The organism is Pseudomonas sp. PS02290 (assembly GCF_029960075.1).
GTDB lineage: Bacteria > Pseudomonadota > Gammaproteobacteria > Pseudomonadales > Pseudomonadaceae > Aquipseudomonas.
The window spans coordinates 1-57,019 of sequence record NZ_JASCOY010000032.1; the positions used below are offsets into that span (position 1 = coordinate 1).

General features: G+C 61.9%; 51 protein-coding genes. 31 read left to right on the plus strand and 20 right to left on the minus strand.

Annotation, left to right across the window (positions count from 1 at the left end; translation table 11 throughout):
* Positions 1-513 precede the first annotated feature (513 nt).
* Positions 514-1,665, plus strand: coding sequence for an MFS transporter (locus QMX88_RS15560; protein ID WP_282370816.1), 1,152 nt, complete (start codon positions 514-516; stop codon positions 1,663-1,665).
* Between the two features lie 15 nt (positions 1,666-1,680).
* On the opposite strand, the gene QMX88_RS15565 is transcribed toward QMX88_RS15560, so the two are convergent.
* The gene (locus QMX88_RS15565) at positions 1,681-2,118 is read right to left on the minus strand and encodes a carboxymuconolactone decarboxylase family protein (RefSeq protein ID WP_282370820.1); all 438 of its coding nucleotides are present in this window, start codon (positions 2,116-2,118) and stop codon (positions 1,681-1,683) included.
* A gap of 118 nt (positions 2,119-2,236) precedes the next feature.
* Positions 2,237-2,725, minus strand: a complete 489-nt coding sequence (locus QMX88_RS15570; RefSeq protein ID WP_282370821.1) for a multidrug/biocide efflux PACE transporter — start codon at positions 2,723-2,725, stop codon at positions 2,237-2,239.
* 120 nt (positions 2,726-2,845) lie between these two features.
* On the opposite strand from QMX88_RS15570, the gene QMX88_RS15575 reads away from it, so the two are divergent.
* Positions 2,846-3,733, plus strand: coding sequence for a LysR family transcriptional regulator (locus QMX88_RS15575; protein WP_282370822.1), 888 nt, complete (start codon positions 2,846-2,848; stop codon positions 3,731-3,733).
* Positions 3,734-3,739: 6 nt separating this feature from the next.
* Here QMX88_RS15575 and QMX88_RS15580 read toward each other — a convergent pair whose 3' ends face one another.
* Complete coding sequence (locus tag QMX88_RS15580) at positions 3,740-4,666, minus strand: LysR family transcriptional regulator (RefSeq protein WP_282370823.1); 927 nt, start codon at positions 4,664-4,666, stop codon at positions 3,740-3,742.
* Between the two features lie 305 nt (positions 4,667-4,971).
* Between QMX88_RS15580 and QMX88_RS15585 the strand changes: the two genes are divergently transcribed.
* The 5 genes from QMX88_RS15585 to QMX88_RS15605 all read left to right on the plus strand — a co-directional run bounded on the left by QMX88_RS15585 (position 4,972) and on the right by QMX88_RS15605 (position 10,537).
* Positions 4,972-5,700, plus strand: a complete 729-nt coding sequence (locus QMX88_RS15585; RefSeq protein WP_074889105.1) for a DUF969 domain-containing protein — start codon at positions 4,972-4,974, stop codon at positions 5,698-5,700.
* Positions 5,697-6,647 carry a DUF979 domain-containing protein gene (locus tag QMX88_RS15590; RefSeq protein ID WP_282370825.1) on the plus strand — a complete coding sequence of 317 codons (951 nt, stop codon included), beginning with the start codon at positions 5,697-5,699 and terminating at the stop codon, positions 6,645-6,647. The genes QMX88_RS15585 and QMX88_RS15590 overlap by 4 nt, the downstream gene beginning before the upstream one ends.
* Positions 6,648-7,134: 487 nt before the next feature.
* The gene (rbsK, locus tag QMX88_RS15595; protein ID WP_282370827.1) at positions 7,135-8,055 is read left to right on the plus strand and encodes a ribokinase; all 921 of its coding nucleotides are present in this window, start codon (positions 7,135-7,137) and stop codon (positions 8,053-8,055) included.
* 68 nt (positions 8,056-8,123) lie between these two features.
* Entirely contained in the window at positions 8,124-9,455 is a 1,332-nt protein-coding gene (gene fucP / locus QMX88_RS15600; RefSeq protein WP_192175007.1) for an L-fucose:H+ symporter permease, read from the plus strand.
* A complete protein-coding gene (locus QMX88_RS15605; protein WP_282370830.1) occupies positions 9,452-10,537 on the plus strand; it encodes an aldose 1-epimerase family protein in 1,086 nt (361 codons plus the stop codon). The genes fucP and QMX88_RS15605 overlap by 4 nt, the downstream gene beginning before the upstream one ends.
* A 241-nt stretch (positions 10,538-10,778) precedes the next feature.
* On the opposite strand, the gene deoR is transcribed toward QMX88_RS15605, so the two are convergent.
* Positions 10,779-11,549 (minus strand): DNA-binding transcriptional repressor DeoR, encoded by a 771-nt coding sequence (gene deoR, locus QMX88_RS15610; protein WP_282370833.1) that lies wholly within the window; start codon positions 11,547-11,549, stop codon positions 10,779-10,781.
* 130 nt (positions 11,550-11,679) lie between these two features.
* Between deoR and deoC the strand changes: the two genes are divergently transcribed.
* From deoC to QMX88_RS15630, 4 genes are all read left to right on the plus strand, one after another.
* Positions 11,680-12,360, plus strand: a complete 681-nt coding sequence (deoC, locus tag QMX88_RS15615; protein WP_282370836.1) for a deoxyribose-phosphate aldolase — start codon at positions 11,680-11,682, stop codon at positions 12,358-12,360.
* Between the two features lie 164 nt (positions 12,361-12,524).
* The gene (locus QMX88_RS15620) at positions 12,525-13,478 is read left to right on the plus strand and encodes an alpha/beta hydrolase (protein ID WP_282370838.1); all 954 of its coding nucleotides are present in this window, start codon (positions 12,525-12,527) and stop codon (positions 13,476-13,478) included.
* A gap of 67 nt (positions 13,479-13,545) precedes the next feature.
* Positions 13,546-14,385, plus strand: a complete 840-nt coding sequence (locus QMX88_RS15625; protein WP_282370840.1) for an AraC family transcriptional regulator — start codon at positions 13,546-13,548, stop codon at positions 14,383-14,385.
* Between the two features lie 267 nt (positions 14,386-14,652).
* On the plus strand, positions 14,653-15,033 hold the full coding sequence (locus QMX88_RS15630) for a cupin domain-containing protein (protein ID WP_282370842.1): 381 nt from the start codon (positions 14,653-14,655) through the stop codon (positions 15,031-15,033).
* Here QMX88_RS15630 and QMX88_RS15635 read toward each other — a convergent pair whose 3' ends face one another.
* A complete protein-coding gene (locus QMX88_RS15635; protein ID WP_282370844.1) occupies positions 15,034-15,954 on the minus strand; it encodes a LysR family transcriptional regulator in 921 nt (306 codons plus the stop codon).
* A 129-nt stretch (positions 15,955-16,083) separates the two neighbouring features.
* Here QMX88_RS15635 and QMX88_RS15640 point away from each other — a divergent pair, with 129 nt between their 5' ends.
* From QMX88_RS15640 to dctM, 8 genes are all read left to right on the plus strand, one after another.
* Positions 16,084-16,923 carry an FAS1-like dehydratase domain-containing protein gene (locus QMX88_RS15640; protein WP_282370846.1) on the plus strand — a complete coding sequence of 280 codons (840 nt, stop codon included), beginning with the start codon at positions 16,084-16,086 and terminating at the stop codon, positions 16,921-16,923.
* 63 nt (positions 16,924-16,986) lie between these two features.
* Complete coding sequence (locus QMX88_RS15645; RefSeq protein WP_192174351.1) at positions 16,987-18,150, plus strand: acyl-CoA dehydrogenase family protein; 1,164 nt, start codon at positions 16,987-16,989, stop codon at positions 18,148-18,150.
* A 10-nt stretch (positions 18,151-18,160) separates the two neighbouring features.
* Positions 18,161-19,510: an MmgE/PrpD family protein gene (locus QMX88_RS15650; RefSeq protein ID WP_282370848.1), complete on the plus strand. Its 1,350-nt coding sequence runs from the start codon at positions 18,161-18,163 to the stop codon at positions 19,508-19,510.
* 226 nt (positions 19,511-19,736) lie between these two features.
* Positions 19,737-20,936: a CaiB/BaiF CoA transferase family protein gene (locus tag QMX88_RS15655; RefSeq protein ID WP_282370850.1), complete on the plus strand. Its 1,200-nt coding sequence runs from the start codon at positions 19,737-19,739 to the stop codon at positions 20,934-20,936.
* 69 nt (positions 20,937-21,005) lie between these two features.
* Positions 21,006-21,830: an HpcH/HpaI aldolase/citrate lyase family protein gene (locus QMX88_RS15660; protein WP_282370851.1), complete on the plus strand. Its 825-nt coding sequence runs from the start codon at positions 21,006-21,008 to the stop codon at positions 21,828-21,830.
* Between the two features lie 178 nt (positions 21,831-22,008).
* Positions 22,009-23,007 (plus strand): TRAP transporter substrate-binding protein, encoded by a 999-nt coding sequence (locus QMX88_RS15665; RefSeq protein WP_282370852.1) that lies wholly within the window; start codon positions 22,009-22,011, stop codon positions 23,005-23,007.
* A gap of 120 nt (positions 23,008-23,127) precedes the next feature.
* Positions 23,128-23,760 (plus strand): TRAP transporter small permease, encoded by a 633-nt coding sequence (locus tag QMX88_RS15670; protein WP_192174346.1) that lies wholly within the window; start codon positions 23,128-23,130, stop codon positions 23,758-23,760.
* The gene (gene dctM / locus QMX88_RS15675; protein ID WP_282370857.1) at positions 23,760-25,043 is read left to right on the plus strand and encodes a C4-dicarboxylate TRAP transporter large permease protein DctM; all 1,284 of its coding nucleotides are present in this window, start codon (positions 23,760-23,762) and stop codon (positions 25,041-25,043) included. Before QMX88_RS15670 ends, dctM begins: the two co-directional genes overlap by 1 nt.
* A 1,096-nt stretch (positions 25,044-26,139) precedes the next feature.
* Here the strand turns inward: dctM and QMX88_RS15680 are convergent.
* The gene (locus tag QMX88_RS15680; protein WP_282370858.1) at positions 26,140-27,072 is read right to left on the minus strand and encodes a hypothetical protein; all 933 of its coding nucleotides are present in this window, start codon (positions 27,070-27,072) and stop codon (positions 26,140-26,142) included.
* A 343-nt stretch (positions 27,073-27,415) separates the two neighbouring features.
* On the opposite strand from QMX88_RS15680, the gene QMX88_RS15685 reads away from it, so the two are divergent.
* The 3 genes from QMX88_RS15685 (at position 27,416) to QMX88_RS15695 (ending at position 29,070) form a co-directional block, all read left to right on the plus strand.
* Positions 27,416-27,892 (plus strand): GNAT family N-acetyltransferase, encoded by a 477-nt coding sequence (locus QMX88_RS15685; RefSeq protein WP_192174343.1) that lies wholly within the window; start codon positions 27,416-27,418, stop codon positions 27,890-27,892.
* A gap of 357 nt (positions 27,893-28,249) precedes the next feature.
* Positions 28,250-28,510, plus strand: coding sequence for a DUF1652 domain-containing protein (locus QMX88_RS15690; protein WP_282370862.1), 261 nt, complete (start codon positions 28,250-28,252; stop codon positions 28,508-28,510).
* A 134-nt stretch (positions 28,511-28,644) separates the two neighbouring features.
* Positions 28,645-29,070: a hypothetical protein gene (locus QMX88_RS15695; RefSeq protein WP_192174341.1), complete on the plus strand. Its 426-nt coding sequence runs from the start codon at positions 28,645-28,647 to the stop codon at positions 29,068-29,070.
* Positions 29,071-29,081: 11 nt separating this feature from the next.
* Here QMX88_RS15695 and QMX88_RS15700 read toward each other — a convergent pair whose 3' ends face one another.
* Positions 29,082-29,480, minus strand: coding sequence for a hypothetical protein (locus QMX88_RS15700; RefSeq protein WP_282370865.1), 399 nt, complete (start codon positions 29,478-29,480; stop codon positions 29,082-29,084).
* Positions 29,481-30,284: 804 nt separating this feature from the next.
* On the opposite strand from QMX88_RS15700, the gene QMX88_RS15705 reads away from it, so the two are divergent.
* Together QMX88_RS15705 and QMX88_RS15710 are read left to right on the plus strand one after the other, a co-directional pair.
* Positions 30,285-31,715 carry a pyridine nucleotide-disulfide oxidoreductase gene (locus tag QMX88_RS15705; RefSeq protein ID WP_282370867.1) on the plus strand — a complete coding sequence of 477 codons (1,431 nt, stop codon included), beginning with the start codon at positions 30,285-30,287 and terminating at the stop codon, positions 31,713-31,715.
* Between the two features lie 180 nt (positions 31,716-31,895).
* A complete protein-coding gene (locus QMX88_RS15710; RefSeq protein ID WP_282370869.1) occupies positions 31,896-32,828 on the plus strand; it encodes a ketopantoate reductase family protein in 933 nt (310 codons plus the stop codon).
* Positions 32,829-32,850: 22 nt separating this feature from the next.
* On the opposite strand, the gene QMX88_RS15715 is transcribed toward QMX88_RS15710, so the two are convergent.
* The gene (locus tag QMX88_RS15715) at positions 32,851-34,104 is read right to left on the minus strand and encodes a M20/M25/M40 family metallo-hydrolase (protein ID WP_282370870.1); all 1,254 of its coding nucleotides are present in this window, start codon (positions 34,102-34,104) and stop codon (positions 32,851-32,853) included.
* A gap of 163 nt (positions 34,105-34,267) precedes the next feature.
* On the opposite strand from QMX88_RS15715, the gene QMX88_RS15720 reads away from it, so the two are divergent.
* Complete coding sequence (locus tag QMX88_RS15720; protein WP_282370873.1) at positions 34,268-34,504, plus strand: DUF465 domain-containing protein; 237 nt, start codon at positions 34,268-34,270, stop codon at positions 34,502-34,504.
* A gap of 279 nt (positions 34,505-34,783) precedes the next feature.
* Here QMX88_RS15720 and csrA read toward each other — a convergent pair whose 3' ends face one another.
* The 3 genes from csrA to QMX88_RS15735 form a co-directional block, all read right to left on the minus strand.
* The gene (gene csrA, locus QMX88_RS15725; RefSeq protein ID WP_037012727.1) at positions 34,784-34,972 is read right to left on the minus strand and encodes a carbon storage regulator CsrA; all 189 of its coding nucleotides are present in this window, start codon (positions 34,970-34,972) and stop codon (positions 34,784-34,786) included.
* Positions 34,973-35,560: 588 nt separating this feature from the next.
* Complete coding sequence (locus QMX88_RS15730; protein ID WP_192174335.1) at positions 35,561-36,913, minus strand: GntP family permease; 1,353 nt, start codon at positions 36,911-36,913, stop codon at positions 35,561-35,563.
* A 128-nt stretch (positions 36,914-37,041) separates the two neighbouring features.
* Entirely contained in the window at positions 37,042-37,569 is a 528-nt protein-coding gene (locus tag QMX88_RS15735) for a gluconokinase (RefSeq protein ID WP_282370918.1), read from the minus strand.
* 268 nt (positions 37,570-37,837) lie between these two features.
* Between QMX88_RS15735 and QMX88_RS15740 the strand changes: the two genes are divergently transcribed.
* Positions 37,838-38,854, plus strand: coding sequence for a LacI family DNA-binding transcriptional regulator (locus tag QMX88_RS15740; RefSeq protein ID WP_282370880.1), 1,017 nt, complete (start codon positions 37,838-37,840; stop codon positions 38,852-38,854).
* 614 nt (positions 38,855-39,468) lie between these two features.
* Here QMX88_RS15740 and QMX88_RS15745 read toward each other — a convergent pair.
* The 5 genes from QMX88_RS15745 to glcD all read right to left on the minus strand — a co-directional run bounded on the left by QMX88_RS15745 (position 39,469) and on the right by glcD (position 46,017).
* Positions 39,469-41,646, minus strand: a complete 2,178-nt coding sequence (locus QMX88_RS15745; RefSeq protein WP_282370882.1) for a malate synthase G — start codon at positions 41,644-41,646, stop codon at positions 39,469-39,471.
* Between the two features lie 58 nt (positions 41,647-41,704).
* Entirely contained in the window at positions 41,705-42,112 is a 408-nt protein-coding gene (locus tag QMX88_RS15750; RefSeq protein WP_122625337.1) for a heme-binding protein, read from the minus strand.
* A 66-nt stretch (positions 42,113-42,178) separates the two neighbouring features.
* On the minus strand, positions 42,179-43,402 hold the full coding sequence (gene glcF, locus QMX88_RS15755) for a glycolate oxidase subunit GlcF (RefSeq protein WP_282370886.1): 1,224 nt from the start codon (positions 43,400-43,402) through the stop codon (positions 42,179-42,181).
* A 3-nt stretch (positions 43,403-43,405) separates the two neighbouring features.
* A complete protein-coding gene (glcE, locus tag QMX88_RS15760) occupies positions 43,406-44,518 on the minus strand; it encodes a glycolate oxidase subunit GlcE (RefSeq protein ID WP_282370888.1) in 1,113 nt (370 codons plus the stop codon).
* Complete coding sequence (glcD, locus tag QMX88_RS15765; RefSeq protein WP_282370890.1) at positions 44,518-46,017, minus strand: glycolate oxidase subunit GlcD; 1,500 nt, start codon at positions 46,015-46,017, stop codon at positions 44,518-44,520. The genes glcE and glcD overlap by 1 nt, the downstream gene beginning before the upstream one ends.
* Before the next feature lie 286 nt (positions 46,018-46,303).
* Here glcD and glcC point away from each other — a divergent pair, with 286 nt between their 5' ends.
* The 3 genes from glcC to hppD all read left to right on the plus strand — a co-directional run bounded on the left by glcC (position 46,304) and on the right by hppD (position 49,077).
* Positions 46,304-47,089, plus strand: coding sequence for a transcriptional regulator GlcC (glcC, locus tag QMX88_RS15770; protein ID WP_282370892.1), 786 nt, complete (start codon positions 46,304-46,306; stop codon positions 47,087-47,089).
* Between the two features lie 136 nt (positions 47,090-47,225).
* On the plus strand, positions 47,226-47,858 hold the full coding sequence (gene maiA / locus QMX88_RS15775) for a maleylacetoacetate isomerase (protein ID WP_282370894.1): 633 nt from the start codon (positions 47,226-47,228) through the stop codon (positions 47,856-47,858).
* A gap of 142 nt (positions 47,859-48,000) precedes the next feature.
* The gene (gene hppD, locus QMX88_RS15780) at positions 48,001-49,077 is read left to right on the plus strand and encodes a 4-hydroxyphenylpyruvate dioxygenase (RefSeq protein WP_282370896.1); all 1,077 of its coding nucleotides are present in this window, start codon (positions 48,001-48,003) and stop codon (positions 49,075-49,077) included.
* A gap of 243 nt (positions 49,078-49,320) precedes the next feature.
* On the opposite strand, the gene QMX88_RS15785 is transcribed toward hppD, so the two are convergent.
* Complete coding sequence (locus tag QMX88_RS15785; RefSeq protein WP_282370898.1) at positions 49,321-50,115, minus strand: IclR family transcriptional regulator; 795 nt, start codon at positions 50,113-50,115, stop codon at positions 49,321-49,323.
* Positions 50,116-50,223: 108 nt separating this feature from the next.
* On the opposite strand from QMX88_RS15785, the gene hmgA reads away from it, so the two are divergent.
* Together hmgA and fahA are read left to right on the plus strand one after the other, a co-directional pair.
* Positions 50,224-51,540, plus strand: a complete 1,317-nt coding sequence (gene hmgA / locus QMX88_RS15790) for a homogentisate 1,2-dioxygenase (protein ID WP_282370900.1) — start codon at positions 50,224-50,226, stop codon at positions 51,538-51,540.
* Positions 51,537-52,835 (plus strand): fumarylacetoacetase, encoded by a 1,299-nt coding sequence (gene fahA / locus QMX88_RS15795; RefSeq protein ID WP_282370902.1) that lies wholly within the window; start codon positions 51,537-51,539, stop codon positions 52,833-52,835. The genes hmgA and fahA overlap by 4 nt, the downstream gene beginning before the upstream one ends.
* Positions 52,836-52,916: 81 nt before the next feature.
* On the opposite strand, the gene QMX88_RS15800 is transcribed toward fahA, so the two are convergent.
* Genes QMX88_RS15800 through QMX88_RS15810 form a run of 3 tightly spaced genes read right to left on the minus strand, consistent with a single transcriptional unit; the run spans position 52,917 to position 56,619 of the window.
* Entirely contained in the window at positions 52,917-54,404 is a 1,488-nt protein-coding gene (locus QMX88_RS15800) for an N-acyl-D-amino-acid deacylase family protein (RefSeq protein WP_282370904.1), read from the minus strand.
* 4 nt (positions 54,405-54,408) lie between these two features.
* Entirely contained in the window at positions 54,409-55,269 is an 861-nt protein-coding gene (locus tag QMX88_RS15805; RefSeq protein ID WP_282370906.1) for a MurR/RpiR family transcriptional regulator, read from the minus strand.
* Positions 55,270-56,619: a GntT/GntP/DsdX family permease gene (locus QMX88_RS15810; RefSeq protein WP_108120002.1), complete on the minus strand. Its 1,350-nt coding sequence runs from the start codon at positions 56,617-56,619 to the stop codon at positions 55,270-55,272.
* Between the last annotated feature and the right edge of the window lie 400 nt (positions 56,620-57,019).

Genomic DNA, 57,019 nt, shown 5'->3' on the forward strand with positions numbered 1-57,019 from the left:
CCGCCATCCGCCATCCATGGCGGGGGGCGGCTCTCGCGGCATCCATGCCGCTCGGCCCACTCCGCGAGACCTGCGTTCAGCCTGCACCCAAGTCGCGATTGGTGTCGTCTGGGAGTTTTGTGTTTGAAGAGCAAAAGCAGATCAAAGGCTTCCCGGCTGAAGCCGGTCCTACGAGGTGCGCGTTCGAATAGTGGGACCGGCTTTAGCCGGGAAGGCGTCGGGCGCCGCGCTGCAAAATGATGGGTGTACGCACAGGCCTCTTTCCCGGCTGAAGCCGGTCCCACTGAAGCAATCGATCGTTCCCTCGCTCCGCGTGGGAATGCATCCTTTGACGCTCCGCGTCGATGTCTTCGAGGGCGAGTGAGGCGTTCCTGAGGCTGCTGCCTTCAACATCCCTTCTTCGGCATTGTTTCAAGCTTTGTTAGGCTGGTCCCTATTTCGAGGGGACTGATTTATTTACAGCGCTTCACCGTAAATGAATCTGTCCCCGTCCAAGCATGCAAGGGAGCGGCAATGACTTCCATCAGCACCGCAGCGCCCGTGGTACCGGGGCGGCTGGAGCAGTTTTCGACGCGGATCGCTTTTTTTGTCACCGGGTTCAGTATGTCGGCCTGGGCGCCGCTGGTGCCTTATGCGAAAAGCCGTCTGGGCCTGGACGACGCCGGCCTCGGGTTGTTGCTGTTGTGTCTGGGCATTGGCTCGATCGTGTCCATGCCGTTGGCCGGGGCGATGACGGTGCGTTATGGCTGTCGGCGTTTGATCGTGATGACGGGCGTGATCGCCTGTGTGTGCCTGCCTCTATTGGCCACCCTCAGCTCGGTGCCGCTGATGGTCGCCACGCTGTTTGTCTACGGCGCGAGCATGGGCGCGCTGGGGTGTGTGACCAACATACAGGCGATCATCGTCGAGCGGGCCAGCGGCAAGACCATGATGTCCGGGTTTCACGGGCTGTTCAGTTGCGGCGGGATTGTGGGCGCGGCGGGGGTGTCGGCGTTGTTGAGCGTCGGGGTGTGGCCGTGGCTGGCGATGGCTGTGGTCGCGTTGTTCATCGCGATCGCGCTCTACAAAGCCGCGCCCCACTTGTTGCCGTACGGCAGCGAACCGGGCGGCCCGGCGTTTGCCATCCCTCGCGGCGTGGTGCTGTTCATCGGTTTGATGTGCTTCACGGTGTTTCTCACCGAAGGCGCGATGCTCGACTGGAGTGCGGTGTTCCTCAGCGCCCAGCGCGGCGTCGAACCGTCCTACGCAGGATTCGGTTATGCGGTATTCGCGCTGGCCATGGCGATCGGGCGTCTGTGCGGCGATCCGATTGTCCGGCGCTTGGGCGTGCACAAAATCATCCTGTTTGGCGGGCTGTGCGCGGCCGCCGGGATGACCGTTGCGACGTTGATCCCGGTCTGGCAAGCGGCGCTGTGCGGATACGCGCTGGTGGGAATCGGCTGTTCCAACATCGTGCCGGTGTTTTACAGCGCGGTCGGTCGGCAGAAGACCATGCCGGAGAACGTGGCGGTGCCGGCGATCACGACGCTGGGCTACATCGGCATTCTGATGGGGCCGGCTGGCATCGGGTTCGTCGCCCACCTCAGCAGCCTCGGCGCGGCGTTCATGATCATCGCCGTGATGCTGTTGGGTGTGGCGATCAGCGGACGGTTTTTGCGGGTGTGAGGCCAATAACGGGAATCAGCTCGGCATCATCGCAAACCCCACGCCGAAGCGATTCCAGGCGTTGATGGTGGCGGCGGCCAAGGTAATGTTGACCACGTCGGCTTCGCTGTAATGCTTGAGCAACGCTTCGTACTGATGTTGCGGCGCACGGTGCACGGGCAGCAGGGTCAGGCTTTCAACCCAGGCGAGTACGACTTTTTCCTTCTCGGTGAAGAATTCGGTTTCTTCCCACACGCTGAGGGTTTGCAGACGGGCCTCGGTTTCGCCGGCCTTGCGTGCGTCATTGGCGTGCATGTTCACGCAGTATGCACAGCCGTTGAGCTGCGACGCCCGCAGACGGATCAGCTCCAGCAGGGAATGATCCAGCCCGGATTTACTCAGCGCTGTCTCCAGGCCGACCATGGCTTTGTAGGCTTCCGGCGATTTCTGGGCCCAGTTGATTCGGTTGTTCATGGTGGGTGCTCTCTTCAAAGTGACCGGCGCAAGCCGCGGGACGTGGCGAAATGTTACGCCCGCGCTGCGACCCGCCGAATAGCCAATGAAGGAGGTTTAGGGGAGACCAATTGTGCCGCTATCGATCAGCAGCGCATGGCTGGGGACGGGCGAGCAGACGCTCGCGAACACCGTCGTAGGCCAGGTTGAACAGCATCGTGTACGGCAGATACAAGAGCACCAGACCGATGTCCAGCAGGAAGGCTTCCAGCAATGTGACCGACAACCACCACGCCACCATCGGCACCACCAGGAAAATCAGTCCCGCTTCAAAGCCGATGGCATGAAGCGCCCGCGCCTTGAAATTCAGGACGAAACCCAACCGTGCGCGCAGACGGTCGAACCCGGCGTTGAAGACCATGTTCCAGAGCATGGCGACCGTGGAAATCATCACCGTCATCGCGCCCATCTTGCCGATGGACTGGCCGAGCACCCAGGCCAGCCCGGGCGCGAACATCAGCACGCCGATGAGCTCGAACAGCAGCGCATGCAGGGCGCGTTCTTTGACGGATTTCGGCGCAACGACCGGCTTCGCGGTCTTGGGGGGCGTGAGGGTGTGCAGAGGCATGGCGGTGATCACTTTGTCGCGGGCAGGTGTGCATTGTCGGGGCGCGATGGGCTAGAGTGAAAATCGGTCCCATCGGAAAAACCGATGGCGACGTCGCATGCGCCTCAGAGGTATCCACCCGTGAGCTATTCCCCCGAAGCACTTGAAGCGTTTGCCCAGACTATCGCGCTGGGTTCGTTCAGCGCCGCCGCCCGGCGCCTGGGCAAGAGCCAGTCGACCATCAGCGAGGCCATTTCGCGGCTGGAGATCGACCTGGGCCTGGAACTGTTTGACCGCTCGACCCGCCATCCCGCGTTGACTGAAGCGGGCAGGGCGCTGGAAGGGCGCATCGAAGACGTGCTCGCCGCCTCCGATACGTTGCGTCGCGCGGCGGGTCGTCTGGCCGAGGGCATGGAGCCGCGCTTGACGCTGGTGCTGTCCGACGCCAACCAGTTCGCTGAATTTCAGACGCGCATGACCGAACTTGATCAGCGCTTTCCGGAGCTGGAACTGGAGTGCGTGTTTGCCGAACACGGTGACGCGATCAACTTGATCCAGAGCGGTCGCGCGTCGTTGGGTCTGCTGTCCGCCCAGGCGTCGTACCCGCCGGAAGTGGGCTACGCGACCATCGTCGAGCGCGCGGACTTCGGCATCTTCGTGTCCCACAACCACCCGCTGGCCGCTGAAGAAGCCGTCGATTACCGCCATCTGGCGCAGCATCGGGCGTTGCGCCTGAACACCATCGTCGACGAGAGCGTGCCCACCGACGACCTGCCCAGCGGCGCGCGGCGTAGCTGGTCAGCGCCCAATTACCTGCTGTTGATGGACATGGCGATCTTCGGATTCGGCTGGTCGGCGTTGCCGCGCTGGCTGGTCAGCACCTGCGGGCAGGACCGCTTGAAGGAACTTAAAGTGCCGGGTTGGCCGCGCAGCTCGGCGGTCGACGTGATCTGGTCCCGGCAAAAAAGCCTGGGACCGGCCGGGACCTGGTTGCTGGACACGTTGCTGGAGGGGCGGGGAGGGTATTGATCCGGCTCACTCCGGTCCGCCCTCGAGCACAAATCCCTCCGGCATTTCCTGAGCAAACGCGATCACGACCTCGCGGGTCAAGCCGACGATGTCTTCCACCAGCTCCATTCCCGCGCCGGTGCGCCAGCTGGCGACGATGTCCATCAGCGCCGGCAGCGGGACGTTCTCGATCAGCGTCAACGCGCCCTGGGCCAGTTCGCCATGCACCAGCGTCACCGGCAGCGCGCCGATGCCGAAGCCGTCGCGCACCAGCCGGGTAATGGCTGACGCCGAGTTCACGCAGTTGATCCGTGGCGTGACGATGTTGGCGGTGTGCAGCATGTTGAGGATGTCCTGGTGCGGCCGCGAATTGCGCGAGAACGTGACGATGCGCGCTTCGGCGATTTCTTCCAGGGTCACGTCCGGGCGGTCGAATGCCGAGCCGGTCGGCACCACCCAGCGCAGGGGATAGCGCGCCAGCACCGCGTTTCGCACGCTGTCGAAACGCAGCACATCTGTCTGGAAAATGATGTCCTGATAACCCTTTTCCAGCTGCGAGCAGAGGTTGCTGGCGGTCTCGGCGGTGAGCTCGATTTCCAGATTCGGGTAACACTTCATCAGGCGTGTTACCAAGGGGCTGAGCCAGGTGTGTATCACCGTATCCATGGCGCCGATGCGGATGCGGCCGCGCACCTGACTCGGGTCTTTGATCGCCGCCTTCATGCTTTGCATCGTGTCCATGATGTGCTCGGCGTATTCGAGCACGCGCGCTCCTTCTTGCGTCAGCGACACGCCCCTGGAATCCCGGACGAAAAGCCGCACGCCCATTTCGTCCTCCAGCGCGGCGATGCGGCTGGAGATGGAGGCTTGGGTGCTGAACAGTTTTTCCGCCGTCAGACGAAAGCTTTTCAGCCGCGCGACCCAGACGAAGGTTTCCAGAAACTTGAGATTCACCGAGGGATTTCCTTGATTGATTGAGCGCTGGCGCACCTACGGGATGACGGGGGAGCGTCACAGCGTTGCAGGCACGACCTGTGCAGACTGAGCACTGGAACAGCAGGTTGCATGCCACCCCGGCAACAGAAAATCTTATGGGCCATAGCGGGTTTTTCCCGTTGGACGCCCCGGCGTTGACTGCGGTGCCATGGGGCAGCGGCACTGTCATTCGTTTAGCACAGGTGCCGCGACCGCTCGTTTCTCGAACACGTTTCTCCTTCGTGCCCCAGCAAGGTACCGCCACTGCCAACGAGAACCCCATCATGCAAACCGCTATTAACCTCTGGCCGCTGCTTGGCGTGCTGGTCATCGTTCTGGGCTTCGTCCTGCGTTTCAACCCGATGCTGGTCGTGGCGCTCGCCGCCCTGGCCACCGGCCTTGCCGCGAGCATGCCGCTGGAGACCATCCTGGCGACCATCGGCACGGGCTTCATCAAAACCCGCACGCTGCCGTTGATCATCCTTCTGCCGCTGGCGGTGATCGGTTTGCTTGAACGCCACGGCCTGCGTCTGCACGCGCAGAACTGGATCGCCCGGTTCACCGGTGCCACGGCCGGACGCCTGTTGATCGCGTATCTGTTCGTGCGTGAAACCACCGCAGCCCTGGGGCTGACCAGCCTCGGCGGCCATCCACAGATGGTGCGGCCGTTGCTCGCGCCCATGGCCGAAGGCGCCGCTGAATCGCGCTTCGGCAAGCTGCCCGAGGCATTGCGCATCAAGCTGCTGGCGTTGTGCGCGGCGACCGACAACGTCGGGCTGTTCTTCGGCGAAGACATCTTCGTCGCCTTCGGTGCGATTGCGTTGATGCACACCTTCCTGCTCGGCTCCGGCATTGATGTCGACCCGATGCACATTGCCTTCTGGGGGATCCCGACAGCCATCTGCGCATTCGTCATCCACGCCATCCGCCTGCACCGTTTCGATCAACGCCTGAATCGTGAATTGACGGCGCTGCCGCCGGCCTCCGCTGTCGACAAGGAGCTGGCGCGATGATCATTTCCATTCAATACCTGTACTGGCTGGCGGGCGTGATCCTGGCGATCACCGCGTTCATGACCGCGACCGATCGGACCAATCCCAAACGCTGGTCAACGGGACTGTTCTGGGGCCTGTTCGCCATTGCGTTTCTGGTCGGCGAGAAGCTGCCGCCGGTGTGGGTGGGCGTCGGCGTGATCGTCATGGCGGTGATCGCCGGGTTCGGCGGCGTGGGTTTTGGTCAGCATGAGAACCTCAACGACCGGGCGCGGCGGGAGAGTGCAGGGCGCTTGAAGAACAAGCTGTTCATTCCGGCGCTGGCGATTCCTCTGGTGACGGTGATTGGCGCGGTGCTGCTGAAGAACATCAAGGTTGGCGACGTCTTTCTGCTGGACCCGGCCAACAGCACCTTCGTGTCCCTGGGCATTGGCAGTCTGGTAGCGCTGGCGTTGGCCTGCTGGCTGACCCGCGACACGCCGGTGCAGGCCATGCGCGAATCGCGGCGCCTGACCGAAGCGCTGGGTTGGGCGCTGGTGCTGCCGCAGATGCTGGCGATGCTCGGCCTTGTGTTCAACGATGCGGGCGTCGGCAAGGCGGTGGCGCACTTGGCGACGGCCTACATCAACCTGGATTTTCGCCTCGTCGCGGTGATGGTGTACGTGCTCGGCATGGCCTTGTTCACCATCGTCATGGGCAACGGTTTCGCGGCGTTTCCGGTGATGACCGGCGGTATCGGCGTGCCGGTGCTGGTGGGCATGTACGGCGCCAACCCGGCGGTCATGGCCGCGATCGGGATGTTCTCGGGCTACTGCGGCACGCTGATGACGCCGATGGCGGCCAACTACAACCTGATTCCCGCAGCGTTGCTGGAATTGCCTGACAAATACGCCGTGATCAAAGCGCAAATCCCCACCGCGCTGGCGATGCTGGTGGCGAATATTCTGCTGCTGTATTTCCTGATGTAGTTATTTCCTGATGTGGTATCAGCGCCAGGCCCGCAGGCTTTCGCGGGCAAGCGCGCTACCTCGGTTGCTCGCCATTTTATTCAGCAAATCCACTGGTGTGCAGGCGCCACGAGGCTGGGGAGTGAACACCCACCTGTGGGAGTGAGCTTGCTCGCGAAGGCGGTAGTTCAGCCGCCGCAGTTGTATCGGATGCCCCAGCCTCTTCGCGAGCAAGCTCGCTCCCACCGTTCAAATTCGGCATTGTCTGCTCCTCATCGCAAACGTTTGCGCGAATCCATGGTCTGTACGACCAGTGGCTGCAAACCCTCTGCCTCAGGGCTTCCAACCCGCTTCCTTTGGACGACATGTGTGTCAGGCGCCAAGCCGCATGTCCGCCTCGGAAGAAATAGGTTGAATAGTCACACAAAATGTTATTTAAATAACAAAAATAAAACCGCGAAGGTGGCTCGTCTTTCGGGCCCGGCGCGTGAACAAGGTACTCACACACATGAACAAGATCGCGGTCATCGGCAGCAACATGGTGGATTTGATCACCTACATCGACCGGATGCCGGCGCAGGGTGAAACCCTCGAAGCACCGAATTTCGCCATGGGCTGCGGCGGCAAGGGCGCCAATCAGGCGGTTGCGGCGGCCAAGCTGGGCGCTGACGTGTTGATGCTGAGCAAGGTCGGCGACGACATGTTTGCCGACAACACCCTGGCCAATTTCAAGCGTTATGGCATAGATACCCAGTTCGTCCAGCGCGTTCCCGGCGTCTCCAGCGGTGTGGCGCCGATCTTCGTGCAAAGCGATTCCCACAACAGCATCCTCATCGTCAAAGGCGCCAACGCGCACCTGAAACCTGCGGACATCGACGCTGCCCAGGCCGCCTTGCGCGACTGCACGCTCATCGTGCTGCAACTGGAAATCGAGCTGGAAACCGTCTACTACGCCATCGAATTAGCCAAGGCCAACGGCATCCCGGTGCTGCTCAATCCGGCGCCTGCCGTGAAGGGTTTGAGCCGCGAGCACCTGTCGCAGCTGGACTTTTTCATTCCCAACGAAACCGAACTGGCGTTGATCACTGGTCAGACCGTCGACTCCATCGAATCCGCCCGCGCGGCCGCCCTGCAACTGGTGCAGGACGGTATTCGTCACGTCATCGTCACCCTGGGTGAAAAGGGCGCGCTGTACGTCGGCGAAGAAGGCGAATTTCGCGTCGAAGGCATCAAGGTCGATGCCCGCGACACCACGGGCGCCGGCGACGCGTTCATTGGTTGCTTCGCCCGCCACTGGAGCGAAGACGGCGACATGCGCAACGCCATGACCCGCGCGGTGGCCTATTCCGCCTGCTCGGTCACCGGCCTCGGCACCCAGAGTTCCTACCCGGACGCTGCCGCGTTCAGTCACTTCCTCGACACCCTTTGAGCCGCCGCGCCCTGCCGATCGCCTGATCGGTGGGGCGGGGTATTCCCTGTACTTCCCGGAGAACAACAATGACAAAGCCCGCGCTCCAACAATCACCGGACGGGTTCTACCTGAACCGCACGCCGTGGTTCGCCTTCCTGCTGCTGTGCTGCTGCTTCGCGCTGTGGGCAGCGGCCGCGAGCATGAACGACGTGCTCATCGCCCACTTCAAGAAAGCCTTCCTGCTCAGCGATGTGCAGACCTCCTTCGTGCAATCGGCGTTCTACCTCGGTTATTTCTTCGTGGCGATTCCGGCGGCGATGGTCGTCAGACGTTTCAGCTACAAGACCACCATCCTCATCGGTCTGGTGCTGTACATGGCGGGCTGCTCGCTGTTCTTCCCCGCAGCGTCGATGGCCAAATACGGCATGTTCCTGATGGCGCTGTTCGTCATCGCGGCCGGCCTGGCCTTCCTCGAAACCGCCTGCAACACCTACTCGACGCTGATGGGCCCGCGTGAAACCGGCACCCGCCGCCTGAACATCTCCCAGACCTTCCACCCGTTCGGCGCGATGACCGGCGTGTACGTCGGCAGCTTCGTGATGTTCAAGGACACCGACGCCACCCGCGAGCAGTTGACGCAGATGAGCGCCTCGGAAGCCGCAGTCCAGCAATTGCAGATGATCCAGTCGACGCTGCTGCCGTACAAATGGATGATCGCGGTGCTGGTGCTGATGTTCGTGCTGATCGCGTTCACCAAGTTTCCGGCGTGCAAGGGCAAGGTCACGGCCAACGTTAAATCGAGCAGCATTGGCCAGAGCCTGTCGCGTCTGTGGCGCAACCCGCGCTTCACCTTCGGCGTGCTGGCGCAGTTTCTGTACGTGGGCGCGCAAGTGGGCGTGTGGAGTTTCACCATTCGCCTGGCGATGCAGATGGGCGGCATGAACGAGCGCAGCGCGTCGTGGTTCCTGCTGACCACCTTCGCCGCCTACTTCGTCGGCAAGATGATCGCCAACCTGCTGATGCGCAAAATGTCCCCGGCCAAAGTGCTGGCGATCTACGGCGTGCTGGCCATCGTACTGCTGGCCTACACGATTCTTGTGCCGAACATCAGCGCGGTGTATGCGGCGGTGGGCGTGAGTATTTTCCTCGGTCCGTGCTGGCCGACCATTTATGGCCTGACCATCGACGGTCTGGGCGAAGACACCGGCGTTGGCGGTTCGCTGCTGGTGATGAGCATTGTCGGCGGCGGCGTGATGCCGATCTTCCAGGGCCTGCTCTCCGACGCCACCGGCGGAAACATGCAGATCGCCTACACCGTGCCACTGCTGTGCTTCGTCGCGATCGTCGCCTACGCCATCAAATGCATGCGTGATCCGCTGCCGGCCCAGGCACCGGTGGGCGCGGTGACGGCATCATGAGAACGGCCGAAAAGCGCACCACGATTGCGCTGTACCCGGAGCTGTTCAGTGGCGATGAAAAGACGCTGCTTGAATCCGCGGACTTTCGTGTGCTGGCCTGGACCTATCCCAGCGGCGTGAAAGCCGTGGCGCTGGAGAACGATCGCGGTCGGGTAGTGGTGCTGCCGTATCAGGGGCAAATGATCTGGTCGGCGGTCTTCGATGGCTGCGACCTGACCATGCGCAACATGTTCGAGCAGCCACGCCCGAGCCCGACGGTGATCGGCACCTACGGTTGCTTCATGTTCCACAGCGGGATCTTGCGCAACGGCTGCCCGACGCCGGAAGACGATCATCCGCTGCACGGTGAAATGCCCTGCGCGCCGATGGACAGTGCCTGGCTGGAAGTCGGCGAGGACGCGGGCGGCGCGTTTCTGCGCATCGGCGGCGAGTACGAATACGTGATGGGCTTTGGCGACCACTATCGCGCCAGGCCCAGCGTGACCTTGCGCCCGGGTTCGGCGCTGTTCGACATCGGCATGGACGTGCGCAACCTGGCCGGCAAGCCGATGGAGCTGATGTATATGGCGCACATGAACTACGCCTACGTCGACGGCGGACGTTTCGTCGAGCCGTTGGGCATGGCGCGTACGCGGATTCGCAGCAGCGTGCCGGCCCACGTCAAGCCGACGCCGGCGTGGTCGGCGTACATGGCCGAACTGACGGAAGACCCTTCGCGGCTGGAAAGCCTGAGCACGCCTGAGTTGTACGATCCGGAGATTGTCTGCTTCTTCGACGGCGTGCACGCGGACGCCCAGGGCCATGCGCATTTCCTGCTCAAGCACCCGGAAGGCCCGGCGTTCTACACGCGCTATCAGCCGGCGCAGTTCGATCACGCGGCGCGGTGGATCCTGCACAACGCTGATCAGCAGGTGGCCGCATTTGTGCTGCCGGCGACCTGTGAGCCCGAGGGGTATCTGGCGGAAAAGGCCAAAGGCAATGTGCGTTTGTTGGGCGCGGGGGAGAGCGCATCGTTCAGCGTGACGACGGGCTATCTGGGGGCTGAAGAGGTGTCGCAGCTGGAAAGCGATCTGAAACGCTGAAGGACTCTTCGCGAGCAAGGTGGAGCGCCACCCCGGTCGCTCCCACAAATGTTGTACCCGACGCGGGAATCCGGCTGTACGCGACACCCTGGGGAGTTAACTTGCTCGTGCTGCTGAATCGGTGATCAGGCAGCGACCACCGTTGCGTGGGTCGCTGCCTTATCTGCGGATAGACATCGACCCTGTGGGAGTGAGCTTGCTCACGAATGCAATGGCGCAGGCGACACAAATTCAGGACTGATCAAACCACCCACCGCGCCCCATACCCCTCAATCAAATCCCGATAAACCTTGGGCAGCTTCTTGTCGCTCACCACTACATGAAAGTCCTGCAACGTCGCGAAATGCGCCGTGCGCACGGCGTCAAACTTGGAATGATCGGCCAGCAACATGCAATGCCGAGCCTGGCGCAGGACCTTCTGCTTCACCTCCACTTCGTTGAAGTTGAAGCAGGTCACGCCCAGCTCGTCGCTGACCCCGGCCGCTGACACGAACGCCCAGGTCAGGCGGATGCCGTCCAGAATGGTCGCTTCGCTGTGGTGCTCGAACACCTGATTCTTGCGATGAAAGGTGCCGCCGCACAGCACGATGGAGCAGTTGGGCTTCTGCTGCAGCTTGAGCAGGACGTTGAGGGAGTTGCACACGGCGGTGAATTCCAGCTCGTCCGGGATGAAGTCGATGACGAAAGGGATCGTCGTGCCGCAGTCGAAAAATACCGTGTCGCCGGGTTGAATGAACGCGGCGGCGAGCTTGCCGACCCGGCGCTTTTCCTCGACGTGACGGGTGTCCTGCTCGGTGACTTTGTAATCGCTGGCCTCGGACGGATCAAACGCCAGGGTGATATGGCCACCCAACAGGTGGAATTTGTCGGGGTGCCGGGTCAGGTCGCGACGCAGGGTCATCTCCGAAACGTCCAGCAGGGCGGCCATTTCCTTCAGGTGAATGGCCTTCTGATCTTGCAGGGCTTGCTGGATCAACTTGATACGGTCGGATTTTTTACTGTCCACGGGCATTCCGATTGTCGAATGGATATGGTAAAAAAATAACATTCATTGTTATATTTACAACATAAAATGATGCGCTCAGGCATGAAGCTTAAAGCGTGTCGCTGGTTACCGCCTCACTATCAGGAAACGATTGGCCATGAAGATCGAACCCGCAGCACTCGCCCAGTACATCGACCACACTTTGCTGGCCGCCGACGCCAGCCGCGAGCAGATCGCCACGCTGTGCCGCGAAGCCCAGGAGCACGGATTCTATTCGGTGTGCGTGAATTCTGGCCAGGTGCCGTATGCCGCGTCCTTGCTGGAAGGTGAGGCCGTCAAGGTCTGCGCCGTGGTCGGCTTTCCACTGGGCGCCGGGCTGAGCGACACTAAGGCTTTCGAGGCGAAGCAGGCCATCGCTGCTGGCGCGGGCGAGATCGACATGGTCCTGAACATCGGCTGGTTGAAAGACGGCCTGTTTGACGACGTGCGCGACGACATCGCTGCCGTCAAAGATGCCTGTGGCGCGGTGCCGCTGAAGGTGATCTTCGAAACCTGCCTGCTGGATGACGCGCAGAAAACCCGCGCCGCCGAGATCTGCCGTGATCTCAAGGTCGCCTTCGTCAAGACCTCCACCGGCTTCAGCCGCAGCGGCGCGACCCTGGAAGACGTCGCCCTGATGCGCAAGGTCGTGGGGCAGGGCGTTGGCGTGAAAGCGTCCGGCGGTGTGCGTGACTATGCAACGGCCGTGGCAATGATCGAAGTGGGCGCGACGCGACTGGGCACCAGCTCCGGGATCGCGATCGTCAGTGGCGCGGCGGCGTCGGGCTCGGGTTACTGATTCAGCTGCGGAGTCAGGGTTCGGTGCAGCCTGCGGCGTGACACCGTCCCCGATCAGGCGGCGGCCTTTCGACAGAAGGCCGTTCGCCGAAAAGAGCAGGACCCGCCCCGCCAATGAGTGGCAAACTGCCGGTGCATTCATTTCTGCACCGGACAGCTTTCTCAATGCGAACATTCTCTCTGGCGCGGCTCAAGGCCCGCTGGTTCTTCTGGCTGTGCATGGTGCTGATCGTCGTTGGTCTGCCGGTCGGTTGCGCGGCGCTGCAGCACAAGGAGCGTGAACTGGTCTTCATGATCGAGCCCGGCACGGCGAGCTGGTACCACGGACTGCCGTCCGATGTGCAAGAGCTTGAACTCAAGGGGCCATCGTTTGGCCTTGGGCAAAACATCCATGCCTGGTGGTGGCCTTCGGAGAAGAAGGACGCTCCCGCCATTCTTTATTTGCACGGCTCGCGCTGGAACCTCACCGGCCAGTTGTTCCGTATCGAACAACTGCGCGCCTTGGGCTTTTCCATCCTCGCCATCGACTACCGCGGTTTCGGCCAGAGCAAGGGCCAGTTGCCGTCGGAAGCGTCGGTTTATGAAGACGCGCGCGTTGCCTGGGCACGCTTGAAGCAGATCCAACCCGACCCGCAAAAGCGCCTGATCTACGGGCATTCGCTGGGTGGCGCCGTGGCGGTCGACCTCGCCGCCGAACTGGGCCGGGATGCGCAAAAAGGTGATGAGCCCATTCAGGCGCGGGGGCTGATCATCGAATCGACCTTCACCAACCTCGCCGACGCTGCGTCCTCCGTCGCCAGCAAACGCACCTCGTTGCCGGTGCGCTGGCTGGTCTCGCAGAAATTCGACTCCATCGACAAGATCGCCGACGTGCACATGCCGGTGCTGATCGTGCATGGCACGGCAGATCAGTTTGTCGCGCCGCAATTCAGCGAAGCGCTGTTCGACGCGGCGCAGGAGCCAAAGAACCTGCTGATGGTGCCGGGCGGCAACCACAACAACAGCATGAATCTGGGGCGCGAAGCGTACAGCCAGGCGATCCAGAACCTGCTCAACGAGAAGCCACCAGCGGTGCACGCGTCCAGTGCATCGGCAGCATTGCTAAAGCAACCCGGTTAGCCCTTTTTCACGACGGCGGCCGGTGTCCTCTCAAAGCACCTGCCGTCCACTGCCGCGAGCGCTGCCGATGGACACCCATGCAGACGAAGACGCTCACCTGACCCCTTCCACGCGGGACTGGGTGCTGCGTGCCGCGCCGCTGCCGCAGATCGAGCGGATCGAGGCGTACTTTCATGGCCACGGCTTCGAGATGCACCGCCACGACACCTACGCCATCGGCCACACGATGTCAGGCGTGCAGAGCTTTCAGTACGGCAAGGAACAGGTCAACAACCTGCCGGGGCAGACCATGGTGCTGCACCCCGACGAGGCCCATGATGGCCACGCCGGGACCGAAGACGGCTTTCGCTACCGGATGTTCTACCTGGAACCGGCAATGATTCAGCAGGTGCTCGGCGGCAAGCCACTGCCGTTCATCAAGGGCGGGGCGTCGAACGATCCGCGCCTGTTCAGGGCAACGCAGGCGCTGCTTTCCGACCTGAACAACGCGCTGGACCCTCTGGAACTGGACGACGCGATCTACGACCTCGCCGTTGCGCTGCAAGCGGCCGCCGGAGTGCGCAAATGCCGCCAGAGCGTCAACTACGCCGGCGCGCAACGTGCGCGGGAAATGCTCATGGCCAGTCTGGAGCAGGGCGTGAGCCTCACCGATCTGGAACAGGCCAGCGACACCGATCGCTGGCGCCTGTCACGGGATTTCCGCGTGCTGTTCGGCACCACGCCCTATCGCTACCTGACCCTGCGCCGGCTGGACTTGGTGCGGCATTCGATAGCGTTGGGGGTTTCGCTGAGCGACGCATCGGTGATGGCGGGGTTCTCCGACCAAAGCCACATGACTCGGCATTTCGTGAAGACCTTCGGCTATCCGCCGGGGCGTTGGTTGAAGATGTTGCGAGCAGGCGCATAGTGGATCAAACGCCCTTGGTGGGACTGGCCTTGGCTGGGAAGGCTGTACACCTTGTGGGACCGGCTTCAGCCGGGAAGGTGTCAGTTGCCACACCGCAAAATCCCTCCTGACACACCGCGCGCTTTTTGTAGGACTGGCTTTAGCCGGGAAGGCGTCAGTTGAAGCACCGCAACACCAACCCACCCGTCACTCTGCAATAACGTACAAGACCCCACCCACCCCCGCGCTCTAGATTGGCCTCACATCAACCCCTTCGGAGCCGCCCTAGTGTCCACGCCCACCACCCAACACACCCCCGTCAATTTCGCCCAGAAATACAGCCTGTTCATCGAGCAGTGGCAGCCGAAAGTCATCGCGCAGATGAACGACTACCAGTTCAAGCTGGCGCGGCTGGAAGGGGAGTTTCTCTGGCACAGCCACGCCGACACCGACGAAACCTTCATCGTGCTCGAAGGCCGTTTGCGCATCGATTTCCGCGACGGTTTCGTCGAGCTCAATGCGGGCGAGCTGTACGTAGTCCCTAAGGGTGTCGAGCACAAACCCTACGCCGAAAAGGAAGTGAAGCTGATGCTGATCGAGCCCAGCGGCGTGATCAACACCGGTGACGACACCAACGAGCGCACCGCGCAGAACGACGTCTGGATCTGATTACGCCTCGGGCGTTGCGGGCTCGGTTTCAGCGTCGGGCGCAGGCAACAATACCGAAATCAACGCCCTGACCACCCCCGGCAGGGCGTCCAGTTCGCGGACCAGAATGCTCCGCTCGCGCACCGCCCAGGGTTCGTCGAGCTCGATGGTCACCAGCTCCATCGTCCGACTGTGCCGCGACGCCGCCGACTCCGGGATGACCCCGATGCCCACCCCGGCTTCCACCATCCGGCAGATGGCCTCGAAGCTCGATACCTGAATCCGCAACGACAGGCTTTGCCCCAGCCGCTCAACGTGATCGCGCAGGAAACTCAGCAGCGTGCTGCCTTCGTGCAGGCCGATGTGCTGGAACGCCAGGGTCTGCTTGAAGGTGACCTTTTTCTCGGTCGCCAGCTCATGGCCCACGGGCACGATCAGTACCAGCCGGTCGGTGCTGAAGTGGATGACCTGCAACCCCGCCGCTTCCACCGGTCCGGCGATGATGCCCATGTCGGTGCTGCCGTCGAGCACGCCGCGCACGATGTCCCGGGACAGACGCTCCTGCAGGTCCACCGTGACGCCGGGCCGTTTCGCCAGAAACCCGGCCAGCACTTCGGGCAGAAACTCGGTGACAGCGGTGGTGTTGGCGAAGATACGAATGTGCCCGGCCGAATCAGTCCCGTACCGGGTGAACTCGCTTTTCAGGTAATCCACCTGGCTCATGATCAGCCGCGCGTGCTTGAGCAGTCGCTGGCCAGCGGGTGTCAGTTCGACGCCGCGGCTGTCGCGGTACAGCAGGCGCGTGCCGAGTTGGCCTTCCAGCGCCTTGATCCGCGCGCTGGCAGCTGCTGGAGAGAGAAACGCTCGGCGCGCGCCCTGGGTCAGGCTCGGTGATTCGCCGATATGAATGAAGAGGCGCAAGTCAGCCAGGTCGAAATGCATGGGAGGTGTCCGGACGTTGCAGAAGGCGTTCAGCATACCCGAACGCCGCTATACGCAAATGCAAATTCACAGAATGCCGGCGCACTTCCATGATCGGGCCATAACAACAAACCCAGAGGGTTCCCGCCCATGAGCGCTGCAGAGTCATCCGTGAATTTTACGGACTGGATTGGCCGCACCGAAGAAGCCCAGGATCATCTGAGCATCAACCTGATCAAGCGCATTGCGGCCACCTTTGGCGAGCCCACGCCCGCTGTCGGCGACCCGTTGCCGCCGCTGTGGCAGTGGTGCTTTTTCCAGGAGCCGGTGTTCGAAGCGCAACTCGGCGGTGACGGCCATCCCGCCCGTGGCGGCTTTCTGCCCCCTGCGGACAATCGCAACCGCATGTGGGCCGGTGGCCGCGTCGAGTTCATTCAGCCGCTGAAGGTGGGTGCTGACGCCCATCGCCTGTCGACCGTTCTGCACATCGAGGAAAAGCACGGTCGTACCGGCTCGCTGCTGTTCGTGACGGTGCGCCACGACTACTCGCAACACGGCGAGCTGTGCGTGCGTGAAGAGCAGGACATCGTTTACCGCGAGCCCAATCCACCCAAGCTCAACAGCGGTGACGCCCCTGAGCAGGGCGAGTGGAGCGAGGTCATTGAGCCGACGCCGACGCTGCTGTTTCGCTACTCCGCCGTGACCTTTAACGGCCACCGCATTCACTACGACTACCCCTACGTCACCAACACCGAGGGTTATTCCGGGCTGGTCGTGCACGGGCCGATGATCGCCACCTTCAACCTGCGCGCCTTCATTCGTGCCAACCCCGATAGGCGCGTGCGGCATTTCGCCTATCGCGGCGTGCGGCCGCTGAACGTGCCCGCTGCCTTCCGCGTCGGCGGACGAATCGTCGAGCCGGGCAAGGCGCAGCTGTGGGCCGGCAATGACGCCGGCGTCGCCCAGGGCGCCGAAGTCGTTTTTGACTGAATCCTTCCTTTACACAGCCAGGCGCGCCAACCCCTTGAGCGCCGGCCGATGCGAGTGGACACCATGAATCCCTACGAAAACGAAGACCTCAATGCCATCCGTGACGGCGTGCGCGCGCTGTGTGCCCAGTTTCCGGCCGAATACTGGCGCAAGATCGATGAGCAGAAAGGCTTCCCGGAAACCTTCGTCAAGGCGCTGACCGATGAGGGCTGGCTGTCGGCGATGATCCCCGAGGAATACGGCGGCTCCGGGCTGGGCCTGGCGGAAGCCTCGGTGATCCTCGAAGAAGTGAACGCCTGCGGCGGCAATTCCGGCACCGTACACGGCCAGATGTACAACATGTTCACCCTGTTGCGTCACGGCAGCGACGCGCAGAAAAGCTACTACTTGCCCAAGCTCGCCAGCGGCGAACTGCGCCTGCAGTCCATGGGCGTGACCGAGCCCAGCACCGGCACCGACACCACCAAGATCAAGACCACGGCGGTGAAGCAGGGCGATAAGTACGTGATCAATGGCCAGAAGGTCTGGATCTCCCGCGTGCAGCATTCCGACCTGATGATCCTCCTGGCGCGCACCACGCCGCTGGCGGAAGTGACGAAAAAGTCCGAAGGCATGTCGATCTTCATCGTCGACCTGCGCGACGCCATCGGCAACGGCCTGACCGTTCAGCCCATCGCCAACATGGTCAACCACGAAACCAACGAACTGTTCTTCGACAACCTCGAACTGCCCGCCGACAGTTTGATCGGCGAGGAGGGCAAGGGCTTCCGCTACATCCTCGACGGCCTCAACGCCGAGCGCACATTGATTGCCGCCGAGTGCATTGGCGACGGCCGCTGGTTCATCGAGAAGTCCGCGGCTTATGCCCGTGATCGCGTGGTGTTTGGCCGCCCGATCGGGCAGAACCAGGGCGTGCAGTTCCCCATCGCCGAAGCGCACATCGAAATCGAAGCGGCGGACCTGATGCGCTGGCGTGCCTGCGAGGAATACGACAGCGGCAAGAACGCCGGTGCCAGCGCCAACATGGCCAAATACCTCGCGGCAAAAGCGTCGTGGGAAGCGGCCAATGCCTGCCTGCAAACCCATGGCGGTTTTGGCTTCGCCTGCGAGTACGACGTGGAGCGCAAATTCCGCGAGACCCGTCTGTATCAGGTGGCGCCGATCTCCACCAACCTGATTCTTTCCTACGTCGCCGAGCACCTGCTCGACCTGCCACGCAGCTTCTGAGGACGCCGAAATGAGCCATACCCAGGCATTGGCGGGTTTCCTCGCCGAGTTGACCTACGAGCAGATTCCCGGCGTCGTGCTGGACCGCACCGAAGACCTGTTCCTCGACTGGATCGGTTCGGCGCTGGCCAGCCAGGGCGCGCGGCCCATCCCGCTGTTTGAGCGCTACGCCGAACGCATGGGCCCGCGAGAGGGCAAGGCGAAGATTCTGGTCAGCGATCGCGGCACCTCGGCGTACTTCGCCGCGCTGGTCAACGGGGCGTCTTCGCACCTGGTCGAGCAGGACGATTTGCACAACAGTTCGGTGCTGCACCCCGCGACAGTGGTGTTCTCGGCCGTACTGGCAGCGGCTCAGGACCTCGGCAAGACCGGGCAGGATTTATTGCTGGCCTCGGTCGCCGGTTATGAAGCCGGTATCCGCATCGGCGAATTCATGGGCCGCTCCCACTACCGCATCTTCCACACCACTGCCACCGTCGGCACCCTCGCGGCGGCGGTGGGCGTGGGCAAGCTGCTGAACTTCGACAAAGAGCAGTTCATCAATCTGCTGGGCACAGCGGGCACCCAGGCCGCCGGGCTGTGGGAATTTCTCCGTGATGCCGCCGATTCCAAGCAGCTGCACACCGCCAAGGCGGCGGCCGATGGCCTGCTGGCAGCGTACCTCACCGAAGACGGCCTCACCGGCGCACGCGACATTCTCGAGGGCGATCAGGGCATGGCCGCAGGGATGTCCAGCGACAGCGATCCGGCGAAACTCTCCGATCGTCTCGGCAGCCGTTGGGCGCTGGTCGAGACGTCGTTCAAGTTTCACGCTTCGTGTCGCCACACCCACCCGGCGGCCGATGCTTTGCTGCACCTGATGCAGCGCGAAGGCCTGCGCCATGAGCAGATCGCCAAGGTGGTCACGCGGGTTCATCAAGGGGCCATCGATGTGCTCGGCCGGGTCGATGTGCCGCAGACCGTGCACCAGGCCAAGTTTTCCATGGGCGCGGTGCTCGGGTTGATCGCCGTTCACGGCAGCGCGCAATTGATCGAATTCCGCGACCTGGCCCTGACCGATGCCGACGTCGCCGCTTTCCGCGAAAAGGTCACGATGGAGCTGGATCCGGAAGTGGATGGCGCCTATCCCGCGCGCTGGCTAGGTCGAGTGATTGTGACCACCACCGATGGCCGCACCCTTAGCGCCGGCATTGATGAGCCGAAAGGCGATCCGGGCAACACCCTGTCGCGGCCTGAGCTGGAGGACAAGTTTCAGCGCCTGCTGGCGTTCTCCGGCGCACGCACGGTGGAGCAGGGCGCTGCATTGATTCAGCGGGTCTGGCAGCTGCGCGATGCACAGGATCTGGCTGATTTGATCTAACGGCAAACACGGTGAGCTGTGGGAATGCGGTCCCTGTGGGAGTGAGCTTGCTCACGAATGCAGTGGATCAGCAGCAGTGGTATGCCGGATGTACCGGCCCCTTCGTGAGCAAGCTCACTCCCACAGTTTATTTGGCGTCTGCTCATTGCGCGGCACATACCGCGCTTGATGAGAGCCACCATCCCTGCGAGTGAGTTGCCCGCTATGGGCTAAGAGGTTTATCCACATGACTCAACAACCCCCGCGTCCTCTGGACGGCATCACCGTCGTCAGCCTCGAGCACGCCATCGCGGCGCCGTTCTGCACCCGTCAACTGGCGGATCTGGGCGCCCGCGTGATCAAGATCGAGCGCCCCGGCGTCGGTGATTTCGCCCGTGGCTACGACCAGCGCGTCGACGGCCTGGCCTCGCATTTCGTCTGGACCAACCGCTCCAAGGAAAGCCTGACCCTGGACCTCAAGCAGGACGAGGCCAGCGACATTCTTCAATCGCTGCTCGCCAAGGCCGACGTGCTGGTGCAGAACCTGGCACCCGGTGCCGCTGCACGCATGGGCTTGTCGTTCGACGCCCTGCACGAACGTTTCCCGCGCCTGATCGTTTGCGACATTTCCGGCTACGGCGAAGGCGGGCCCTACGAGAAGAAGAAGGCCTACGACCTGTTGATCCAGAGCGAGGGCGGCTTTTTGTCGGTGACTGGTGGCCCCGGCGAAAACGAGATGGCCAAGGCCGGTTGCTCCATCGCCGACATCGCTGCCGGCATGTACGCCTACACCGGGATTCTGTCGGCGCTGATGCTGCGGGACAAGACCGGGGAGGGCAGCCGCATCGACGTCAGCATGCTGGAAAGCCTGGTGGAGTGGATGGGCTACCCGATGTATTACGCCTACAACGGCGCGCCGCCACCGCCACGGGCCGGTGCGTCCCACTCGACGATCTATCCTTACGGACCATTTCCCACCGGCGGCGGTGGCACGATCATGCTGGGGCTGCAGAACGAACGCGAATGGGCGCTGTTCTGCGAGAAGGTCCTGCTCGATCCGGCGCTGGCTACCGACGAGCGCTTTTCGGCGAATTTCAAACGCTCGGAAAACCGTGAGGTGCTGCGGCAGATCATCGTCGACGGCTTCGCGTCCTTGAGCGTCGATGACGTGGTGGCCCGACTGGAAGACGCGCAGATCGCCAATGCGCGGGTCAACGACATGCAAGGTGTCTGGGACCATCCGCAGCTCAAGGCCCGCGACCGCTGGCGCGAAGTTGACAGCCCGTCCGGCCCGCTGCCGTCGCTGCTGCCGCCGGGCCATAACACCGCGTTCACACCGCGCATGGACGGCGTGCCGGGATTGGGCCAACACACCGGCAGCATTCTTGGCGAGCTGGGGTTTTCGGCCGAAGACCAGACGCGGATGGCGGCGGGCGGAGTGGTCTAGCGCCTGTTTCTGCAAAAGGCTGTTTTGCGCGGCGCACCCCTTCCTACAGGACACTCTCAGGACACCGACATGGCCCACACCCTCATCCGCTCCGCTCTGTTCGTCCCCGGCAGTCGCCCCGATCGTTTTGCCAAAGCGCTGGCGGCAGGCGCCGATGCGGTGATCGTCGATTTCGAAGACGCCGTCGAAGAACCCCTCAAGCGCCAGGCGCGGGACAATCTCGCGACCTTCCTGAACGACAACCCGCAAGCCTGCGTATGGGTGCGGGTCAATGCGCCGACTCACGCCGAGCACGCCGATGATCTAGGGTTTTGCCGACACCACTCGGGCGTCGCCGGGGTGCTGCTGCCGAAGGTCGAAAGCGCTGCTCACGTCGCGGCGGTCTGGCAGACCGGCAAACCGGTCCTGCCGATCATCGAAAGCGCCAAGGGCCTGCTGGCCCTGGAGCAGATCGCCCATGCCGAGGGTGTCGAGCGTTTGTCGTTTGGCGGGCTCGACCTGGCGCTGGACCTGAACCTCAACAGCGGCACCCACGCCGCGCAGATGTTTCTCGATCAGGCGCGGATGTCGGTGCAACTGCATTCACGAGGCGCGGATTTGCTGCCACCGCTGGACGGTGTGCACCCGGCCATCGGCGACCCTCAAGGCCTTCACCACGCCATTCGCCACGCCTACGACATGGGGTACGGCGGCGCGCTGTGCATCCATCCCGCCCAGGTGCCGGTCATCCATGCCGCCCTGACCCCCAGCGCTGATGACCTGAACTGGGCACAAAAGGTGATCAAGGCCAGCGCGGCGGCCAAGGGGGCAGGTGCGTTTCAGCTGGAAGGGCAGATGGTCGACGCGCCGGTGCTGCTCAGGGCTCAACGGTTGCTGGCGCTGGCGGCAGGGTAAATCCCATCTCCGGCGATCGGTTTAACGCGTCATCGCGTTCATCAACCCCGAACGCCGGCTTACACAAATGCTGATTCTCTAAACACCGGGGCTTCGTCATCGTGGGGTTGCACTATGCTCATGCGCTCCACCTGCTCCTTCAAACATAAGCTCCTACAAAAATAAAAAGGTGATATCGATGTTGAAGCTGACCCAAGCGCTCTTCTGCGCGGCTGCGGTGTCTATGGCCGGCCTTGCACAGGCCGCTGACCCGATCACGATCAAGTTCGCCCACGTGGTGGCGGAAAACACGCCGAAGGGGCAGGGCGCGCTGCTTTTCCAGAAGATGGTCGCCGCCGACCCGGCCTTGAAAGACAAGGTCAAAGTCGAGGTCTATCCCAACTCTTCGCTGTTCGGTGACGGCAAGGAAATGGAAGCCCTGCTGCTCGGCGACGTGCAGATGCTGGCGCCGTCCCTGGCGAAATTCGAGCAGTACACCAAGAAAGTGCAGATCTACGACCTGCCGTTCCTGTTCAACGACCTCGCCGCCGTTGATCGCTTCCAGCAGGGTCCCCAGGGCAAGGCATTGCTGACCGCAATGGATGACAAGGGCATTCATGGCCTGGCCTATTGGCACAACGGCCTCAAGCAACTGTCCGCCAACAAAAAGCTGGTTGAACCGAAAGATGCCCGTGGCCTGAAGTTCCGCGTTCAAGCCTCCAGCGTGCTCGAAGCCCAATTCGTCGCCCTGCACGCCAACCCGCGCAAGATGAGCTTCGCCGAGGTCTACCAAGGCCTGCAGACCGGCACGGTCAACGGCACCGAAAACACCTGGTCGAACTACGAAAGCCAGAAGGTCAACGAGGTGCAGCCGTTCTTCACCGAGTCCAACCATGGCCTGATCGACTACATGGTGATCACCAACTCCAAGTTCTGGAACGGCCTGCCGGCGGATGTGCGTGACGAACTGCAAAAGATCATGGATCAGGTCACCGTCGAGGTGAACAAGCAGGCCGAGGCGCTGAACCAGACCGCCAAGCAGAAAATCATCGATTCCAAAACCAGCGAAATCGTGACGCTCACCCCCGAGCAGCGCGCCAAATGGCGTGACGTCATGAAGCCGGTTTGGGACAAATTCTCCGAAGAAATCGGTGCTGACCTGATCAAGGCCGCCGACGATTCGAACAAGGCGCCTTGAGCCCTTCCTTCGCTTCTCGATACAGACCGTGACGGCCCGGCGGCCACCCGTTTCGCGGGTGGTCTGCCTCCACGGCCGTCGCTATGCCCGGCTACATTCGGCTTCGTTCGGAGAATGCTTATGCACCCGCTGACGCGACTCTGGGAGCATCTGGAGGAGGGCATCATTGCCTTCCTGCTGGCTGCCATGACCCTCGTGACTTTCGTCTACGTGGCGTTGAACAACATCTACACCCTGTTTTATTCCCTCAGCGATCAATGGACGGTGAGCAGCGACTTTTTCGCCGCCATCGGCGACCACTTGATGGGCTACGCCCAAGGCATGACCTGGAGCGTGGCGCTGACCAAAGCGCTGTTTGGCTGGCTGATCTTCTTCGGGATTTCCTACGGCGTGCGCACGGCGGGCCACCTGGGGGTCGACGCGCTGGTCAAGAAAACCAGCAAGCCGGTTCAGCGAATTCTGGCGATGCTGGCCTGTGCCTGCTGCCTCGCGTACGCCGGTCTGTTCCTCGTTGCCAGTTACAAGTGGGTGTCAGCGCTGTTCGTGGCTGGCATCGGTGCCGAAGACCTGGATCGTTACGGCATCAAGGTCGCGTACATCGCGGTCATCGTGCCGATCGGCTTTGCTCTGGTGATCGCCCGTTACCTGGAAATCCTCTACCGCATCTGGACGCACCGGCAGACCGGGCTGGGTCTGGCCGACGAAGCGGCTGAAGCGAGCAAACTCGCCAACCCTGCCGAGGAGCAGCACTGATGACTGTTATCTGCCTGTTCCTGCTGCTGTTCGTTTTCATGTTCCTGGGCGTGCCCATCGCCATTTCCCTGGGCTTGTCCGGAGCCGTTTCGATCCTGCTGTTCAGCCCGGACTCGTTGAGTTCGCTGGCGATCAAGCTGTTCGAAACCTCCGACAGCTACACCTTTCTGGCGATCCCGTTCTTCCTCTTGTCCGGCGCCTTCATGACCACGGGCGGGGTCGCGCAGCGGCTGATCGACTTTGCCAACGCCTGCGTCGGTCACATCCGCGGCGGTCTGGCGATTGCGGCGGTGCTGGCGTGCATGCTGTTTGCGGCGCTGTCCGGTTCATCGCCCGCGACCGTTGCAGCCGTGGGTTCGATAGCCGTCGCCGGCATGGTGCGCTCCGGTTACCCGAAGGCATTCGGCGCGGGCATCATCTGCAACGCCGGTACGCTGGGCATTCTGATCCCGCCTTCGATCGTGATGGTGGTCTACGCCGCTGCGACGGAGACCTCGGTCGGCAAACTGTTCATTGCCGGTGTGGTCCCCGGGATTCTGCTCGGCGTGATCCTGATGGTGGTGATCTACATCGTCGCCCGGGTCAAGAAACTCCCGGCCCAGCCACGGGTCACGTTCCGCCAATGGCTGCACACAGCGCAACGGGCGTTCTGGGGCCTGATGCTGCTGGTCATCATCCTCGGCGGGATCTACAGCGGCATGTTCACCCCGACCGAAGCCGCGGCGGTGGCGGCGGTGTATTCGGCGTTCATCGCGCTGTTCGTCTACAAGGACATGAGCTTCAAGGACTGCCCGAAGGTGCTGCTGGAGTCGGGCCGGCTGTCGATCATGCTGATGTTCATCATCGCCAACGCCATGCTGTTTGCCCACGTTCTGACCACAGAGCAAATCCCACAGCAGATTACCGCGTGGGTCATCTCCGAAGGCCTGACTGCGATCGGCTTCCTGATCATGGTGAACATTGTGTTGCTGGTCGCGGGCAGCTTCATGGAGCCGTCGGCAATCATCCTGATCCTGGCGCCGATCTTCTTCCCGATCGCGATGAAGCTCGGCATTGATCCGATTCACCTGGGCATCGTCATGGTGGTCAACATGGAGATCGGACTGGTCCACCCGCCGGTGGGGCTCAATCTGTTCGTGACGTCTGCGGTGACCGGTCTGACGCTGGGCGAGACCATTCGTGCGGCATTGCCATGGCTGTCGATCCTGCTGGTGTTCCTGCTGCTGGTGACGTACGTGCCTTATATCTCGCTGGCACTGCCGAACTGGTTGGGGATGCCATGAGAGAGGGGGGTCGTTCTTAGAGCCACATCAAGATCAAGATCAAGATCAAGATCAAGATCAAGATCTACGGCGGTCTGCCTAAGGGCAGACGTTTCGCCTTCGGCGAGTTACTTGGAAAAGCACCCCAAGTAACCAAGGGTGCCTGCTCTTGGTTGGGCCCTTCGTTCCTCAGGGTTCCCTCACTCCGACGACGCTCCGTGGGCCCGCCGCCATCCGCCATCCATGGCGGGGGGCGGCTCTCGCGGCATCCATGCCGCTCGGCCCACTGCGCGTCGTCTGCGTTCGGCCTGCACCAAAGTCGCGATTGGTGGCGTCTGAGCTTTCTGTGCATGAAGATCAAGATCAACAGCAGATCACGATCAACAGCAGATCACGATCATGGGCAGATCAAGGGAGATCAAACGCTGAGGACTTGTAGGAGTGAGCTTGCTCGCGAAGGGGTCGGTACATCCAACAGATATCTGGTGTTTGAGATAAAGCATTCGCGAGCAAGCTCGCTCCCACCGGTAGGGGGCGCTCAGCAAAATTGTTGGCGCCTGGACTGGCCTCTTCCCGGCTAAAGCCGGTCCCACTAAAAGCAACGCGCGCAGTCAGTTGGATCGGCGCTGATTGTAGGACCGGCTTCAGCCGGGAAGCCCTTGATCTGCTTAAACGCGCTTTTGATCTTCGTATGCAGGAAGTCCAAACAACACTAATCGCGACTTGGGTGCAGGCTGAACGCAGGTCTCGTGGAGTGGGTCGAGCCGCATGGATGCGGCGAGAGCGCCGTCAGGGCATGGATGCCCGTTCGGCGCGGGCCCACGGAGCGAGACCGGAGTGAAGGTACTCCGACGAAGGAGGAGCCCAGCCAGGAGCAGGCACCCTTGGTTACTTGGGGTGCTTTTCCAAGTAACTCGCCGAAGGCGAAATGTCTGCCCTTAGGCAGACGCTTTTGATATTTCCAACAGACGAAAAAAATCCGCGCTGCCTCGGGGAGAACAGCGCGGATCTTTGATCGATCACTCAATCAATGCACAAACAGTGCAATCAAAATAATGATCGGGATTGGAATGCCGAGGAACCACAGAAGTAGTGAACGCATAATGACTCTCCTTAATCAGCGAATGCTGGAAGTAGTGGAATAAGCACGGGTTTCGACATACGTCACCGCATCACGGCGACGACCACCCCAGATAGCGGCAAGGCTGGCCACGAACGCACCGCACAGCAGCGAAACGAATGTCCACAGCGCAGCCGTTGCAGCGGCCTTCGCGGCAGCATCGGCAGCCTGTTGAGCTTTCAGCTTGGCATCGGTAACAGCTTGCTTGGCCTGACCGTAAACCTGATCAACACGCGCTTGGGCATCGGCCTGACTCAGGTTGGTACGCTGAGCGACCAGCTGTGCCAGATAGGTACGGTCTTCCGGAGCCAGCTGACCATCGTTAGCCATCGTCTTGGTGAAGATACGCACCACCACGCCGTGGGCAGCGTCATCGCTGACAGCAGCAGGACGATCATCGCGGAACAGCGAATCGATGTAGTAACCGTATTGGTCACTGCTGGTATTGCCCGCTGCAGAACCGGCCGCAGTGGCGGCAGTACCTGCAACACCGGCAACCGCGGTAGCACCGGCTTTCACGCCGCTGCCGACGATGCCGCTGACCGAACCGACGATCAACACGGCGGCCACCAGCGTAGCGACAGCCCACGACAGGAAGCCGTGTGCGGTGTCACGGAAGTAGACTTCGTCACCGTGCATGTTGGCCCATTTGACGCGCAGACGACCGGCGAGGTAACCGCCAAGACCGGATGCCACGATCTGCGTCAGCGCCAGCCAGACGACCGTCGAGATGCCGATGGTCTTGGCGCTCGCGCCTTCGTTGGCCCAGGGCGACATCGCCGAGAAACCAAGACCCGAACCCAGCAGAACCAGGATAAGGGACAACGCGGCGGCACCGGCGGCGCCAGCGAAGATGGCTCCCCAGGACACGCCCGAGACCGAGGAGGACTCTTCTACAGCGGCAGGATAAGAATCAGGTGAGACGTTCATTGTGCTGCTCCGTGCGAATGATGTTGTGCTTCTCCCCATTACGGTGCACTGCCTGTGCCAGCTGCGGATTAGAATAAAAACCCTTAAAAATCAATGACCTGTAAATTCTGTTATTCACAGGGGTCGTGCAAAATGCATGAACGTCCCAAAAGAGCGGATGCGTTCTGCCCGGTGACGGGATTTCCATGGCTGTCAGAGGTTTGCGACAATCTTCTGCGACGGATTCCGTCAATGCGTAACATTCCGGCACATTTATGCCTGGATGGTGTCTTATAACGTCACCCCCGCAGGTTGACAGCTATAGTCCGCCCACAGCCCCTGTTTCTTCGAGAGGTAACCCAGCATGTTTGTCCATCGCCCCCTGGAAGAAAAAGACGTCCCTTTCATCTGCGACATGCCCCAGAGCATTGACGAGCTCTTCTATATGTTTCCGAAGGCGGTATTTCCGCTGACACCGGAGCAGCTCAATGAATCCATCGCGCAGCGCTCGGACAACACCGTCATCGAGCTGGACGGCCAAGTGGTGGGATTCGCCAATTTCTCCCGCTACGACTTCAGAGGCCGGTGCTCCATGGGCAACGTCATCATCGACCCGCGCTTTCGCTCCAAGGGCGTTGGCCGCTACATGATTGGCTGCATGATGGAACTGGCGTTTGGCAAACATGAAGCGGCGGAACTGACCGCTTCATGCTTCAACCATAACGTTCCCGGATTGCTCTTCTACCCCAAGCTGGGATTCAAACCCTTCGCCATTGAAGAGCGTCAGGACAAAAAGGGCGCTCGCGTTGCCCTCATTCATCTCAAGTTGCCACGCAGCTGATCCCATCAGCAAATAACGTCACTCGTCGGGCTGCCCAAGGACGCCCGACGAATGGCTGAGCGCATGCTCGCCGCCTGATCGTGTCGATTGATCCACTGACCCCGCTAGTTAAACGATTAACGGGGAAGGTTCTATTCCGATGAATCGATTTTGCTCGGCCAACCTGTGTCTGGCGCAATTGAGTGCGGGCAATCGCGGTTGTTTGCTTCACTTTAGGGCGCGGCGTATAACTTGGATATTCCTGTTTGCCGAATGGCAGGCAGGCACGGGAAACATTTCCAGCGTCCTGGAAGTGGTTACTTATAGTCAGGCGAGTGGCTGAACGCATCACCCAGTCCTGCCTGTGGAGGATTGACGATGATTGCCTGTACGCTCTCTAATCTTGAACTGCGCAGCATCATAGAAAGTGCGTTTCTGCCTCTGCGCTGCAACTGCACGGTGCTGGAGGATGTGATGACGGTTGAAGTCATCGACCCCGTCACCGAGCACGTCGAATTGTTCGCTTCCAATATTGCCCTGGATTCCCTCGATAACAGCCACGCCTTGTGCGTACTGATTCGAGATCTCCAGGCCGAGCTCGAAAGGGCCAGGCATTACCCCCATGCATTGGCGGGGTGAGCGCGGGGCTCTAGCAATAATCGCCATTCGGCCTTATGTTGGTCTGTATCGGCCCAAAGCGGCCAGGCGGGATATTGAGGATTTGCATGGCGCACGCGCAACCCGGGATCGAGGTGATACGAGAGCAGGAACGAGTGGCGCCTCTGCGCCGCCGTCGCAAGGTCATGATCGGCGTCGGCTGCCTGCTGGGGATTGTGGTGGTGGGCGCGGCGACGATCGTCACGATGCTGGAGCATCTGGAGACGCGAAATGCCAGCTTCCGGCCGCCCATGACATCCCTGGAGCGACAACAGCTTCTTCCCGCCGAGCCGGTGCTGGAAGTCAAACCCCAAGTAGAAGGCCTGCGCTACGGCGCCGCAATCGCGCCGGCAGGTCAGCCGGAGAGCGGCACGTCCGCTACGTCAGAAGAGGCGTCTGCCTCCGCAGCGGCGCTGCTCTTCAGCTCACCACCACTGACGCCTGCACCGCTGAGCCCCTCAGCGCTGGGTGCTTCAGAGACTCGATCCAGCAAACCGCTGGGCATCGCTCAGGCCATTCACGTGCACATCGGCCAGCAGTAATCCTACCTTTCTCAATGCATCCGGCGACGGTGCTCGTTTTCGAAGAGCAGTTTGAACTGCTCTTCGCCGTTGTCTTGAACCGCATAGTGTTCTCGCACAGGCCCTGCTTCCACGCGTCCATCCATCGCAACGCGAATGATCGCTGACTTGTGCAAATAATCCGGCACGTCGCCGATGATCGTCAGCTCGCGCAGGCTGTGACCGTCATGCTCAATGGTGGCCAGTCGCACTCGGCAGGTGGCCTGCATGGGAATAGGGCCAAACAGCGTATCTCGCGAATAATCAATTTCGGCAATGCTGGACCGACGGTTTTTATCAGCATTCATCAGGGTCACCTCTCTGTCCGTTGGAAAGTGCTCAGCATGACAATGGAGACATGCCAGGGCGGAATAGTTCTCATCGCCGCTCACGATAATTCTCCATTCATCGGATACGCCAGAGAGTGCCTCTGCTCTTCAAGGGGAAGTAAATGTATATGAAGCTGAAAAACTTCTGACGTCAATAAACGCTTCAAGACGTCCCCGGTGATTGGTAACTGCAACTAAGGATGACGCTTACCCCAATGCCTTATTGCGAATAAGAGCACTTATCCATCGGCGACCTGAGTTTTGCAGCTAAATTGCCAAGCCTTCTTATTTTATAAATACATGGGGCTCAGATGAGGCGACATAATAATGGCGTCATATTTGCTAATTCCTTTAAAAACAATGAGTTATGTCTCCGGCTAGGCTGATGCAGCGTTTTCTCAAAAAATTGACACTTCATCTGATCCCTGCAAACATCACGTTACGTTTTCAACTTAGATAACCCGCGCTTAGTGCAAGCGCCCGACACTTCTCGTTTCATGATTATTCCTTTCAGACGCGCGATGAGTTGGCGGTAGCGTCCTTCTAAGAAACCTGACGAAGGGAAGCCTCAACAGGTGGCGACCGGCCGGCTCATGAAACGAGCTGCTGCCCCGAAAGCGGCGTCCCAGAGCCTTCGCCAATCAATCGACCTCGCGTCGGTCATCCGACCCTTTATCACCACCGACGTGATGCAACTCACTGCGGTAGTCGTGTCTGCCAGAAGTGCAGTAGTTCAGTCATTGCTCATTATTTTTCAACTTGAAAGTCCAGACATCGCTTCAGCGGTAGCGGTTGAACGCCCACGTAAGTGGGGCGGTTTATAACGCACGTGGCGATACGGTAACGACCCAGCGTGGAGTGACAGTTATGCAAGGAGATCATCTGGAAACCGTTTGCGGTTGCGTAGTAGGAGGTGCCGGACCTGCGGGGATGGGGCTGCTTTTCAACGCATTGAAAAGTGGGGCCATGCCAGAACTGGCCAAGGAAGGTTTAATCATTGTCGACGCCAGTCCTACGCCGGGCACGGGTCGTTTGGGCGATTACCGGATCACCGCCAACTCAGTGGGCGACGTGTTCCTTGATTGTCTGCGCGACCCGGCTTTGCGTGATGTATTCGAACCCCTCGAGCATTCGCCCGCCTACTGGCGCATCCGTCGTCAGGCGCAAAGCGCGCCGCAGTTGGCGGATGTCGCTGAACTGCTGGCGGAAGCCTCGAAGCTGGTGCTCGACTTTATCGTCGAGCGCTACGGCGTGAAGCTATGGAGCAGCACGACGATCACCGAGATCGTGCGTGAGGGTGACGAGTATCAAGTGTGGGTCGAGTCCGAAGGCCGCAGTCGGCGTATTCGCAGCCGCGCCGTCGTCCTCAATCTGGGTGGCTGGCAGGACCCGCAGCATCTGCTCGACAGCCTGGCGGATCAAGGCCTCGCGGTACCACCTTCCGCGCGGATCGAGAGCGCCGACGCACTGCTGAGAATGAACGCCGTGCAACTGCGCCACCTTTTCGCGACCACGCTGGCGTCCAAGGGCCGGGTGTGCGTCGTGGGTGGCTCCCACAGCGCGTTCTCGGTGCTGGAAAACCTGGCCGACGCGCTGGAATTCGCCGGCCTGGAGGAAGTGACACTGGTCCACCGTTCGCCGATCCGACTGTTTTACGAAACTGCCCAGGCCGCGCTGGACGCCGGCTATGCCTTCGATGCGGCCAGGGATGTCTGCCCGGTTTCGGGTCGGGTCAACCGCTCGGGCGGTTTGCGCTACCGGGCGCTGGACGTGGGCCGTGAAGCCCTGTCCAAAGGCCAGATCGGCAAGACCGGCGTGCGCGTGCAGTTGCTGCAGACCCATCAGGGCCCGGCCGATCAGTTCGAGCGCGCCCGTCAGGCGCTGGCGGAAGCCGACATTGTCGTGCAGTGCACCGGTTATCAGCCGGTGCTGCCGGCATTGAGTCATGCCGGGGGCGAGGCCATCACGCTGATGGAGGTCAAGGGCGGACTGGATTCCGACCCGTCGGGCTGTCCGCTGGATGCCAACGGTCAGCGCCTGCACGGCCTGCACCTGTTCGGTCTGGGGGCAGGGCTGGGGGTTGATCCGCGACTGGGGAGCGAAGCGTCGTTTGACGGCCGCATCTACGGCGTCTGGCAGTTCCATCACGACGCCAGCGGCGTGGTGATCGACTCGGTGCTGACCCGCTTGCAGACCCCGGCCGTGCAGCCCATCCCTGCTGCGCCACGGCTGGTGTCCAGTCGCAGCGAAGAACGCCTGCCATTCCTTTGGCCGGTGCTGGTCAACGCGCAGTCCTGATGCTCCTTGCAACACCCGAATCCCGGCGCTCCTTTGGTTAGGCAGCCCGGGATTTTTTTTGCCCGTGATGCCGTCGCGCAAACTAGATGTTGGCCGCCATATAAGCAGTTCGCCAGAGTCCGGCCGCTGATCTATTCTGCTTGCCTGACCCTCGACGTTGCATCGAACAGGAACTGACCAATGCTTATTTTGATGGTGGGCGCGGGCGCGATCGGCGGCTATTTCGGCGGCCGATTGCTGGACGCCGGGCGAGACGTGACGTTTCTGGTGCGCGAAGGACGAGCGCAGGAACTGGAGCGTGACGGGCTGATCGTGCGCAGCCCGCTGGGTAACATCGAATACCCGTCGCCGCCGCAGGTCATGGCGGCGATGCTGGACACGCCATTCGACCTGATCGTCCTCAGCTGCAAGGCCTACGACCTTGACACCGCCATGGAATCCTTCGCGCCAGCGGTCGGCTCGGAGACATTGATCCTGCCGCTGCTCAATGGCATGGCGCATCTGGATCGCCTTGCCGAGCGGTTCTCCCCCGCAAACGTGCTCGGCGGCCAATGCCTGATCTCGCTGGATCGCGATGCCTCGGGCGCCATCCTTCACTTGAACGAGACTAACCAGCTCTCGTTTGGCGAACGGGACGGTGGGCTGACGCCGCGCATTCAGCAGGTCGCCGAGGCGCTGGGCAATGCAGGGTTCGACGCGATTCTGAGTGAGCAGATTACTCAGGAGATGTGGGAAAAATGGTGCTTCATCGCGACCGGGGCCGGCATTACCGGATCGATGCGCGCGAGCATCGGCGACGTGGTCGCCAGTGGCGGGGAAGGGCTGATTCTGAAGTTGCTGGATGAGTGCGCCCAAGTGGCAGAGCACGCCGGGCACCCGCTGCGCAGTGAAGTCCGCCAACGCTTCGAGAACATGCTGACCGCTCCCGGCTCGAAGATGACCGCCTCAATGCTCAGGGACATCGAGCGCGGCGCGCCGATTGAAGTGGAGCATGTGTTCGATGAGCTGATTGCCCGGCGGCCAGGCGCCGACAGGTCACCTGAAGGTTCACTGTCGGCACTCGATTACGTGTCTCTGCACCTGCGCACGTATGAGGCGCGGCGCCTCGCGTGACAGCTCAGGGAGCAGGTGTCGGTCATTTGGCCGGGGTGTGCGTCGCCAGCTCCATGATCATCCGCGTCAGCAGGTAAATGCGCGGCGACACGCTGTCGACTTCGGCATATTCCTCGGGCGTGTGAATGTTGCCGCCGACGATGCCGAAGCCATCCAGCGTTGGCACACCGACCCCGGCCGAGAGGCTCGCATCGGCCGCGCCGCCACTGCCTTCGATGGTCAGCTTGCGGCCGATCTCGCCATAGATGCCCTGGGCGATATCGACCAGTTTGTCGGTTTCCGGCGTCTGCGGCATGGGCGGCAAACCGCGCTCCAGACGGGTCGTTACTTGGGTGTCCGGAATCAGTTTGTCAGCCGAGACGCGGGCCAGGTCCTTCTCGATGCGGTCGAATTCCTCCGGCACGGCGGCGCGCACATCGGCCTTGGCGGTGGCCTGATCGGGGATCACGTTGGTGCGATCGCCCGCGTTGAGCACGGTGAAGTTGATCGTGGTCTTCTTCTCGGCATCGCCCAGTTTGCCCAATTGCAGAATCTGATGCGCCACCTCCATGGCCGCGTTACGCCCCAGCTCCGGCGCGACGCCGGCGTGGGACGCCTTGCCCTTGACCTCGACCACCGCGGTGGCGCTGCCTTTGCGCCAGACCACCAAACCATCGGCGGGACGTCCCGGCTCCAGGTTCAGGGTCACATCGTGCTGTTTGGCGACGTTCTGAATCAGCGCAGTGGCGGCGGCCGAGCCGGTCTCTTCGCTGGCGTCCAGCAGGAAGGTAATCTGCGCATAGTCCTTGAAGTCGAGTTTCTTCAGAATCTTCAGCGCGTAGAGCCCGGCGACGATGCCGCCCTTGTCGTCCATCACCCCCGGCCCGTACGCGCGACCGTCCTTGATGTGGAAAGGCCGGGCCGCGGCGGAGCCTTCCTTGAATACGGTGTCCATGTGCGCCATCAGCAAGATCTTCGCCTTGCCGGTGCCCTTGAGCGTCGCGACCACATGCTGGCTTTTGTCCGGCGCGGTATTGGGGACCATTTCGATAGTCGCACCCAGCGCCTTGAGCTGGGCGACGACGATGTCACGCACCTGGGTCAGTCCCGGCTCGTAGCCGGAGCCCGTATCGATATTGACCAGCTGCTCCAGCAGCTTCAGCGCTTCGTCCTTGTATTGCTCGGCATCTGCCTGAACCTGCTTGTCGGGCTCGGCGAAAGCAGGCGCTGCCGCTGAAAACGCGATACCGAAGGCCAGCGCGCTGGCGAGAAGGGAGCGGGAAAAGGGTGAGGTCATTGTCGATCCTTGTAATGGCATGAAGAGGGCTCGATCGACACCCTAGCCCGTTGCACAGGATCGTGCATGTCAAAACGCGTTATTCACGTCAGCAAAAACGTCGAACCTTTCCGGTGGGCTACCCTCAACATTCCTACATCAGCCATCAGAGGAGAGGCATCCCATGCCGGTTAAGCACGATTTGTACGCGGACCTGAGCATCACCAAAGAAGAGCTTGCCAAGCGCAAAGGCAGCGACGCGAAGCTCAATGCCCTGGTCGAGCACTATGATGAGCTGGACATCCAGATTGTCAGCGCCGAAGAGGCGGGCGATATCCCCGACGAGGAGTTGAAGAAACTCAAGGAAAAACGGTTGCAGGCAAAAGACACCATCGCCAGTCACCTGAACACCCCGAACTGATCGGGTTAAACGGGTCAGTTACTAAAACGGCCGATCTCTTATGGAGGTCGGCCGTTTTTAGTTGGCGATACCCGATGTCTGACAACTTGCCTCGACATCCGGAAGTGCATCGTCAAATACGCTGAATCAGTGTCTTCGCTCGGGCTTAGTTGTCCGCGGGGCGATTTCCATGGATCCAAAGTTCAGACGAAAAAAAACGGCGTCTGGTCAGTCGCCGTCGCCGATCTGTCAGCACCGGGTGGCCGCTGACAGTTATCGAATAAGCATAAACCGGTGGGTTTATTGCGGATCCTGGTCAGGTGCAGTCTCGGCCTTGATGCGCTTGTAGATTTCTTCGCGGTGCACGGAAACATCTTTCGGAGCGTTGATGCCAAGACGAACCTGGAGGCCCTGAACGCCCAGAATGGTGACGGTGATGTCGTCACCAATGTTTATGCTTTCGCCGACTTTGCGGGTGAGTATCAACATAATCTTTTCCTTGATGGCCTCATGAAGCGCCTCTACCGGGAGGCTGGCGTGAGCCTTTGGGTGATGGTAATTGCCGAATGCATCCAAATGCGGTCATCAGTATGACGCCATTGGTACGATTTTAATTCCCCAGGTTCATCGTCTCGTCACAGTTAGCGTGGCTCCTGGGTCGAACGGCAGGTGAATCTTGCCTGATGCTGGCGGGAAATTCCCGCGCGAATCGGCTATCGGGCTGATAGCCGAATTCCGGGCGGCGCCTATTCCACACTCCTTTGAGCTTTATTGCAAAGAACTCATGCCAGGCAGCGATGAAATTTTCATTAGATTGCTGAGTACGAGTTCTCTGAAAGGAGTGTAGGAGACTTCCCAAATGAGTACCGGCAAAACGCGGTAACTTTAATCGAATTGATGACGGCATGTGTGAACGGTTTTGTATCAGGCCCGGTTCACCTGCCCTGCAGACGCTAGCCTCAGCATCCGGAGCGTGGCGGTGAATGGTTTGAGGGGGGCAGAAACGACATGCCCACCGCGAGGGTGGGCATGGGAACAGCGGAGAAACCGCAGCGTCAATTTGCCGCGATCAATACATCAGACCACTAGCGACAACAGCATGATCAGGATGATGCCTACCACCGACAGGATGGTTTCCATCACGGTCCAGGTTTTCAGGGTTTCGGCCACGGTCATGTTGAAGTACTGCTTGACCAGCCAGAAGCCTGCGTCGTTCACGTGGGACAGGATCAGCGAACCGGCACCGGTTGCCAGAACCAGCAGCTCACGGTTCACGCCCGGGATCATGCCGACCACAGGGGCCACAATCCCGGCACCGGTGATGGTGGCGACGGTCGCAGAACCGGTAGCAATCCGGATCACCGCAGCCACCAGCCACGCCAGCAGAATCGGCGAAATCTGCGCCTGCACGGCCATGTGGCCGATCAGGTTACCGACGCCACTGTCCACCAGCATCTGCTTGAAGCCACCGCCGGCACCGACGATCAGCACGATCGCGGCCACGGGCGCCAGGCTCTGGTCGAGCAGCTTGATGATGTGGTCACGGCTGAAACCACGGGCCGAACCGAAGGTGTAGAACGCCAGCAGCAGGGCGAACAACAGGGCAGCGATCGGGTGACCGATGAAGTCCATCCAGATGCGGAAGATGTGACCGGCTGGCAGCGCGACGTCGGCGAACGTCTTCAGCAGCATCAGGAACACCGGCAGCAGGATCGTCACCAGGGTGATGGCGAAGCTCGGCAGGTTTTCGTTGGTCGATTCTTTGGCAATCTGGTCCATCAGCTCTTTCGACGGGTTGCCCGGAATGCGCTTGGCAATCCACTTGCCGTAGATGGGACCTGCGATGATTGCGGTCGGGAACGCCACGATCAGACCGTAGAAAATGGTCTTGCCGATGTCTGCGTTGAAGATGCCGATGGCCAGCAGCGGACCCGGGTGCGGTGGCACCAGGCCGTGGACGGCCGACAGACCTGCCAGCAACGGGATACCGATTTTGACGATGGACACACCGCTGCGACGGGCAACGATGAACACCAGCGGGATCAACAGCACGAAGCCGATTTCGAAGAACAGCGGGATACCCACCAGAAACGCCGAAAACATCATGGCCCAGTGCACGCGGTCCTTGCCGAAGCGACGGATCAGCGTCTGGGCGATCTGGTCAGCACCGCCGGAATCGGCCATCAGCTTGCCGAGCATGGTGCCCAGGCCAAGGATGATGCCGACGAAACCGAGCACGCCGCCGAAACCGTCCTGGAACGATTTCATCACTTTGTCGACCGGCATCCCGGAGGTCAGCCCGAGAAAGCCTGCAGCGATGGTCAATGCAATAAAGGGGTGGACTTTGAACTTGGTGATCAGAAGCACAAGGCCAATGATGGTCACCAACGCATCGACCAGCAGATACGTGTCTTGAGTCATGCCGAACATGGGGGTGTCTCTCCGTTGTATTTTGTTTTTTTGGAGCTACTGCTTGACGCTGTTGCTCTCTGCCCTGTGAAGCGAGGGCAGCGTCATCAGAGACAGCGCTACCTTTGCCGCTCACGCCTGATCCATGATCAAGGCCCGGTGCGCGCGGTGACAGATGGGGTGTGAGATTCGGAGCCAGACTCGCTCCACCAGGTGGCCGCTTCCTTACCGATGGTCTCGATCGATTTGGTCGCGTCTACCACCAGCGTGCGGTCTTCGTTGTACGGAGGCTCGAGGGTCGCAAACTGGCTGTCGACCAGACTGGCCGGCATGAAGTGCCCCGGGCGATGGGAGCAGCGTTCGGTGGCGAGTTCTTTGGTCAGCTCCAGAAACACGAAGCCCAGCTCCGGGACGGCTGCACGCAGACGTTCGCGGTAGATGAGCTTCAGGGAGGAGCAGGTCAGAACGGGCTTTTCGCCGTTCTTTACCGCGGCGGCAACTTCTTCGCCGAGGCGGGTCAGCCAGCCGGCGCGGTCGTTGTCGTCGAGGGGATGGCCCGCGCTCATCTTGTCGATGTTGGCTTGAGGATGGAACGCATCACCCTCGATCAGGCGACCGCCGCTGTTTTTAGCGATGGCCTCGCCGACGGCACTCTTGCCGCAGCCGGAAACACCCATTACCACGATGGCGGAAATAGCATGTGGAGCAGTAGTCATAAAAACCTCGTCCCGGAGACAGCGCTGTCTTCGCCGAATGGTGTGCAAGTCCGGCGAGACTGTTTCCAGGTGTAGTCATTGTTATGGGTATCTCGCTGATCCATGAGATGCATCAATCCAGTCGTTTAGACGATCGAAAAGTTGCGGGCCTCCGTGAGATAGCGCTACCTTAGAGCCCATCCCACACAATCGCAACCCCCGCAGCTTCCTTCCAATCAGTTGGCAACGCATGACACGTATTGGTTCCCGCTCCACCGGTCGTCCCACTCTCAACGAAGTCGCCAAACTGGCCGCCGTCTCGCCGATTACCGCGTCCCGAGCGTTGCGTGGCGTGGCCACCGTGGCGCCTGAACTGGTAGAGAAGGTTCGCGCTGCTGCGCTGAGTCTAGGCTATGTCGCCAATCCTGCCGCACGGGCGCTGGCGTCTTCGCAAAGCCAGTCGGTGGTGGTGCTGGTGCCGTCGCTGTCCAATCAGTTGTTCATCGAAACCCTCGAAGCCATTCAGACGGTTCTGCGTCCGCGCGGGCTGGAAGTGGTGATCGGTAATTACCACTACTCGCCTATAGAAGAAGAGAACCTGCTGCGCAGTCATCTGTCCCACCGACCGCGCGGCATTCTGCTGACCGGCTTTGACCGCAGCGTGGCGGCGCAGCAATTGCTGGCGTCCAGCGGCGTGCCGTGCGTGCACATGATGGAACTGGACCCGACCCGGGCCGAACCCTGCGTGGGGTTTTCCCAGCAACAGGCGGGTGCCGAAGCGGCGCGGCATCTGTTGAGTCGTGGCCGGCGGCGACTGGCGTACGTGTCGGCGCAGCTCGATCCACGGGTGATTCAACGGGGCGTCGGTTTTCGCGGCGTGCTGGAGCAGGAAGGGCTGTATGACGAAGGGCTGCAGATGGCATCGCCGCTGCCGTCGTCCATTGGCCTGGGCAGCGAGCTGTTCGCCCGATTGCTGGAAGCGCATCCGGACGTCGACGGGGTGTTTTTCTGCAACGACGACCTGGCCCAGGGCGCATCATTGGAGGCCCTGCGGCAGGGCATCCGCATTCCGCAACAGGTGTCGCTGATCGGCTTCAACGACCTGCCAGGCTCGGCGCACATGGTCCCGCGCCTGACGTCCATCCGCACCCCGCGCGAACAGGTCGGCCAGCGCGCCGCGCAACTGTTGCTCGGCTTGCTGGACGGCACAGTTCACGAATCGCAGGTGGATCTCGGGTTTGAACTGGTGGTGCGGGAAAGCACATAGGTGCTTTCGTGGGCAGCGTGGCGCGCCACCCCGGTCACTCCCGCAAATCCTCGAGCAATCCCGAACCAAAGTCAGACGCAGATCCTGTAGGAGTGAGCTTGATCGCGAATGCTGAATTCCAGCCGCCAGAGATGCAGTGGCTGCACTGGCCCCTTCGTGAGCAAGCTCACTCCCACAGGTTTTGTGCACGGGTCGAGATCTCATGCCAGCCCACCATTCTGTAGGAGTCTGCTTGCTCGGGAATGCTGACTTCCAGCCGCCAGAGATGCATGGGCTGCACTGGCCCCTTCGTGAGCAAGGTGGAACGCCACCCCGGTCACTCCCACAAGTCCTCGGCTCGGTCCGGAATCTCGAGTCGAGCCACAATCCTGTAGGAGTGAGCTTGCTCGCGAATGCTGACTTCCAGCCACTAGAGATGCATGGGCTCGACTGGCCCCTTCGTGAGCAAGCTCACTCCCACAATTCCTCCACCCACCCCAAAGCTTGAGTCAGACGCTGAACCTGTGGGAGCGAGCTTGCTCGCGAAGGCAATCTGTCAGCCAGCCTGAGCATCGCTGACACACCCCATTCGTGAGCAAGTCACCCCCACTTCAATCCCCAGCGCTTCCGCTTGATCAATGCTCCTTCTTGAACGCCAACCGGAACTCGTGCAACAGCGGTTCGGTGTAGCCGCTCGGCTGCTCACGACCTTTGAACACCAGCGCGCTGGCGGCCTGGAAGGCCACTGACTTCTCGAAATTGCCGGCCATCGGCGTGTAAGCCGAGTCACCGGCGTTTTGCCGGTCGACTACCTTCGCCATACGTTTCAAAGCGTCTTTCACATAGTCCTCGGAGATCACGCCGTGGCGCAGCCAGTTGGCAATGTGCTGGCTGGAAATGCGCAGCGTCGCGCGGTCTTCCATCAGGCCGACGTTGTGGATGTCCGGCACCTTGGAGCAGCCAACGCCTTGCTCCACCCAGCGCACCACATAACCCAGCAGCCCCTGGGCGTTGTTTTCCACTTCTTCGCGAATCTGATCCCCGTTCCACTCTGCCTTTTCGACGACAGGAATGCTCAGCAGGTCCAGCAGAATGTCTTCGCTGATGCTGTCCAGATCGACCTGTTCCAGTTCCTGCTGCACCGCTTTCACGTCCACCTTGTGGTAGTGCAGCGCGTGCAAGGTGGCCGCTGTCGGCGAGGGCACCCATGCCGTGGTCGCGCCGGCCTTCGGGTGCGCGATCTTCTGCTCCAGCATGTCGGCCATCAGGTCCGGCATCGCCCACATACCCTTCCCGATCTGCGCACGACCGCGCAGCCCGCACGCCAGGCCGACCAGCACGTTGTTGCGCTCATACGCCTTGATCCACGGCGTGGCTTTCATGTCGCCCTTGCGCAGCATCGGCCCGGCTTCCATCGAGCTGTGCATCTCGTCGCCGGTGCGGTCGAGGAAGCCGGTGTTGATGAACGCCACCCGCGACGATGCCGCTTCGATGCACGCCTTCAGGTTGACGCTGGTGCGCCGTTCTTCGTCCATGATCCCCATCTTGAGGGTGTTGCGCGGGATCTTCAGCGCGTCTTCGATGCGGCTGAACAGCGTGTCGGCGAACGCCACTTCGTCCGGGCCGTGCATCTTCGGTTTGACGATGTACACGCTGCCAGCGCGGGAATTGGTGCGGTTATGCAGGTCGTGCAGGGCGATCAGGCTGGTGATGACGCCGTCGAGAATGCCTTCGGGGATTTCCTTGTTGCCGTCGTAGAGAATCGCCGGGTTGGTCATCAGGTGCCCAACGTTGCGGATGAACAGCAGCGAGCGCCCGTGCAGGGTGATCGCGTTGCCGTCGGCGGCGGTGTACTGGCGGTCGGCGTTAAGGCGACGGGTGATGGTCTTGCCGTTCTTGACCAGGGCTTCGGTCAGGTCGCCCTTCATCAACCCCAGCCAGTTGCGGTAGATCACCAGCTTGTCGTCGGCATCCACGGCGGCGACCGAGTCTTCGCAGTCGATGATGGTCGACAGCGCCGCTTCCAGCAGCAAGTCCTTGATCCCGGCCGGATCAGTGCCACCGATCGGGCTGGCGGGGTCGATCTGAATTTCGATGTGCAGGCCATTGTTCTTCAGCAGGATTGCATTCGGCTGGCGCGGCTCGCCCTGATAGCCGACATATTTCTCGGGCTGGGCAAGGCGCGACTGACTGCCGTCCGCCAGGGTGACCACCAACTCGCCGCTGTCCACCGCGTAGGCTTTGGCGCCGACGTGGGAACCCGACGCCAGGGGCGCGGCTTCATCGAGCAGGGCGCGGGCGAAGGCGATGACTTTCTCGCCACGCAGCGGGTTGTACCCAGCCTTGATTTCGGCGCCGTTGGCCGAGGAAATGGCATCGGTGCCGTACAGTGCGTCGTACAGCGAACCCCAACGCGCATTGGCCGCGTTCAAGGCGTAACGGGCGTTGGCAGCGGGCACCACCAGTTGCGGACCGGCCTGTTCGCTGACTTCGATGTCCACTTTGTGGGTGGACACCTGAACCTGCGCCGGCACCTGCTTCAGGTAGCCGATGCTGTCGAGAAACGCGATGTACGCCGGCATGTCGGTGACCGGGCCGGGATTGGATTTGTGCCACTTGTCCAACTGAGCCTGTAGGCGGTCACGCTCTTTCAGCAGCTCGCGGTTGACCGGGGCGAGGTCGTGGACCAGCGAATCGAAATCGGCCCAGAACAGTTCCGGGGTCAGGCCTGTCCCGGGGATCACTTCCTCGTCGACGAAACGCTTGAGGTTGGCCGCCACCTTGAGGTTGTGGCAATTGACGAACTCGGTCATCTGGGGTCTCCATCATGAATTGGGTTTGCAGCGTTGCTGCAGGCGATCGCTGCGGACGTTACTGCGCGCTTACCGCGGCAACCCCGGCCTTGGCCACTTGTGCATCCTGATCGGCTTTCACCCCGGACACGCCCACCGCGCCGATGGTCTGACCGTCGATGATCACCGGCACGCCGCCCTCCAGCGAGGTCAGCAGCGGGGCAGTGACGAATGCGGTGCGCCCGCCGTTTACCATTTCCTCATAACCCTTGGATTCGCGACGACCCAGCGCCGAGGTGCGGGCTTTTTCGATGGCGATGTAGCCACCGATGGGCGCGCAGCCGTCGAGGCGCTCGAAACCCAGCAGGTGACCGCCGTCATCGGTAACGGCGATGGACACGGCCCAGCCGTTGTTCTGCGCCTCGGTGCGGGCCGCGGCGAGGATCTGGGTGACTTCGGTCTGGGTCAGTACGGATTTGGTTTTCATGCAGTTCTCCTGAAGGGCAAAGGGTGTCATGCGTGTCGGTCTGATACGGAGCCAGTGCGCCTGCAATCAACTTGGAGGCAGGGCGTCCTCGATGAGTTCGATCCAGTGTTTGACCGGCGTGCGGTTGGCGCTGGCCAGATGGGTCTGACAGCCAATGTTGGCCGTCGCGATCACGTCCGGGTTGCCACTTTCCAGCGCGTTCATCTTGTTGTCCCGCAGCTGTTTCGCCAGCACCGGCTGGGTGATCGAATAGGTGCCGGCCGAGCCGCAGCATAAGTGACTGTCGGGCACCGGTGTGAGATTGAAGCCCAGTCGGGTCAACACCGACTCAACGGCGCCGCCAAGTTTCTGCGCGTGCTGCAGCGTACACGGGCAATGGAAGGCCAGGGTCTGGCGCGTGCAACCGCCGAGCTGCTCCAGGGGTTCGGCGCGCAGCACTTCGACCAGGTCCCTGGTGCGTTCGCTGATGGCGGCTGCTTTTTGGGCGTAAGCCGGGTCGTTGCGCAGCAGGTGGCCGTAGTCTTTAACGAAGGCGCCGCAGCCGCTGGCCGTCTGCACAATGGCTTCGGCACCGGCTTGAATGCTCGGCCACCACGCGTCGATGTTCCGCCGCGCCCGCTGCAGGCCTTGTTCCTGCGCATTCAAGTGGTAATCCACGGCGCCGCAGCAACCGGCCTGGGCGATGGACGTGACGCTGATGCCCAGTCGATCCAGCACTCGCGCCGTGGCCGCATTGGTGTTGGGCGACAAACCGGGTTGCACGCAGCCTTCGAGAATCAACATTTGCCGCGCGTGCTGCCGGGTCGGCCGAGCCTTGGCGGGACGAATGTTGCCCGGCAGCTTGGTCCTCAGCGCAACCGGCAGCAGTGGCCTGAAGGATTTGCCCAACTGGGTCAGCGACTTGAACAGACCGGCATTGGGGACCACGGCGCGCAGGCTGTCGCGCAGCAACCGTTGGCCCAGCGGGCGCGGCACGGCGGCGTCGACCACCTCGCGGCCAATGTCCAGCAGGTTGTGGTAATCGACCCCGGAAGGGCAGGTGGTTTCACAGTTGCGGCAGGACAGGCAGCGGTCCAGGTGCAGCTGGGTTTTCTCGGTGACTTCCTTGCCTTCCAGCACCTGCTTGATTAAATAAATGCGCCCGCGCGGGCCATCCAGCTCGTCGCCTAGCAACTGATAGGTCGGGCAGGTGGCGTTGCAGAAACCGCAGTGCACGCAGCTGCGCAGAATGCTTTCCGCTTCTTCGCCACGGGGCAGGCTTCTAGCGTGTTCGCTCAGGGTCGTCTGCATGGTTCAGATCTCCGCGTACATTCGGCCCGGATTGAAAATTCCGTGCGGATCGAGTTGTGCCTTGAGCTGGCGGTGGTAGCGCAGCAACGGCGTGGCCAACGGCTGAAACGGGCTGTCGTCGAGGCCGTGGCTGTAGCAGGTGGCGTGCCCGCCTGCGGCGCTGACGATGCGACGAATCTCGCTGCCGCTGGCGTTGGATTTGAGCCAGCGTTGCGCGCCGGCCCAGTCGATCAATTGCTCCCCCGGCAGGTCCAGCTCAGCGGTGCTGACAGGCAATGACAGGCGCCACAGCGGACGGCCATCGGTGAAGAAATCCAGACGGTGTTCGTTCAATTCGCGCCAGTAAGCCGCGTTGATGGATTCGCCGCCCAGGCGGTCATGGGCCGCCGCGACCGAACCTTCGCCGCCTTCAAGACGCAAACGCAGCACGCGGCCGTCGTGGCTGGCGGCGCTGATCGGCAGGGGCTCCTGACCCCACTGCGCCAGGCGGGCGAGGGCGGTGGCGCTGTCGATCTCCAGCGCAATGCTGGTGCACAGTCGCGGCTTGGGCAGGACTTTCAACGAGACTTCGGTGATCAGGCCCAGGCAACCAAAACTCCCGGCCATGAGGCGCGACAGGTCGTAGCCGGCAACGTTTTTCATCACCTCGCCGCCGAAGCGCAAGTGCTTGCCGAGGCCGGTGATCACCCGCGTGCCCAGCACGAAGTCACGCACCGAGCCTGACCATGGCCGGCGTGGCCCGGACAAGCCTGCCGCGACCATCCCGCCCACGGTGCCATCGCCTGCGCCGCTGTCGCTCGCATCACCAAGGTTATAGCTGGGCGGCTCGCAGGGCAGCATCTGACCGGCTTCTTCCAGCGCGGCGTTCAGCACCGACAACGGCGTGCCGGCGCGGGCGGTGATCACCAGTTCGGTCGGGTCGTAAGTGACGATGCCCTTGTGGCTGCGCGTATCCAGCACTTCACCGGCCACCTCTCGACCGAGAAATGCCTTGCTGTTGGCGCCTTGAATGCGCAGCGGCAGGGCGGACTGAATCGCCTGATTGACCTGTTCCAGCAGTGCGTCGCTGGCGTCGCGGTCCTGGGCCACGAAGGCTGGCTGACGTTGGGCATCCATCAGAAACGCTCCAGTTCAGGGAAGGGCAGCTTGCCCATGTGCACGTGCATGGCACCAAATTCGGCGCAGCGGTGCAGGGTCGGGATGTTCTTGCCGGGATTGAGGGTGCCGGCCGGGTCGAACGCGGCTTTTACGGCGTGAAACAACGTCAGCTCGTCACTGTTGAATTGCGCACACATCTGATTGATCTTCTCGCGGCCCACGCCGTGCTCGCCGGTGATGCTGCCGCCGACTTTCACGCACAGCTCCAGAATCTTTCCGCCCAGCGCTTCGGCGCGGTCCAGTTCACCGGGTTGATTGGCATCGAAGAGGATCAGCGGGTGCATGTTGCCGTCGCCAGCGTGGAAAACGTTGGCGACGCGCAGGCCGTATTCTTCCGACAGCGCGGAAATGCCCTTCAGCACGCCGGGCAATTCCCGACGCGGAATGGTGCCGTCCATGCAGTAGTAATCCGGCGACAGCCGACCGACTGCCGGGAAGGCGTTCTTGCGCCCGGCCCAGAAACGCACCCGTTCGGCCTCGTCTTTTGCCTGGCGGATTTCGGTCGCGCCGGCGTTTTCCAGCACCGCGCGAACCCGGTCGCAGTCAGCGTGCACGTCGGCTTCCACGCCATCGAGCTCGCACAACAGAATGGCTTCGGCGTCCACCGGGTAGCCGGCGTGAATGAAGTCCTCGGCGGCGCGAATGGCGAGGTTGTCCATCATTTCCAGGCCGCCGGGGATGATGCCTTCGGCGATGATGTCACCCACCGCGCGACCGGCTTTCTCCACCGAGTCGAAGGCGGCCAGCAGCACCCGCGCCACTTGCGGTTTGGGCAGCAGTTTGACCGTCACTTCAGTGATCACGCCGAGCATGCCTTCTGACCCGGTAAACAGTGCGAGCAGATCAAAGCCTGGCGCGTCCAGTGCGTCGGAGCCCAACACCATGTGCTCGCCCTCGACCGTGAGGATGTCGACCTTGAGCAGGTTGTGCACGGTCAGGCCGTATTTCAGGCAATGCACGCCGCCGGCGTTCTCCGCGACGTTGCCGCCGATGGAACAGGCAATTTGCGAGGAGGGGTCCGGCGCGTAATAAAGGTCGTAAGGCGCTGCGGCCTGGGAAATGGCCAGGTTGCGCACGCCGGGCTGCACGCGGGCAAAGCGCCCGGCGGGGTCGATGTGCAGAATTTTGTTGAAGCGCGCCATCACCAGCAGCACGCCTTTTTCCAGGGGCAGGGCGCCGCCGGACAGTCCGGTCCCGGCACCCCGCGCCACCACCGGCACGCCGCGCTCATGGCAGACCTTCAGCAGCGTCTGCACCTGCTCGATGCGCTGGGGCAGCGCCACCAGCATCGGCGTCGTGCGGTACGCAGAAAGGCCGTCGCATTCATACGGGCGCAGTTCTTCCTCGCGGTGGAGGATGTCCAGATCAGGCAGGCGGGATTGCAGCGCTTGGAGCAGCTGTTGTTTGTCGATGACCGGCAGAACGCCGTCGACGCGTTCGTCGTACAGGATATTCATGATGGGTTCGCAACCCTGTCTTGTTTTTATTGGAGGCCCGTTCCGTGGCGGAACGTGAATGGTTGGCTTGCATCATTGGCTTAGCCGGGCTTAGTGTCTACCGGGTGGAGTAGTGGTCGAACCAGTTTCGCGATAGGGCTGAATCAAATAAACGACTAAAAGACTTGGTTATCAGTGAGATAGATCCCACGCCAATTCTCGTGGTTTTTACCGCCGTCCATGGTCATACCAGTGAGGGCAAGCAATAAGCGCCCACCCATCCAACGCAATGAAGCAGGTCCGATCCATGGAAATCACTCAGGCCCAGTCCCACACCAAACGCCCGCAGCAGGTCGCCGATGTCGTCAGCGAGCGCATCGAGCGGCTGATTGTCGACGGGGTGCTCAAGGTTGGTCAGTTGCTGCCTTCCGAACGGCGGTTGACCGAAAAGCTGGGGGTGTCGCGCACTGCGCTGCGCGAAGGCCTGCAGCTGCTGCGCGCCAGGGGCATCATCGAAACCCGTCAGGGCAAGGGCTCGTTCGTCGCGCAAATGGGCGGGTTGGGGCTGACCGCCAACTCGCCGTTGATGCACTTGTTCGCCTCCCAGCCGCGCACGCTGTACGACCTGTTTGAAGTGCGCAGCCTGCTGGAAGGGGAGTCCGCACGGCTGGCGGCGCTGCGCGGCACCGACGCGGATTTTGTTCTGATCACCCGGGCCTACGATGCCTTGGTTGCCGGCCATGACCACCCGTTGCCGGCGTCCGAACACGCGCGGCTCGACCATGCGTTCCACCTGGCCATCTGCGAAGCGTCTCACAACCCGGTGCTGGTGCAGACCCTGCGCTCATTGACAGATCTGCTGCTGAACACGGTATTCGCCTCGGTCAACAACCTCTATCACCGCGACGCGCAGAAACGGCAGATAGACCGCCATCACGCCCGGCTCTATAACGCAGTGACCGGGCGATTGCCCGAGCAGGCGCGCAAGGCCGCTGTGGCGCACATCCAGAACATCTGCGACAACCTGCGGGAGATCGAAAGCGAAGAGCAGCGGCTGGTGCGCGCCACGCTGCGGCTGGAGGGTTGGGCGTGAGTCAACGGAGCTTCGCCTGCAGCTCCGCTTGATAGGACCTTCGCTTGACAGACCTCACCCATTGCCGCAGTTTACGCATTGCGTAAGCGGCTTACGCCGTAGTGAAAAACCAAAACAACAATAACAGGCCATTCCCGTGGATCTTTTCACCTACTACCGATCGACCTCCAGCTACCGGGTGCGCATTGCCCTGGCGCTGAAAGGTCTCGCGTTCGACGCCATCCCCGTCAACCTGATCCGCGACGGCGGCGAGCATCACCAGCCCGACTACCTGGCGATCAACCCCCAGGGCCGGGTTCCCGCCCTGAAGCTGGACGACGGTGAAGTGATCATCCAGTCCATGGCGATCATCGAATACCTCGAAGAATTCTCCCCGGAACCTGCCTTGCTCCCTGACGCGCTGCTCGACCGCGCGCGCCATCGGCAGATTGCCGCCCTGATCGGTTGCGACATTCACCCGCTGCACAACGTCGCGGTGCTCAATCGTCTGCGCGGCATGGGCCACGATGAAGGCGATGTGACGGCGTGGATCGGCGACTGGATCAACCAAGGCTTCGCCGCCGTGGAAGCCCTGATTGGCGATACTGGATTTTGTTTCGGCGCGGTTGGCCTGGCGGATGTGTACCTGCTGCCTCAGGTGTATACGGCGCGGCGCTTCAACATCGACATGAGCCCGTACCCGCGAATTTGCCGGGTCGAAGGGCTGGCGTTGCAGCATCCAGCGTTTCAGACCGCTCATCCCGATGCGCAATCGGACAAGCCGGAGTAATCTTTCCCACATGAAAAGCTTCGGTCTGCAACTGATCTTCGGCGACTTCCTCGCCCGCAGCGTGCGCGGGATTTCCTGCGCGCCACCCGCTGAATCGTGATCCGAGCCGCTGTGCCTCTCACTATTTAGCAGGAGCAAGACCGTGACTGATCTCTACGAAAACCCGATGGGCCTGATGGGCTTTGAATTCATCGAATTCGCCTCGCCCACCCCTAATGTGCTGGAGCCGGTGTTCCAGATCATGGGCTTCACCAAAGTCGCCCAACACCGCTCGAAGAACGTGTCACTGTACCGCCAGGGCGCGATCAACATCATCCTCAACAACGAGCCCAACAGTGAAGCGTCCTACTTCGCTGCGGAGCACGGTCCTTCGGTGTGCGGCATGGCCTTCCGGGTCAAGGATTCGCAGATGGCCTACAAGCGCGCGCTGGAACTGGGCGCCCAGCCTGTCGAGATCGGCACCGGGCCCATGGAACTGCGTTTGCCGGCCATCAAGGGAATTGGCGGCGCGCCGTTGTACCTGATCGACCGTTTCGGTGAAGGCACCTCGATCTACGACATCGACTTCGTGTACCTCGAAGGCGTCGACCGCCATCCCAAGGGCGCCGGCCTGCAATTCATCGATCACCTGACCCACAACGTCTATCGCGGGCGGATGGCGTATTGGGCGAACTTCTACGAGAAGTTGTTCAACTTCCGCGAGCTGCGCTATTTCGACATCAAGGGCGAGTACACCGGCCTGACCTCGAAAGCGATGACCGCGCCGGACGGCATGATCCGCATCCCGCTGAACGAGGAATCGTCCAAGGGCGCCGGGCAGATCGAAGAGTTTCTGATGAAGTTCAACGGCGAAGGCATTCAGCACGTCGCGTTCTTCACCGAAAACCTGATCGACACCTGGGACCGGCTCAAGGCGCTGGGCATGCGCTTCATGACCCCGCCGCCGGACACCTATTACGAAATGCTTGAAGGCCGGCTGCCTAACCATGGCGAACCGGAGCACGAGCTGAAGGCGCGGGGGATTCTGCTGGACGGCAACTCCGACGGCGGAAACAAGCGCCTGCTGCTGCAGATCTTCTCGGAAACCCTGATGGGGCCGGTGTTCTTCGAATTCATCCAGCGCAAGGGCGACGATGGATTCGGTGAGGGCAATTTCAAGGCGCTGTTTGAATCGATCGAGCGGGATCAAGTGAGGAGGGGGGTGTTGGCGGTGGATTGAAGTAGGTGCACGCGGGCTGTTAGTGGGACCGGCTTGAGCCGGGAAGGGGCCGGTTTGAACGCCATCAATTTTGTGGCGTAACCGCCGACGCCTTCCCGGCTAAAGCCGGTCCCACTAGATGCACATGGTCCGTTAGTAAGACCGGCTTCAGCCGGGAAGAGGGCAGTTTGAACACCATCAGTTGTGTGGTGTGGCTGCCGACGCCTTCCCGGCTAAAGCCGGTCCTACTCGATGCGAGCGGTGCTACTGATCCTGCGGCATTTCCCCACCCATCCGCGCGCTGATCGCCTGGGCCGTCTGCAGCAGCTTCTGCGCGGCGAGGGCTTGGCGCTGATCGGTAAACACCGACGCTGAACCCACCACTGTCACCACGCCCACCAGCTTGTTGCCCATGGCAAACACCGGCGACGACACCGCATTGACGCCGGCCATCAGCAGGCCATGAATCTGGTGCACCCCGGTGCTGCGGATCTCTCGTAAGTGGCGATCAATCTCCTTCATCTGCGCGGCGTTCAACGAGGCAGATTCCGCCTCTCTCAGCATCGCGGTTTCGGTCGGCGACAGAAAGGTCTCGAACACCAGCCCGGTGGACGAACTGAGCAGCGGCAGCACCGAGCCGATCTGCGTGACCAGGGTGACCGCCCCCAGTGACTGTTCGACGTACACAACCGTTGGACCTTTGTTGCCCCACACCGCCAGAAAACAGGTTTCGTTGAGTTCGTCGCGCAGTGCGATCAATGCCGGCGCGGAGGTCTTCAGCACATCCAGTTGGCTCAGCGCCGCCAGCCCGACCTGCAAGGCCGAGCGCCCCAGACGGTAGTGATTGCTGGCCGGGTCCTGCTCGGCAAATTCGCTGTCCACCAGCGCCTGCAGGTAGCGATGCACCTTGCTCGCGGGCATGCCGACGTATTCGGCGAGTTTCGACAGTGACGTGGCGGGCGCCAGTTCGGCCAGCGCCTTGAGGACGCCGACGCCGACTTCAGCCGACTGGACTTTCTGCTGGCGCGGCGCAGTGGCGGGGGTGGAATCGTCGGTCATGGAAGGGAGGCCCCCGGTCTGGAAAGGCTGCTTTATAGCTTGACCCTTCCTCAAACTCAAATTACGTTATGCGTAACACGCTTACGATAAAAACAATAAGAGGTCGTCATGTCGACAACACCCCGGTCCGAGCCCCTGCGCTACCAGCGCGGCTTCGGCAATCAATTCAGCAGCGAGGCGATGCCGGGCGGTTTGCCCCACGGACAGAACTCGCCGCAACGTCACCCGCTGGGCCTGTACGCCGAGCAATTTTCCGGGACCGCGTTCACGGTCCCCCGCGCTGAAGCCCGGCGCACTTGGCTCTACCGCATTCAACCGTCCGCGGCGCACCCCCGCTTTCAGCGCCTTGAGCGCCAGATCACGGGCCAACAGCAAGGCCCCGTGACACCCAATCGCCTGCGCTGGAATGCCTTCGACATCCCTGCCGAGCCGACCGATTTCATTGATGGCCTGCACGCGCTGGCCAGCACCTCGTCTGCCGAACAGGCCGAGGGCGTGAGCATTTACGTCTACACCGCCAACCGCTCCATGCAGCGCGCGTTCTTCAACGCCGACGGCGAGTGGCTGATCGTCCCCCAGCAGGGCCGGCTTCGCATCACCACCGAACTGGGCCTGCTCGACCTTGAGCCGCAGGAAATCGCCGTGCTCCCCCGTGGTTTGAAATTCAGCGTCGAGCTGCTCGACGGCACAGCGCGGGGCTACATCTGCGAGAACCACGGCTGCGCCCTGCGCCTGCCTGACCTTGGGCCCATTGGCAGCAACGGCCTGGCCAATCCCCGGGATTTCCAGGTGCCCCACGCGCATTTTGAAGACAGCGTGCAGCCCACTGTGCTGGTGCAGAAATTCCTCGGCGAACTGTGGGCGACCACGCTCGGTCATTCCCCCTTCGACGTCGTTGCGTGGCACGGCAACAACGTCCCGTACAAATACGACCTGCGCCTGTTCAACACCATGGGCACGGTGAGTTACGACCACCCCGATCCGTCGATCTTCACCGTGCTGACGTCTCCGAGTGCTGTCGACGGTCAGGCGAACGTCGATTTTGTGATCTTCCCGCCGCGCTGGATGGTGGCGGAAAACACCTTCCGACCGCCCTGGTTCCACCGCAACCTGATGAACGAATTCATGGGCCTGATCGACGGGGCCTACGACGCCAAGGCCGCAGGTTTCATGCCCGGCGGCGCGTCGCTGCACAACTGCATGAGCGCCCATGGCCCGGATAACGCCAGCGCCGAGAAAGCCATCGCCGCCGAACTCACGCCGCACAAGATCGAGCAGACCATGGCGTTCATGTTCGAGACCGGCAAGGTCCTGCGCCCCAGCTACCACGCACTGGAATGCCCACAGTTGCAAAGCGACTACGATGCCTGCTGGGATGGCATCGCCAGAACGTTCAAGCCTTTCGACACGGACAGCCAACGATGAGCACTTCACACCACCCGCGCAGTTGGGTTGCCAGCGCCAACGAGCACCCCGATTTCCCCCTGCAAAACCTGCCCCTGGGCGTGTTCAGCCGCCCCGGTTTCGGCAAGCGCGGCGGCGTTGCCATCGGCGATTTCATTCTGGATCTGCAAACGGCCCTTGAGGCCAGCCTGTTCAACGGCGCTGCGCGCGTGGCCGTGGAGGCCGCCAGCCGCGGGCAACTGAACGACTTTTTCGCCCTGGGCGGTTCGTCGCGGCAGGCGCTGCGCCATGAATTGCTGCACCTGCTCGACGAAAGAACCCTGCAGCGTGAGCGCTTGCAGGCCATGGGCGACCGTCTGCTGGTGCCAATGGCTGACTGCCAGATGCACATGCCGGCACAGGTCGGCGACTACACCGATTTCTACGTCGGCATTCATCACGCGATGAACGTCGGCAAGCTGTTCCGCCCGGACAACCCGCTGCTGCCGAACTACAAATACGTGCCCATCGCTTATCACGGGCGTGCGTCGACCCTGGGTGTGTCCGGGATGCCGGTCAAGCGCCCCAGCGGGCAGACCTTGAAACCGGGTGCCGAGACGCCGGATTTCGGGCCGAGCAAGCGCCTGGATTACGAACTGGAAGTGGGCGTGTGGATCGGGCAGGGTAACGAGGCGGGCGAGCCCGTCGCCATCAGCAGGGCGGGCGAGCACATCGCCGGTTTCTGTCTGCTCAACGACTGGTCGGCTCGCGACCTGCAAGCCTGGGAGTACCAGCCACTGGGGCCGTTTCTGTCGAAGAGTTTTGCCACGAGCATTTCGCCGTGGGTGGTCACGGCCGAAGCCCTTGCGCCGTTTCGCGCGGCTCAACCGGCGCGCCCCGAGGGTGACCCGCAGCCGATGCCTTATCTGTTCGACGAGCAGGATCAGGCCGGCGGCGCGCTGGACATCGAGCTGGAAGTGTTGCTGCTCACCGCGCAGATGAGAGAGCAGGGCGTCGCGCCCCAGCGTCTGTCCCTCAGCAACACGCTAAACATGTACTGGACTGTCGCGCAGATGGTGGCCCACCACAGCGTCAACGGCTGCAAGCTGCAGGCGGGGGATCTCTTCGGCACCGGCACCTTGTCAGGCCCGCAGCCCGGCCAACTCGGCAGCCTGCTGGAAATGACCGAGGGCGGTAAGCGCGCCGTTGAATTGCCCAACGGCGAGACGCGAACCTTTCTGGAGGCCGGCGATGAGGTGATCCTCAAAGCCCGCTGCCGCAAGGAGGGCGAAGTGAGTATCGGCTTTGGCGAATGCCGTGGGGTGGTGGTGGGCTAAAGCCGCATGCGATGTTTTAGTAGGACCGGCTTCAGCCGGGAATAGGCCAGTGTGTGCGCCATCAATTTGAGCTATGGCCCCTTACGTCTTCCCGGCTAAAGCCAGTCCTACTGAACCAAACCCACCTGCCAGGGACCCGCTGCGCGGCAAAAACCGTCCTTGCCGTTCACCCTGCGGTTTGCCCTCGGCATAGCTCAAATGCCCGTTAACCCAGACCGCGTCGATGCCCTCCGCCGCGCGTTTGGGCTCTTTGAAATCCGCCACATCGCGCACGGTGCCCGCGTTGAACAACACCAGGTCCGCGCAATACCCTTCGCGCACGAAGCCACGATCATGCAGCCCGAAGCGTGTGGCGGTCAGTCCGGTCATCTTGTGGACGGCGGTGTGCAGCGGAAACAGCCCCAGATCCCGACTGAAATGCCCGAGCACCCGGGGGAACGCACCCCACAGGCGCGGGTGCGGAAACGGATCTTCCGGCAGTCCGTCAGAACCGATCATCGACAGCGGGTGCTTCATGATCCGCTGCACGTCGTTCTCGTCCATCCCGTAATACACGGCGCCAGCCGGCTGCAGCTTCCGCGCGGCGTCCATCAGTGAAAGGCCCCAGTCGGCGGCGATTTCTTTCAGCTCACGGCCGCCCTGTTCCGGGTGTGGCGTTGACCAGGTGATGGTGATCGGAAACGCATCGGTGACCTGTTTCAAATCCAGCGTCGAAGAACTGGCCGCATACGGATAGCAATCGCAGCCCACCGGGTGGGTCAGGGCGGCATTTTCCAATGAGGCCAGCAGCTGCGGACTGCGGCCCCAGTTGCCTGCGCCCGCGCATTTCATGTGGGAAATCACCACCGGCGATTTGGCGTGACGGCCGATCTCGAACGCCTCGTCCATGGCCTCCAGCACCGGCTCGAACTCGCTGCGCAAGTGCGTCGTGTACACCGCGCCGAACGCCGTGAGCTCCTCGGCCAGTTGTTTGACTTCGTCGGTTTCGGCCGAGAAAGCCGAGGCATAGGCCAGACCGGTGGACAGGCCCAGCGCGCCATCCGCCAGGCTGTCGTGCAATTGCCCGCGCATGGCGCTGATTTCATCAGCGCGCGCCGTTCGAAAAAGATCATCCATGTGATTGCTGCGCAGCGCGGTGTGGCCGATCAGCGCCGCCACATTGACCGCCGGACGCGCCGCGTCCACCGCGTTGCGGTAATCGACAAAGCGCGGATAAACGAATGCAGCGGCGGGGCCCAGCAGGTTCATCGGATCCGGCGGGTCGCCTGCCAGGGAAACGGGTGACGCGCTGATGCCGCAGTTGCCGACGATCACGGTGGTCACGCCCTGGGTGATTTTCGGCAGCATCGCCGGCTGACGAATCACCACGGTGTCGTCGTGGGTGTGCACGTCGATGAAACCCGGCGCCAGCACGCGGCCGGCGGCGTTGATCTCCTCGCGGGCGGAGACGTCGTGGAGGTCGCCGATGCGCTGGATGCGGCCGTCGCGGAGGGCAACGTCGGCGCGGTAGCCGGGCGTATCGCTACCGTCGATCACCAGCGCGTCGCGAATGATCAGGTCGTAAAGCATGGGGTCAGTCTCCAAGGGGCAGGCCGTCGTCGCCGCCGCGGTAGTCATCCAGCGCGAGCTTGATCCGTCGCAGCCGTTCGCGGTTGGCGTCGGGCGCGGTCAGCGCCAGTTCGGTCGCCAGCACGTCGATGGTCAGCAGCATGCCGTAGCGCGCGGCCGTGGGTTTGTAGATGAAATTGGTTTCAGCGATCTGCAGCGGCAGCAGGACATCCGCCCGTTCCGCCAGCGGGGAGCCGGGCAGAGTAATGGCGAGAATCTTCGCGCCATAGCTGCGGGCGAGATCCACTGCGTCGAGCAGTTCAGGGGGGCGCCCGCTTAGCGAGCAGACGATCACGCTGTGCTCGGGACCCAGGGTCGCGGCGATCAGACGCATCATCACCGGGTCACGGCTGGCGGCAATCGGGTAGCCGAGGCGCACCAGCCGGGTCTGCAGTTCTTCGCTGCACAGGCTGGACGCGCCGCCCATGCCGAAGCTGTGAATCATCCGGGCCGGCGCCAGCAGGGCCACCGCCGCCTGGAAGCGTGATTCATCGAAACCGGCCAGGTGCTGGCGCAGGGTGGACTCGATGTCGCCGACGATCTGGGTGAAAAACGCCGACTGCTCCGGCGCCTGCTCCGGGGTGAGGAAGCGGTTGCCCACGGCGCTGGCCTGGGCCAGTTGCAGGCGCAGGTCGCGCAGGTCCTTGCAGCCCACCGTGCGGGCGAAACGCGACAGCGTGGCGCTGCTGACTTCGGCGCGGGCGGCGAGGTCGTCGAGGCTGGCGCTGGCGGCAAACGCCACGTCGCTGAGCACCAGTCTGGCGATGCGGCCTTCGCCGGCGCTGAACGACTCCTGGCGGGCGCGGATCTGGTAAAGAATGTCCACTCAGATCACCTGCGCCAGCCCGAGGGTCAGGACGAAAGCGATCACCGAAATCAGCGTCTCCAGCACCGTCCAGGTCTTGAAGGTCTGTGCCACGGTCATGTTGAAGTACTCCTTGATCAGCCAGAACCCACCGTCGTTGACGTGGGAAAAAATCACCGAGCCGGCGCCGGTCGCCAAAACCAGCAGCTCCGGATGGGGATAGCCCAGACCCAGCGCTACGGGTGCCACGATGCCGGACGCCGTGGTCATTGCCACGGTGGCCGACCCGGTGGCGACGCGCATCAATGCGGCGAACAGCCAGCCCATCAGCAGCGGCGACAGATGCCAGTCCTGCGCCAGGCCCACGATCTCGTTGGTCACGCCGCTGTCGACCAAAATCCGGTTCAGACCGCCGCCGGCGCCGACCAGCAACGTAATGCTGGCCGTTGGCGCCAGGCATTCCTGGGTGAATTTCAGGATCGAATCGCGGGAGAACCCTTGGGCAATGCCCAACGTCCAGAAGCTTAGCAACGTGGCCAGCAGCAGCGCGATCACCGAGTTGCCGATGAACAGCAGAAAGCTGTTGAAGCCGCTGCCCGGCGTGGAAATCAGGTTGGCCCAGCCACCCAGCAGCATCAGCACCACCGGCAGCAGAATGGTCGCCATGGTGATGCCGAAGCTCGGCAGTTGGGCGCGGGGTTCACGGTCGAGAAATTGTTTGGCGAGCGGGTTTTCATCGGGCAAATGAATGTGCGGCACGATGAAGCGCGCGTAGATCGGGCCGGCAATGATCGCGGTAGGGATGCCGATGAGGATGGCGTAGAACAGGGTCTGGCCCACCGACGCCTGATAGGCCTGCACCGCCAGCATCGCGGCAGGGTGCGGCGGCACCAGGGCGTGGACCACCGAGAGGCCGGCGACCATCGGCAGGCCGACCATCAGAATCGACACGCCGACCCTGCGCGCCACAGTGAACGCAATCGGCACCAGCAGCACGAAACCCACTTCGAAGAACAGCGGCAGCCCCACCAGAAACGCGATGCAGACCATCGCCCAGTGCGCGTTGCGCTCGCCGAAGCGGTCGATCAAGGTGCGCGCCACCTGCTCGGCACCGCCGGACTCGGCCATCATTTTGCCGAGCATGGTGCCCAGCGCCACGACCAGCGCGATGTGCCCCAGCGTCTTGCCGACGCCGCCCTCATAGGACGCGACGACGGCATTGGCCGGCATGCCGGCGACCAGCGCGAGGCCGACGGACACCAGGGTGATGACGATGAACGGATTGAGACGAAAGCGCGCGATGAGCACGATCAGGGCGATGATCGCGACGGCGGCATAGACCAACAGAGACAGGCCGGTTGACGGAGGCATGCAACGGATTCCTTGCTGAGAATGAGGAGGTCAGGGCTTGGGCGGCGGCGGGGCTGAGCCTGTCGAGCTACAACAGAGCAGGACTCACCCGCGCAATGGCGTTAACCGGTGCGCAGCCAGGCGGTGAAAACGATCTCGGCAGTGGGTGTTGCAAGCGCCATGAACGGCGAAAGAAGAGCAGGGGCGAGACGATCACAGGTTGGCATTATTGTTATCTCTGATTTCGTGGTAGAAATTAAATTACATGAAATAGGATAAAGAGATCAATTCATGAAAATTAATTTCGCTCCGATGTTTTGCCTTGCGACCGGTCAATTTGTGGGGAGCGAGGGCTGCCTCAGGATTTCGGCCGGTTTGTTGGACGTGTGGGAGTGACCGGGGTGGCGTTCCACCTTGCTCG

What these genes read in the sequence shown, in the direction of transcription:
- QMX88_RS15560 (WP_282370816.1), top strand. Translation starts at nt 514, where the DNA reads ATGACTTCCATCAGCACCGCAGCGCCCGTGGTACCGGGGCGGCTGGAG.
- QMX88_RS15565 (WP_282370820.1), bottom strand. Translation starts at nt 2,118, where the DNA reads ATGAACAACCGAATCAACTGGGCCCAGAAATCGCCGGAAGCCTACAAA.
- QMX88_RS15570 (WP_282370821.1), bottom strand. Translation starts at nt 2,725, where the DNA reads ATGCCTCTGCACACCCTCACGCCCCCCAAGACCGCGAAGCCGGTCGTT.
- QMX88_RS15585 (WP_074889105.1), top strand. Translation starts at nt 4,972, where the DNA reads ATGCAAACCGCTATTAACCTCTGGCCGCTGCTTGGCGTGCTGGTCATC.
- QMX88_RS15590 (WP_282370825.1), top strand. Translation starts at nt 5,697, where the DNA reads ATGATCATTTCCATTCAATACCTGTACTGGCTGGCGGGCGTGATCCTG.
- rbsK (WP_282370827.1), top strand. Translation starts at nt 7,135, where the DNA reads ATGAACAAGATCGCGGTCATCGGCAGCAACATGGTGGATTTGATCACC.
- fucP (WP_192175007.1), top strand. Translation starts at nt 8,124, where the DNA reads ATGACAAAGCCCGCGCTCCAACAATCACCGGACGGGTTCTACCTGAAC.
- QMX88_RS15605 (WP_282370830.1), top strand. Translation starts at nt 9,452, where the DNA reads ATGAGAACGGCCGAAAAGCGCACCACGATTGCGCTGTACCCGGAGCTG.
- deoR (WP_282370833.1), bottom strand. Translation starts at nt 11,549, where the DNA reads ATGCCCGTGGACAGTAAAAAATCCGACCGTATCAAGTTGATCCAGCAA.
- deoC (WP_282370836.1), top strand. Translation starts at nt 11,680, where the DNA reads ATGAAGATCGAACCCGCAGCACTCGCCCAGTACATCGACCACACTTTG.
- QMX88_RS15620 (WP_282370838.1), top strand. Translation starts at nt 12,525, where the DNA reads ATGCGAACATTCTCTCTGGCGCGGCTCAAGGCCCGCTGGTTCTTCTGG.
- QMX88_RS15625 (WP_282370840.1), top strand. Translation starts at nt 13,546, where the DNA reads ATGGACACCCATGCAGACGAAGACGCTCACCTGACCCCTTCCACGCGG.
- QMX88_RS15635 (WP_282370844.1), bottom strand. Translation starts at nt 15,954, where the DNA reads ATGCATTTCGACCTGGCTGACTTGCGCCTCTTCATTCATATCGGCGAA.
- QMX88_RS15640 (WP_282370846.1), top strand. Translation starts at nt 16,084, where the DNA reads ATGAGCGCTGCAGAGTCATCCGTGAATTTTACGGACTGGATTGGCCGC.
- QMX88_RS15645 (WP_192174351.1), top strand. Translation starts at nt 16,987, where the DNA reads ATGAATCCCTACGAAAACGAAGACCTCAATGCCATCCGTGACGGCGTG.
- QMX88_RS15650 (WP_282370848.1), top strand. Translation starts at nt 18,161, where the DNA reads ATGAGCCATACCCAGGCATTGGCGGGTTTCCTCGCCGAGTTGACCTAC.
- QMX88_RS15655 (WP_282370850.1), top strand. Translation starts at nt 19,737, where the DNA reads ATGACTCAACAACCCCCGCGTCCTCTGGACGGCATCACCGTCGTCAGC.
- QMX88_RS15660 (WP_282370851.1), top strand. Translation starts at nt 21,006, where the DNA reads ATGGCCCACACCCTCATCCGCTCCGCTCTGTTCGTCCCCGGCAGTCGC.
- QMX88_RS15665 (WP_282370852.1), top strand. Translation starts at nt 22,009, where the DNA reads ATGTTGAAGCTGACCCAAGCGCTCTTCTGCGCGGCTGCGGTGTCTATG.
- QMX88_RS15670 (WP_192174346.1), top strand. Translation starts at nt 23,128, where the DNA reads ATGCACCCGCTGACGCGACTCTGGGAGCATCTGGAGGAGGGCATCATT.
- dctM (WP_282370857.1), top strand. Translation starts at nt 23,760, where the DNA reads ATGACTGTTATCTGCCTGTTCCTGCTGCTGTTCGTTTTCATGTTCCTG.
- QMX88_RS15680 (WP_282370858.1), bottom strand. Translation starts at nt 27,072, where the DNA reads ATGAACGTCTCACCTGATTCTTATCCTGCCGCTGTAGAAGAGTCCTCC.
- QMX88_RS15685 (WP_192174343.1), top strand. Translation starts at nt 27,416, where the DNA reads ATGTTTGTCCATCGCCCCCTGGAAGAAAAAGACGTCCCTTTCATCTGC.
- QMX88_RS15690 (WP_282370862.1), top strand. Translation starts at nt 28,250, where the DNA reads ATGATTGCCTGTACGCTCTCTAATCTTGAACTGCGCAGCATCATAGAA.
- QMX88_RS15705 (WP_282370867.1), top strand. Translation starts at nt 30,285, where the DNA reads ATGCAAGGAGATCATCTGGAAACCGTTTGCGGTTGCGTAGTAGGAGGT.
- QMX88_RS15710 (WP_282370869.1), top strand. Translation starts at nt 31,896, where the DNA reads ATGCTTATTTTGATGGTGGGCGCGGGCGCGATCGGCGGCTATTTCGGC.
- QMX88_RS15715 (WP_282370870.1), bottom strand. Translation starts at nt 34,104, where the DNA reads ATGACCTCACCCTTTTCCCGCTCCCTTCTCGCCAGCGCGCTGGCCTTC.
- QMX88_RS15720 (WP_282370873.1), top strand. Translation starts at nt 34,268, where the DNA reads ATGCCGGTTAAGCACGATTTGTACGCGGACCTGAGCATCACCAAAGAA.
- csrA (WP_037012727.1), bottom strand. Translation starts at nt 34,972, where the DNA reads ATGTTGATACTCACCCGCAAAGTCGGCGAAAGCATAAACATTGGTGAC.
- QMX88_RS15730 (WP_192174335.1), bottom strand. Translation starts at nt 36,913, where the DNA reads ATGTTCGGCATGACTCAAGACACGTATCTGCTGGTCGATGCGTTGGTG.
- QMX88_RS15735 (WP_282370918.1), bottom strand. Translation starts at nt 37,569, where the DNA reads ATGGGTGTTTCCGGCTGCGGCAAGAGTGCCGTCGGCGAGGCCATCGCT.
- QMX88_RS15740 (WP_282370880.1), top strand. Translation starts at nt 37,838, where the DNA reads ATGACACGTATTGGTTCCCGCTCCACCGGTCGTCCCACTCTCAACGAA.
- QMX88_RS15745 (WP_282370882.1), bottom strand. Translation starts at nt 41,646, where the DNA reads ATGACCGAGTTCGTCAATTGCCACAACCTCAAGGTGGCGGCCAACCTC.
- QMX88_RS15750 (WP_122625337.1), bottom strand. Translation starts at nt 42,112, where the DNA reads ATGAAAACCAAATCCGTACTGACCCAGACCGAAGTCACCCAGATCCTC.
- glcF (WP_282370886.1), bottom strand. Translation starts at nt 43,402, where the DNA reads ATGCAGACGACCCTGAGCGAACACGCTAGAAGCCTGCCCCGTGGCGAA.
- glcE (WP_282370888.1), bottom strand. Translation starts at nt 44,518, where the DNA reads ATGGATGCCCAACGTCAGCCAGCCTTCGTGGCCCAGGACCGCGACGCC.
- glcD (WP_282370890.1), bottom strand. Translation starts at nt 46,017, where the DNA reads ATGAATATCCTGTACGACGAACGCGTCGACGGCGTTCTGCCGGTCATC.
- glcC (WP_282370892.1), top strand. Translation starts at nt 46,304, where the DNA reads ATGGAAATCACTCAGGCCCAGTCCCACACCAAACGCCCGCAGCAGGTC.
- QMX88_RS15785 (WP_282370898.1), bottom strand. Translation starts at nt 50,115, where the DNA reads ATGACCGACGATTCCACCCCCGCCACTGCGCCGCGCCAGCAGAAAGTC.
- hmgA (WP_282370900.1), top strand. Translation starts at nt 50,224, where the DNA reads ATGTCGACAACACCCCGGTCCGAGCCCCTGCGCTACCAGCGCGGCTTC.
- fahA (WP_282370902.1), top strand. Translation starts at nt 51,537, where the DNA reads ATGAGCACTTCACACCACCCGCGCAGTTGGGTTGCCAGCGCCAACGAG.
- QMX88_RS15800 (WP_282370904.1), bottom strand. Translation starts at nt 54,404, where the DNA reads ATGCTTTACGACCTGATCATTCGCGACGCGCTGGTGATCGACGGTAGC.
- QMX88_RS15810 (WP_108120002.1), bottom strand. Translation starts at nt 56,619, where the DNA reads ATGCCTCCGTCAACCGGCCTGTCTCTGTTGGTCTATGCCGCCGTCGCG.